Origin of the sequence: Vreelandella arctica (assembly GCF_037070215.1) — a bacterium.
Taxonomy (GTDB): Bacteria; Pseudomonadota; Gammaproteobacteria; order Pseudomonadales; family Halomonadaceae; genus Vreelandella; species Vreelandella arctica.
Genome location: NZ_JBANSN010000015.1, coordinates 1 through 57,671, shown reverse-complemented (window position 1 = coordinate 57,671; position 57,671 = coordinate 1). Strand labels below are relative to the sequence as shown.

General features: G+C 55.4%; 44 protein-coding genes (1 of these 44 running past the window's edge). 30 read left to right on the top strand and 14 right to left on the bottom strand.

Annotation, left to right across the window (positions count from 1 at the left end; all coding sequences use genetic code 11):
- The 4 genes in view from dgcA to etfB are tightly spaced (at most 20 nt apart) and all read left to right on the top strand, a layout consistent with a single transcriptional unit that may run on beyond the window.
- Positions 1 to 1,339: the 3' portion of a dimethylglycine demethylation protein DgcA gene (gene dgcA / locus V8L70_RS14270; protein WP_336269829.1), read on the top strand. 746 nt of this gene lie to the left of the window's left edge; only the last 1,339 of its 2,085 coding nucleotides appear in the window; its start codon lies off the left edge, out of view; the stop codon is at positions 1,337 to 1,339.
- 20 nt (positions 1,340 to 1,359) lie between these two features.
- Positions 1,360 to 3,378, top strand: coding sequence for a (Fe-S)-binding protein (locus V8L70_RS14265; RefSeq protein ID WP_336269828.1), 2,019 nt, complete (start codon positions 1,360 to 1,362; stop codon positions 3,376 to 3,378).
- The gene (etfA, locus tag V8L70_RS14260) at positions 3,375 to 4,679 is read left to right on the top strand and encodes an electron transfer flavoprotein subunit alpha (RefSeq protein ID WP_336269827.1); all 1,305 of its coding nucleotides are present in this window, start codon (positions 3,375 to 3,377) and stop codon (positions 4,677 to 4,679) included. The genes V8L70_RS14265 and etfA overlap by 4 nt, the downstream gene beginning before the upstream one ends.
- Complete coding sequence (gene etfB, locus V8L70_RS14255; protein WP_336269825.1) at positions 4,669 to 5,517, top strand: electron transfer flavoprotein subunit beta; 849 nt, start codon at positions 4,669 to 4,671, stop codon at positions 5,515 to 5,517. Before etfA ends, etfB begins: the two co-directional genes overlap by 11 nt.
- Positions 5,518 to 5,863: 346 nt before the next feature.
- On the opposite strand, the gene V8L70_RS14250 is transcribed toward etfB, so the two are convergent.
- The 4 genes from V8L70_RS14250 to V8L70_RS14235 form a co-directional block, all read right to left on the bottom strand.
- Positions 5,864 to 7,246 (bottom strand): trimethylamine monooxygenase, encoded by a 1,383-nt coding sequence (locus V8L70_RS14250; protein WP_336269824.1) that lies wholly within the window; start codon positions 7,244 to 7,246, stop codon positions 5,864 to 5,866.
- Between the two features lie 141 nt (positions 7,247 to 7,387).
- On the bottom strand, positions 7,388 to 8,191 hold the full coding sequence (locus V8L70_RS14245; protein ID WP_336269822.1) for a PAS domain-containing protein: 804 nt from the start codon (positions 8,189 to 8,191) through the stop codon (positions 7,388 to 7,390).
- The gene (locus tag V8L70_RS14240; RefSeq protein ID WP_336269820.1) at positions 8,185 to 8,868 is read right to left on the bottom strand and encodes a response regulator; all 684 of its coding nucleotides are present in this window, start codon (positions 8,866 to 8,868) and stop codon (positions 8,185 to 8,187) included. Before V8L70_RS14240 ends, V8L70_RS14245 begins: the two co-directional genes overlap by 7 nt.
- 1 nt (position 8,869) lies before the next feature.
- Positions 8,870 to 10,039 (bottom strand): sensor histidine kinase, encoded by a 1,170-nt coding sequence (locus V8L70_RS14235; protein ID WP_336269818.1) that lies wholly within the window; start codon positions 10,037 to 10,039, stop codon positions 8,870 to 8,872.
- A gap of 331 nt (positions 10,040 to 10,370) precedes the next feature.
- On the opposite strand from V8L70_RS14235, the gene V8L70_RS14230 reads away from it, so the two are divergent.
- The 3 genes from V8L70_RS14230 to V8L70_RS14220 all read left to right on the top strand — a co-directional run bounded on the left by V8L70_RS14230 (position 10,371) and on the right by V8L70_RS14220 (position 14,584).
- Positions 10,371 to 12,686, top strand: a complete 2,316-nt coding sequence (locus V8L70_RS14230; protein WP_336269817.1) for a DUF1989 domain-containing protein — start codon at positions 10,371 to 10,373, stop codon at positions 12,684 to 12,686.
- Between the two features lie 285 nt (positions 12,687 to 12,971).
- Positions 12,972 to 14,324 (top strand): ammonium transporter, encoded by a 1,353-nt coding sequence (locus tag V8L70_RS14225; RefSeq protein ID WP_336269816.1) that lies wholly within the window; start codon positions 12,972 to 12,974, stop codon positions 14,322 to 14,324.
- A 44-nt stretch (positions 14,325 to 14,368) separates the two neighbouring features.
- A complete protein-coding gene (locus V8L70_RS14220; protein WP_336269814.1) occupies positions 14,369 to 14,584 on the top strand; it encodes a hypothetical protein in 216 nt (71 codons plus the stop codon).
- Between the two features lie 82 nt (positions 14,585 to 14,666).
- Here V8L70_RS14220 and V8L70_RS14215 read toward each other — a convergent pair whose 3' ends face one another.
- Entirely contained in the window at positions 14,667 to 15,284 is a 618-nt protein-coding gene (locus V8L70_RS14215) for a helix-turn-helix domain-containing protein (protein WP_336269812.1), read from the bottom strand.
- A 539-nt stretch (positions 15,285 to 15,823) separates the two neighbouring features.
- Between V8L70_RS14215 and V8L70_RS14210 the strand changes: the two genes are divergently transcribed.
- The 3 genes from V8L70_RS14210 (at position 15,824) to V8L70_RS14200 (ending at position 19,887) form a co-directional block, all read left to right on the top strand.
- Positions 15,824 to 16,765 (top strand): ABC transporter substrate-binding protein, encoded by a 942-nt coding sequence (locus V8L70_RS14210; protein WP_336269811.1) that lies wholly within the window; start codon positions 15,824 to 15,826, stop codon positions 16,763 to 16,765.
- 72 nt (positions 16,766 to 16,837) lie between these two features.
- Entirely contained in the window at positions 16,838 to 17,929 is a 1,092-nt protein-coding gene (locus tag V8L70_RS14205; protein WP_336269810.1) for a quaternary amine ABC transporter ATP-binding protein, read from the top strand.
- Complete coding sequence (locus V8L70_RS14200; RefSeq protein ID WP_336269808.1) at positions 17,926 to 19,887, top strand: ABC transporter permease; 1,962 nt, start codon at positions 17,926 to 17,928, stop codon at positions 19,885 to 19,887. The genes V8L70_RS14205 and V8L70_RS14200 overlap by 4 nt, the downstream gene beginning before the upstream one ends.
- Positions 19,888 to 19,977: 90 nt before the next feature.
- Here the strand turns inward: V8L70_RS14200 and V8L70_RS14195 are convergent, their stop codons facing one another.
- The 8 genes from V8L70_RS14195 to V8L70_RS14160 form a co-directional block, all read right to left on the bottom strand.
- Positions 19,978 to 20,769 carry an IclR family transcriptional regulator gene (locus V8L70_RS14195; RefSeq protein WP_336269807.1) on the bottom strand — a complete coding sequence of 264 codons (792 nt, stop codon included), beginning with the start codon at positions 20,767 to 20,769 and terminating at the stop codon, positions 19,978 to 19,980.
- Positions 20,770 to 20,853: 84 nt separating this feature from the next.
- A complete protein-coding gene (locus tag V8L70_RS14190; RefSeq protein ID WP_336269806.1) occupies positions 20,854 to 21,582 on the bottom strand; it encodes a hypothetical protein in 729 nt (242 codons plus the stop codon).
- Positions 21,583 to 21,585: 3 nt separating this feature from the next.
- Positions 21,586 to 24,534, bottom strand: coding sequence for a 2Fe-2S iron-sulfur cluster-binding protein (locus tag V8L70_RS14185; protein ID WP_336269804.1), 2,949 nt, complete (start codon positions 24,532 to 24,534; stop codon positions 21,586 to 21,588).
- Positions 24,531 to 24,827 (bottom strand): sarcosine oxidase subunit delta, encoded by a 297-nt coding sequence (locus tag V8L70_RS14180; RefSeq protein ID WP_336269802.1) that lies wholly within the window; start codon positions 24,825 to 24,827, stop codon positions 24,531 to 24,533. Before V8L70_RS14180 ends, V8L70_RS14185 begins: the two co-directional genes overlap by 4 nt.
- A gap of 16 nt (positions 24,828 to 24,843) precedes the next feature.
- A complete protein-coding gene (locus V8L70_RS14175; protein ID WP_336269801.1) occupies positions 24,844 to 26,085 on the bottom strand; it encodes an FAD-dependent oxidoreductase in 1,242 nt (413 codons plus the stop codon).
- Between the two features lie 22 nt (positions 26,086 to 26,107).
- The gene (gene folD, locus V8L70_RS14170) at positions 26,108 to 27,022 is read right to left on the bottom strand and encodes a bifunctional methylenetetrahydrofolate dehydrogenase/methenyltetrahydrofolate cyclohydrolase FolD (protein ID WP_336269800.1); all 915 of its coding nucleotides are present in this window, start codon (positions 27,020 to 27,022) and stop codon (positions 26,108 to 26,110) included.
- Entirely contained in the window at positions 27,019 to 27,885 is an 867-nt protein-coding gene (purU, locus tag V8L70_RS14165) for a formyltetrahydrofolate deformylase (protein ID WP_336269799.1), read from the bottom strand. The genes folD and purU (V8L70_RS14165) overlap by 4 nt, the downstream gene beginning before the upstream one ends.
- Positions 27,886 to 28,032: 147 nt before the next feature.
- Complete coding sequence (locus V8L70_RS14160; RefSeq protein WP_336269798.1) at positions 28,033 to 29,166, bottom strand: aminomethyl transferase family protein; 1,134 nt, start codon at positions 29,164 to 29,166, stop codon at positions 28,033 to 28,035.
- A gap of 516 nt (positions 29,167 to 29,682) precedes the next feature.
- Between V8L70_RS14160 and glnT the strand changes: the two genes are divergently transcribed.
- The 12 genes from glnT (at position 29,683) to fdhF (ending at position 45,240) form a co-directional block, all read left to right on the top strand.
- A complete protein-coding gene (gene glnT, locus V8L70_RS14155; protein WP_336269796.1) occupies positions 29,683 to 31,017 on the top strand; it encodes a type III glutamate--ammonia ligase in 1,335 nt (444 codons plus the stop codon).
- Positions 31,018 to 31,104: 87 nt separating this feature from the next.
- Entirely contained in the window at positions 31,105 to 32,022 is a 918-nt protein-coding gene (locus tag V8L70_RS14150) for a class II glutamine amidotransferase (RefSeq protein ID WP_336269795.1), read from the top strand.
- Positions 32,023 to 32,025: 3 nt separating this feature from the next.
- Positions 32,026 to 32,709 (top strand): GltB/FmdC/FwdC-like GXGXG domain-containing protein, encoded by a 684-nt coding sequence (locus V8L70_RS14145; protein WP_336269793.1) that lies wholly within the window; start codon positions 32,026 to 32,028, stop codon positions 32,707 to 32,709.
- A 13-nt stretch (positions 32,710 to 32,722) separates the two neighbouring features.
- Positions 32,723 to 34,048: an FMN-binding glutamate synthase family protein gene (locus tag V8L70_RS14140; RefSeq protein ID WP_336269791.1), complete on the top strand. Its 1,326-nt coding sequence runs from the start codon at positions 32,723 to 32,725 to the stop codon at positions 34,046 to 34,048.
- 440 nt (positions 34,049 to 34,488) lie between these two features.
- A complete protein-coding gene (locus V8L70_RS14135; RefSeq protein WP_431313223.1) occupies positions 34,489 to 35,103 on the top strand; it encodes a dimethylamine monooxygenase subunit DmmA family protein in 615 nt (204 codons plus the stop codon).
- Positions 35,103 to 36,041 carry a PDR/VanB family oxidoreductase gene (locus tag V8L70_RS14130; protein ID WP_336269789.1) on the top strand — a complete coding sequence of 313 codons (939 nt, stop codon included), beginning with the start codon at positions 35,103 to 35,105 and terminating at the stop codon, positions 36,039 to 36,041. Before V8L70_RS14135 ends, V8L70_RS14130 begins: the two co-directional genes overlap by 1 nt.
- Before the next feature lie 17 nt (positions 36,042 to 36,058).
- The gene (locus V8L70_RS14125) at positions 36,059 to 37,090 is read left to right on the top strand and encodes a heme-dependent oxidative N-demethylase family protein (RefSeq protein ID WP_336269788.1); all 1,032 of its coding nucleotides are present in this window, start codon (positions 36,059 to 36,061) and stop codon (positions 37,088 to 37,090) included.
- A 23-nt stretch (positions 37,091 to 37,113) separates the two neighbouring features.
- The gene (locus tag V8L70_RS14120; protein WP_336269787.1) at positions 37,114 to 38,445 is read left to right on the top strand and encodes an ammonium transporter; all 1,332 of its coding nucleotides are present in this window, start codon (positions 37,114 to 37,116) and stop codon (positions 38,443 to 38,445) included.
- A gap of 85 nt (positions 38,446 to 38,530) precedes the next feature.
- The gene (locus V8L70_RS14115; protein ID WP_336269786.1) at positions 38,531 to 38,869 is read left to right on the top strand and encodes a P-II family nitrogen regulator; all 339 of its coding nucleotides are present in this window, start codon (positions 38,531 to 38,533) and stop codon (positions 38,867 to 38,869) included.
- A 409-nt stretch (positions 38,870 to 39,278) separates the two neighbouring features.
- A complete protein-coding gene (gene fdhA, locus V8L70_RS14110; RefSeq protein ID WP_035560536.1) occupies positions 39,279 to 40,469 on the top strand; it encodes a formaldehyde dehydrogenase, glutathione-independent in 1,191 nt (396 codons plus the stop codon).
- 179 nt (positions 40,470 to 40,648) lie between these two features.
- A complete protein-coding gene (locus V8L70_RS14105) occupies positions 40,649 to 42,367 on the top strand; it encodes an NADH-ubiquinone oxidoreductase-F iron-sulfur binding region domain-containing protein (protein ID WP_336269785.1) in 1,719 nt (572 codons plus the stop codon).
- A gap of 17 nt (positions 42,368 to 42,384) precedes the next feature.
- The gene (gene fdhF, locus V8L70_RS14100) at positions 42,385 to 45,240 is read left to right on the top strand and encodes a formate dehydrogenase subunit alpha (RefSeq protein ID WP_431313225.1); all 2,856 of its coding nucleotides are present in this window, start codon (positions 42,385 to 42,387) and stop codon (positions 45,238 to 45,240) included.
- 64 nt (positions 45,241 to 45,304) lie between these two features.
- Here fdhF and V8L70_RS14095 read toward each other — a convergent pair whose 3' ends face one another.
- Positions 45,305 to 46,591 carry an aromatic ring-hydroxylating oxygenase subunit alpha gene (locus V8L70_RS14095; RefSeq protein ID WP_101145560.1) on the bottom strand — a complete coding sequence of 429 codons (1,287 nt, stop codon included), beginning with the start codon at positions 46,589 to 46,591 and terminating at the stop codon, positions 45,305 to 45,307.
- Positions 46,592 to 46,954: 363 nt separating this feature from the next.
- Here V8L70_RS14095 and V8L70_RS14090 point away from each other — a divergent pair, with 363 nt between their 5' ends.
- The 8 genes from V8L70_RS14090 to V8L70_RS14055 all read left to right on the top strand — a co-directional run bounded on the left by V8L70_RS14090 (position 46,955) and on the right by V8L70_RS14055 (position 57,516).
- A complete protein-coding gene (locus V8L70_RS14090) occupies positions 46,955 to 48,061 on the top strand; it encodes an FAD-binding oxidoreductase (protein ID WP_027958316.1) in 1,107 nt (368 codons plus the stop codon).
- A gap of 282 nt (positions 48,062 to 48,343) precedes the next feature.
- On the top strand, positions 48,344 to 49,657 hold the full coding sequence (glyA, locus tag V8L70_RS14085) for a serine hydroxymethyltransferase (protein WP_336269782.1): 1,314 nt from the start codon (positions 48,344 to 48,346) through the stop codon (positions 49,655 to 49,657).
- Between the two features lie 47 nt (positions 49,658 to 49,704).
- Positions 49,705 to 50,955: a sarcosine oxidase subunit beta family protein gene (locus V8L70_RS14080; RefSeq protein ID WP_190374422.1), complete on the top strand. Its 1,251-nt coding sequence runs from the start codon at positions 49,705 to 49,707 to the stop codon at positions 50,953 to 50,955.
- 24 nt (positions 50,956 to 50,979) lie between these two features.
- Positions 50,980 to 51,321, top strand: a complete 342-nt coding sequence (locus V8L70_RS14075; RefSeq protein ID WP_022521483.1) for a sarcosine oxidase subunit delta — start codon at positions 50,980 to 50,982, stop codon at positions 51,319 to 51,321.
- Positions 51,318 to 54,368 carry a sarcosine oxidase subunit alpha family protein gene (locus tag V8L70_RS14070; RefSeq protein ID WP_336269776.1) on the top strand — a complete coding sequence of 1,017 codons (3,051 nt, stop codon included), beginning with the start codon at positions 51,318 to 51,320 and terminating at the stop codon, positions 54,366 to 54,368. The genes V8L70_RS14075 and V8L70_RS14070 overlap by 4 nt, the downstream gene beginning before the upstream one ends.
- Positions 54,361 to 54,996, top strand: coding sequence for a sarcosine oxidase subunit gamma (locus V8L70_RS14065; protein ID WP_101145555.1), 636 nt, complete (start codon positions 54,361 to 54,363; stop codon positions 54,994 to 54,996). Before V8L70_RS14070 ends, V8L70_RS14065 begins: the two co-directional genes overlap by 8 nt.
- 75 nt (positions 54,997 to 55,071) lie before the next feature.
- Complete coding sequence (gene purU, locus V8L70_RS14060; protein WP_101145554.1) at positions 55,072 to 55,938, top strand: formyltetrahydrofolate deformylase; 867 nt, start codon at positions 55,072 to 55,074, stop codon at positions 55,936 to 55,938.
- Between the two features lie 373 nt (positions 55,939 to 56,311).
- A protein-coding gene (locus V8L70_RS14055) for an IS3 family transposase (protein WP_336269771.1) occupies positions 56,312 to 57,516 on the top strand; the annotation gives its coding sequence in 2 pieces (ribosomal slippage) (positions 56,312 to 56,579 and positions 56,579 to 57,516; 1,206 coding nt in all).
- Positions 57,517 to 57,671: the final 155 nt, after the last annotated feature.

Genomic DNA, 57,671 nt, shown 5'->3' with positions numbered 1-57,671 from the left:
CGGCATGGTGGATTTCTTCGGCGTCATCGGCTCTGGCTGCGACACTCACAACACCCTCGCCAACGTTATCCCCAATATGTCCTACCCGCCGGAGCCTTTCCTACACCTGGCGGCGGGGATCAAGGAAGTGGTGAACGTCCCGGTGATCCACGCCCAGAACATTAAAGACCCCAATCAGGCCCAGCGTATCCTCAAAGGGGGCTACGTAGACCTGGTGGGCATGACCCGGGCACATATTGCCGACCCTCACCTGATCGCCAAGATCAAGATGGGCCAGATCGATCAGATCAAGCAGTGCGTGGGCGCTAACTACTGCATCGACCGCCAGTACCAGGGCCTTGATGTGCTGTGTATCCAAAACGCCGCCACGTCCCGGGAGTACATGGGTCTGCCCCACATCATTGAGAAAACCGAGGGCGCCAAGCGCAAAATCGTCGTGGTGGGCGGTGGCCCCGGCGGCATGGAGGCGGCGCGCGTCGCAGCTGAACGCGGTCACGATGTCACTCTGTTTGAGGCCGCTGACGCCTTGGGCGGGCAGATCACGATTGCCGCCCAGGCACCTCAGCGTGACCAGATCGCCGGTATCACTCGCTGGTTCCAGCTGGAGCTGGCGCGTCTTAAAGTCGACCTGCGACTGGGCACCCGCGCCGATGAGGCGACGCTGCTCGACCTGCGTCCGGATATCGTCGTGCTAGCCACCGGCGGCCAGCCCTTCCTTAGCCAGCACCCAGAGTGGGGCTATTCGGAGAATGCCGAAGAGAGCTTGGTAGTCAGCACTTGGGATATTCTCTCAGGCAAAGTGGCGCCAGGTAAAAACGTGCTGATTTATGACGCCATCTGTGAGTTCTCCGGCGTCTCTGCAGCAGATTTTCTCGCCGACAAAGGCGCCAAGGTGGAAATCGTCACCGACGATATCAAACCCGGTGCGGCGGTGGGTGGCACCACCTTCCCCACCTATTACCGCAGCCTCTACGAGAAAGAGGTGATCATGACCTCCGATCTGATGCTGCATAAGGTTTACCGCGAGGGCGACGGCTTGGTGGCGGTGCTTGAAAATGAGTACACCGGTGCACTGGAAGAGCGTGTGGTCGATCAGGTGGTCGTTGAGAACGGCGTGCGCCCCGATGAGGCGCTCTACTACGCCCTCAAAGAGCAGTCCCGCAACAAAGGGCAGGTGGATCTGGAAGCGCTTTACGCTATTCAGCCGCAACCCTGCCTGGTTGATGAGAGCGGCGAAGAGGGGGAGGGCTTCCTGCTGTTCCGCCTGGGCGACTGCACGGCACCGCGTAACACCCATGCGGCCATCTACGACGCCCTGCGAATCTGCAAAGACTTTTGACGGCTAAGGAGGGAGGCACCATGCTCGAAACGCTCTTGCCGATATTAATCTTCACCGCCATGGCCCTGGCGGCGATCGGCGCCGTGCGCCGTATCCGCCTGTGGCGTCAGGGTCGCCCCTCGCCGGTCAATCTTTTCAAGGGGCTGGCGGCTCTGCCGCGCCGTTACCTGGTGGATCTTCACCATGTGATAGGGCGTGACAAAATGATCTCCAACACCCACGTGGCTACCGCCGGTGGCTTCGTAGCTGCCGCCGTGCTGATGATTCTGGTACACGGCCTGGGTATCGCCAACCCATTGCTAGGCGGATTGCTGCTACTGGCCAGCGCTTCGATGTTCGTCGGTAGCCTGTTTGTCGCTCGCCGACGCATTAACCCACCAAAGCGGCTCTCCAAGGGGCCCTGGATGCGCCTGCCCAAGAGTTTGATGGCGTTTTCGATAGGCGTCTTCCTGATCACGCTGCCCACAGTAGGTTTGCTGCCCGAAGGTTTACTTGAAGGTGGCGGTAGTTGGTTGCTGGCGCTGGTATTAGCGGGCGTCGTGGCCTGGGGGCTGGGTGAAATGTTTTTCGGCATGACTTGGGGCGGCCCCATGAAGCATGCCTTCGCCGGCGCCCTGCATCTGGCCTTCCACCGACGCGCCGAGCGCTTCTCCACGAAAAAAGGGGGCGTCGGCCGCTCAACAGGTCTCAAGGCGTTAAACCTGGAGGATGAAGCGGCGCCTCTGGGCGTGGAAAAGCCCGCCGACTTTACCTGGAACCAACTGCTGGGCTTCGATGCCTGCGTACAGTGCGGCCGCTGCGAGGCAGTGTGCCCGGCATTTGCCGCCGGTCAGCCGCTCAACCCCAAGAAGCTGATTCAGGACATGGTGGTGGGCATGGCCGGGGGCAGTGATGCCGCCTATGCTGGCTCCCCGCACCCTTCACAAGGGCTTGGGGGCAAGCCGGTAGGTGAACACGCAGGCTCTCCCCATGGCCCCATCGTGGCGCTGAAAGGGAGGGCACTGGTCGACGCCGATACCCTATGGTCGTGTACGACTTGTCGCGCTTGCGTGGAAGAGTGCCCGATGATGATCGAGCACGTGGATGCGATTGTCGATATGCGCCGCCACCTGACGCTTGAGCGCGGTAAAACGCCCAATAAAGGCGCCGAGGTGCTCGACAATTTGATCGCTACTGACAACCCCGGCGGTTTCGATCCTGGATCGCGGCTCAACTGGGCGGCGGATCTTAACCTGCCGCTCATGGCCGATCTCAAACAGGTCGACGTGCTGCTATGGCTGGGTGATGGCGCCTTTGATATGCGCAACCAGCGAACCCTGCGCGCCCTGGTCAAAGTGTTGCGCGCCGCCGAGGTAGATTTCGCGGTGTTGGGTACTGAGGAACGCGATAGCGGCGACGTGGCCCGGCGACTGGGCGATGAGGCGACGTTTCAATCCCTGGCGAAGCGCAATATTGCCACTCTGGCTCAGTATCGCTTCTTGCAGATTGTTACCTGCGATCCCCACAGCTTTCATGTGCTGGGCAATGAGTATGGAGAGCTAGGCGGGCATTACGAGGTACGTCACCATAGTACCTTTATCGCCGAACTGTTTGATGCTGGTCGGTTGACCTTTGCCCCTTGGAAAGGCGGCAGCGTCACCTATCACGACCCGTGTTACCTGGGGCGCTATAACGGTGAATACGAAGCACCACGCAACGTGCTTAAGGCGCTGGGCATCGAGGTCAAGGAGATGGAACGCTCCGGCTTCCGCTCGCGCTGCTGCGGGGGCGGGGGCGGGGCACCGATTACCGATATTCCCGGTGAACGGCGGATTCCCGATATGCGCATGAACGACGTCAAGGAGAGCGGCGCCGAGCTGGTGGCGGTGGGCTGCCCGCAGTGTACTGCCATGCTGGAAGGCGTGGTGGATGCCAGCGCCGAAGTGCGTGATATCGCCGAGCTGGTGGCCAATGCCCTGGTAGAGCGTCCCGCGGGTGATGCGTCTGATGGGCCCCGCCGGCCTGCTGCATCGACGACGGCTGAAGAGGTGATCGTATGAGTGAGATTATTCGCCGCGACCCACGTCGTGAGTGGATCGCCCGAAACCGTCTGCACCCCGACAACGCCGCGGTGCTGGCCGCCTTGGGTGTAAACAGGGGCGGCGGAGCGGTCAGCGAATGGATGGGCCCCAACGGCGTGGTGCGCAAGGATCCTCGTGCCATCGGTTTTATCGGTCCCAATGGCGTCAAACGGATTGATCGTAGTGGCCTCCAGCAAGGGGGGCAGGCCACCGCGACCACCACGGCGGCCCGCGATAGCCGCCGCACGGTGACCATTGATCAGCCCGCCTTCCTGGTGGCCGTGGTGCCCGACCTGACCGGTGGGCGCCTCTCTAGTCATGACAAGGATCTGCTGGGCCTGGCCCGGCGTGTGGCGGATGCCGATGCCGACCAGCCCGGCGCCGTGGTGGCGATTCTGTTTGGTGAGCATAAGGGCGAGGGGGACGGCGAGCTTAAGGAGCAGGCGCTGGGGGACGCCGGGATTGATCGCGTCGTGCATCTTAATGATGAGTTTTACGCGGGGTTTGCGCCTGAAGCGCGTCTGGCGGCTTTAAGCGCCGTTGAACGGGAGATGATGCCGCGCTTCTGGCTGTTGCCGGACTCCCCCCTGGGCGGAGCCGATCTGGGGCGGCGGCTTGCTTTACGCCTGGGTGAACGCGCTGCCACGGGGGTGTGGCAGGTGGAGGCAGATAATGAGGCCTCTTTGGGTTGGCGCTGCACGGCCCGTGGCGCCGCCGGAAGCCTGGATATCCAGCGCCCTCTGCCGCGGGTTGCCCTGGCGCTAGCCGAGTGCGCCGAACCGGTGGATGAGACGCGGCATGCGGCCGAGCGATTGACCCTGGCAGCGTCAATCCCCACCACCTTGTCGTGCATTGAAGACCTGGGGCAGGTGGCGGTGGATCCCGCCGGGGTGGCGCTGGCCGAGGCTGAGTTCATCCTCTCCGGCGGCAACGGCGTCAAGCAGTGGGATGCCTTCCATCATGCCGCGAAAGTCCTCGGCGCGACCGAAGGGGCCTCGCGTGTCGCGGTGGACGACGGCTTTATGGCTCGCGATCGTCAGGTGGGCGCGACCGGCACCTGGGTAACCGCCCGAGTCTATATGGCGGTGGGTATTTCAGGCGCTATCCAGCACCTTCAAGGCATTCAGCGTTGCGACAAGGTGGTGGCGATCAATCTCGATCCGGGGTGTGACATCATCAAGCGCGCTGATCTGGCGGTGATTGGCGACAGCACGCAAATTCTGGCCGCGTTAGTGGCCATGGTGGAACAGCAGCGGGGAGGGCAGCGCGATGCAGCCTGATCTACAGCAACAGCAACAAAAAAAGCAACAGGGAATTGACGTGGCGGTGCTGGTCTCCATCGGTCGTCACCCTACCACTGGTCGCGCCAGGCGCGCCGAACAGGATGCCCGAGGCCTGGAGCTTGCGCTGGCCATGGAGACCGAGCTGCCGGGCACCCGGATCAGCGTGCTGCATGCGGGTGCCCAGGACGATAGCAGCGAAGCAGCTCTGCGCGGCTACTTAGGTATGGCCACAGGCGTCGGCATGGGGCTTGAAACCATGACGCTGCTCGAGCAGCCCGAGGGCAGTGACGCCATTCCTGCTCTGGCGGCATACCTGGCCGCAACCTCTCCTCAGCTAGTGATCACCGGCGCCCGTGCAGAGCGCGGTGAAGGCTCTGGGCTTTTGCCCTATGCGTTGGCAGAACATCTCGGCTGGCCATTGGTTAATAGTTTGGCGTCGGTAGAAAAAGTGGAAAATGGCGTGGTAACGATGCTCCAGGCGTTGCCACGGGGGCAGCGTCGACGTCTCAAAGTGCGCCTGCCCGCTATCATCAGCGTGGATGAAGCGGGGCCAGCGGCGCGTCAAAGTGCCTTCGGCCCGGCTCGCCGAGCCACTTTTACGATCACGTCCACTAGCCCTGAAGCCGACAGCGAGTTGGCTCAGTGGCACCTGGCCCCCGCACGTAAACGGCCTAAGCGTCTAAAAATCGTCAAAGCCGCGTCGGCCAGGGATCGCTTCAAGGCGGCGGCCTCCAAGTCTGAGGGCAAGGGCGGGCAAGTGCTCACCGATGTGAGCCCCGAGCAGGGCGCCGAGGCGATCTACAAGCTGCTCAAGGAAGAGGATGTGCTGCGCTGACAACCACCATAGGATCAATCGCTGGATAGCGGCGCAGCAGGGTCAGGTGGCCGCCGATAGCTGCCGCGGACGCCAAGGCATGCGCCAGCATCCCCAGTGTCGGCGCAGGCACTGATCGACAATGACTTTCAGGACATCACGTGGCGGGAAGATACCAACAAGCCGTTGTGCTCCCAATTTGCCGCTGTCTGGTTGTGTGTGGCGCGAGGCCAGCAGAAGCGCTGACCGGATTGGCCGCAGAAACTGAGCGCAACACTTCATAACTCTCCCGTCCATGAAATTATTGCTTGCATGAGTGGGATAGTTATGCAATGGGTTTTAAGTAAAGCTTTCAGTCTCGGTGACATCAAGCTCCAAGTACATCAGCCCGGTTAGTTTTGGAAATGTCATGCTCCGCAAGATAGGCTTCCTGAGAGTCATCCATGGCATACAACCAGGGGGTGTGATGTGTGGGTGCCATGGTGCCTGTCATCAACGAACGGTAGGAGTGGTCGCGGAAGGCCATGATGTCTTCGTGCTTGTGATGCTCCCATTCCAGAAACGTCTGGTTGACGCCGTCAATATCGAAACTGGGGTAGTCGGTATTGTCGATGAGTGCCTTAACGTAATCGCCCTGGAAAACAATCATGTCTTCATCGCTTTCGAGGGTTTCTTCTCGTGCTCGCCAAGTGGCACTGTCGTCGCGCATTTCATCCTGACTCGGTAGGGGTATACGTCCCAAAATAACATCACGAACGAACCAAGCTTGGGCATCAAACATATTGAATGTGTAGAACTGATCCTGCATGCCCAGGTAGAAAAGCTTGGGATTGTGCTCCCAAACGACGCCTTTATAAAGATTCAGTGGCCACAGACGGTTGTTAGTCTTCAGGCGTAGTGGTTCGGCAAGGAAGGGGAAGTGGTGGAGGTAGCCGGTACACAGGATAATGGCGTCAATGCGCTTTGATGTGCCATCCGCAAAATAGGCGATATCGCGATCTACGCGCTGCAGCTGCTGCTTCTCTTGCCAGTTATCGGGCCAGTTGAAGCCCATTGGCCGAGTTCGATAGCTGTTTGTGATGCTCCGCGCGCCGTACTTGTAGCACTGAGAGCCAATATCTTCCGCAGAATAGCTACTACCGACCAACAGAACCTCCTTGTCTTTGAATTCCAGCGCGTCACGAAAGTCGTGAGCATGCAGGATGCGTCCGCTAAAATGCTCAAAGCCTTCAAATTCGGGCACGTTGGGAGTAGAGAAATGCCCAGAGGCGACGATGACATGGTCAAATTGCTCGTTGCTGACGGTGTCCGTGGTGTGGTCATGGGCGATGACCGTAAAGGTCTCGCGGGCTTCGTCGTAGCTGATTTGACGTACTGGGCAATTGAAGCGGATGAATTTGCGTACGCCCGCTTTCTCAACGCGGCCTTTGATGTAATCCCAGAGCACTGCGCGTGGCGGATAAGAGGCAATCGGACGACCAAAATGCTCTTCAAAGGAGTAATCAGCGAATTCCAGACACTCTTTGGGCCCGTTCGACCACAGATAGCGGTACATGCTGCCGTGAACCGGTTCACCGTTTTCGTCGAGCCCGGTACGCCACGTATAGTTCCACAGCCCCCCCCAGTCGCCTTGCTTTTCGAAGCAGACCAGCTCTGGGATCTCACTTCCTTTATCATATGCCGACTGAAAGGCTCGAAGCTGTGCCAGGCCGCTTGGGCCGGCACCGATGATCGCGATACGCTTTTTCATAGCTAGTTTCCTGTACGGATCCTAAATGAAGAGAAGTAGGAGTAATAGGCGCGAGAAAAGCTTCACTCACGCACTACCAACCTAGAGGATTGATACAGGCAAAAAAATTACTCTGAAAGGGTAGGCCAAAAGGGTTAGGCATTAACACGCAGGGCCGCTGATATCGGCCTCAAAGGCGATAATGACCCCTTCGACGCCGAGAACGGCAGCGTTTTGCGAGTATACGCCATGGCCTTTTTCGCTAATGCGACGCAGCCGCCCATCGGCGCATTGAATACGGTAAGCCAGTTCGAAGCTGCGATGCTCGCGCAGGGCATCTTGAACTTGTTCCCAAACTTGGTCGGCGTCCTGGGCGTAGATCATCTCTCCATAGCTGATCAGGGAATGGTTGAGTAGCGCCTCCGCGGGGTAGCCGGTCAATGCGTGACAGCCGTCACTGACGTACTCCATTGTCCAGTGGCGATTGTTGCGCGCTCGGTAAATCATCACGGGTAGGCCATTGACCAGTTGCGACAGGCTGCGATGGTTGGCCGAGTGAATCTGGTCACGCTGAACCTGTGGGGTGATATCGCAAAGGGAGAGACTAACAGGCCAGACCGAGCCAAGCTCCAGTGACTGGGCGCGTAGTTCACACCAGCGTAGTCCATGATCGGCCCCCATCACTCTCAGCCATAACGGTGCTGGTCTTTCCTGGCGATTAACCTGGCGGCATAATTGTTGCCAGACGGCTCGGTCGGCGGGGTGAACATAATCGAGCAGGTGCGCCAGATTTGCCCCGTCGTTATCGCCGATCAGATGCTTCCAGCTGCGGTTAGCGTAAATAATTTCGCTGCTTTCATCTACCACCATTACAGCTTCGTTCAGGCTATCCAGCAGGCGGCGGTAGGGCGGTGTGGTCGCTCGGCGTTTCGACCTGAGACCAAGCGGCATCAGCAAACTCAACATGTCGAATCCTGGTTGGATAGCGGGTGAGCATGTACCCAGGCGGCCAGTTCCAGGCGTGAGCGCACGTTGAGTTTGCGCAGTAGGTTTTTGACATAAACTTTGACGGTACTATCGCTGATGCCCAGTTCACGTGCGATGAGCTTATTGCTAAGTCCTCTGGCGATACACACGAGGGTATGGCGTTCACGTTCGGTCAGCTTTTCCACCCAAGTGGCGGGGATTGAAGTCGTTTCACCGTGACGTTCTTCTTGGTCTGCACGCAGCCGGTGGGCTAGCATCATAACGACTTCGTCATTTAGCGCGATCTTGCCGGTTAGCAGCGCATCCAGACGCTCAAGGATGATGTCTGGATCGGTATCCTTGAGCAGGTAGCCGTCGGCGCCAAGCTGGATGGCTTTCAGTAGATCATTGCTGTCGTTGGAAGCGGTCAGCATGACCACCCAGATATCTTCATGCTCGACCTTAATGCGTTCCAGTAGCGCTAGACCATCGGTGCCCGGCATCTGTAAATCGAGCAGCAACAGTTCGGGATTCAGGTGCTCAAGGTGCAGCAGTAACTCCTCGCCGCTGCCGAATTCATCCAGCACTTCAAATCGTTGGCTTTCGTTGAGCAATTCCGCTACACCGCGCCGAAACAAAGGATGGTCGTCAACCAGAACAACACGCGTAGGATTCATCTCATCTCTCTATTTTTACGCTATCTGTGGTAAGGCCAGCGAGGGTCAATTCAACACGCGTGCCACCGCTAGCGAGCGGCCCCACTTTCAGGTGCGCGTCGATTCTTAATGCACGCTCGCGCATGATATCCAACCCGAAACTGGCCTTGCTGTCATTTCCCTGAACGATGCCCGAGCCATTGTCATCGACACGCACCAGTAAGCCGCCTGGGTGCCTGGGCAAGAGCTGGATACGTACGTGGGTGGCGTGGGCGTGGCGCACGCTGTTGCTTAGGGCTTCACGCACGATCAGCAGCACTTGAATAGCGACCCGCTTGGATAAATGCCCAGGCTGAGCCCGGTTGTCTAACTCAAACACTAGGCCTGATCGCTGTTCGAACTCCTTCACGCTGCGCATGAGCTCAAGGTTCAGCGAACTATCTTCCAGGGTAACGCGGGCACTGCTAATCAACTCGCGGGTTTGCCGGTAGGCGCGCTGCGTTTGCAAGTGAATGTCAGTTGCTAGCGCCTTTAGCTCAGGCATTGGTTGACGACAGGCCTTTTCCAGACGCGAGGTGCGCAACCTGAGAAACCCCAGCTCCTGAGCAATGGTGTCATGTAGCTCCGCGGCGTATTCGCGACGCTCTTTCTCTATAGCTGCTTCGCGTTGCCGTTGGTGCGCCAGACAAATCCGCAACCCGTCCGACAGCGCTCTCCGCAGTGGCTCGATAGTCTGGGCCAAAGGCTCGTGCCCCCACCGGCCAGGTAGTAATAACCAGGCTGCGGAGTTTTCCCCCTGGGGTAGCAACCGCCTTGCATACATAGGCTGGGGCCAGGAGGGAAGTTGCAGCCATTGTTCCGTCTCGACGTACTCGGCAGACAATAGATAGTCCACCGCTGAGGCCTGCTCCTGGTCGAGGGTAACACCGGGGGGCATTATTAAGGTCAGTTGCGCCGGGGATACGCTTAAGGCAAGAGATAAGCCTACTTCGCTGGCAGCAGAATATCCCGGCGTAAGGTGGCCCTGCACCCAACCCAGAACCGCCGATAAATCGTCTGGAACATGCTCGCAGGCGGCGATGCGTAAGGTTAGCCCGTGGAGGATCTGGCTGCTCAAAAGCGGCTCAGGCGACGACGCCTTTTCAGGTTGGGCAACCCAACGTTCAATCCAACCACTAAGGCTGATGGCCATCCGCTGCCTCCCATCATCGATGTCCGCGCCTGATGCGCGTTAGACCTGCTCCTGATAGAAGCAGTTTTCATGCCATTAGAGAATAGCTACTCCTTCGTGATTACCCCTCATGGCCGATTGTGCGGCTCCCTACTGCGAGTAAAGTAATTTTATCCAAAAGAAATTTATCGTCACATGATGGCCGTCAGAGGTAGCCATGCACCATATAAGGAGTGAATGGTTACCACGACGCACCATAATGAGGAATGAGGTCGAGCATTAATGAGGCCGGCGTTGGATGAAAGATAAAACAGTGCCGGGCACATCGACACGTACAGCATGAGGTAATCCCATGGAGAGTCGGTACACTCCTACAGAGCAGGCGCTAACATCGCCTTGTCGGCGCTATCGTATCGCTGGCCAGCATGCCCTGCGCCTACAGCTATTACCGGGTGAATGCCTGAGCGTAACGACGCCAGACGGTGAGCAAGGCTGCGATGTATTGGCCCTTGATCAGTACAACCAAGCCGTGACCGCGACGCTGGGTATTGAGATGCAACCGTCGGCAGCGCTGACGCTCAGCCAGCTTGAGCAAAGCAATCGTGCCGCCGAGTGTTTGAGCACTCAATTCGATCGTTGGCAGATTGACACCGATTTGTTGGATCAGGGGGGGCATGTGCCGGGCCAGTGGCTGCCTTTGGAACTGAGTCGGCCAACGGGGAGCGCGCCGCTGACGCTTGTGCTGATAGCGCCCGGCAAGGATATGGCGGTATCCGAGCAGTCGCCAGCGACCGAGCTGAACGTGACCCACTGGCACCTACCCGACCACCCGCTAGAACTGCCTGAACCGCTGGCCGAGCCTATTAACGAGATTCATATACCCCACAGCAGCGCGCGCCCTTACCAAGTTAAGGCGGGCGAGTGGATTCAGATTATCGACGTGGCCGGCAAGCAGAGTTCTGATTTTATCGCCTTCGATAAAGCCGCCCTGGATCAGGGGGAGGAGCTGACGTTGGATGCGGCGGCTACGCGCACACTAGCCGCTAGCGCGATGCCACAGCCCGGTCTGTTTTCACGTTTCGCCGATCAGCGTCTCCAGCCAATGCTGGAGGTCGTACAGGATACGGTCGGACGTCACGACAGTTTTATGCTGGCCTGTACACCCAAATTCTACGAAGACAGCGGCTATTTCGGCCACATCAGTTGTACCGAGAATTTCAACCGCGAACTAGCGGCTTATAAGGTTGCGCCGAGGGCGGGTTGGCCGGCCATTAATTTTTTCTTCAATACCCAGGTCGAGCCCTGCGGCACCCTGACGGCAGATGAACCCTGGTCGCGTCCTGGCGACTATGTGCTGTTGCGCGCCCAACGTGACCTGGTCTGCGCCTCATCCGCTTGCCCGGACGACATTGACCCAGCCAACGGATGGACGCCCACCGACATACATGTGCGCATCTACGCAGCCGAGCATGAATTCCCCCGCGCTATTGCTAATCGGACCACTCCAGAGGAATTGCCACGCATGACACTGCAAACCGCCTTTCATCGCCGAACATCGGCCCTGACCAAGCGTTTCGTTGAGTATCGCGGCTATTGGTTACCCAGAGAGTTTGAAGGTTGGGGGCGTCGTGCCGAATACCTGGCTTGCCGCGAGCGGGTCGCGGTCATGGATTTAACGCCGCTGCGTAAGTTTGAAGTCGTGGGGCCGGATGCTGAACGCCTGTTACAGTACGCTCTGACCCGCAACGTGCGACGTCTGTCGGTGGGTGAAATCGCGTACTCAGCCGCTTGCCATGAAACCGGCGGTATGCTCGACGATGGCACGCTATTTCGGATGGGCGAGCAAGCCTTTCGGTGGATATGCGGGGATGCTTACAGCGGTATCTGGTTACGCGAGTTGGCGACCCGCCAGGGGTACAAGGTGAGCGTTCGGGAATCCACCCAGCAACTGCATAATCTTGCCATCCAGGGGCCGCACAGCCGTGAGTTACTTAGCCAGCTGGTGTGGAACGCCGAGACTCAACCCTGCGTGGCACAGCTTGGTTGGTTCCACTTTATGATCGGCCGATTGGGTGGCGCGGAGGGCGTACCGCTCATGGTATCCAGAACCGGCTACACCGGAGAACTGGGTTTTGAAGTCTGGTGCCATCCCGACCATGGCGAACGCCTTTGGGATGCAGTCTGGGAGGCTGGGCTACCCTATGGGCTGGCGCCTCTTGGCCTGGATGCACTCGATATGTTGCGTATCGAAGCGGGGCTGGTCTTCGCCGAGCATGAATTCTGCCCGGAAACCAACCCTTTCGAGGCCGGGATCGGTTTCACAGTACCCATGAAAACCAAAGAAGAGGATTTTGTCGGCCGTGACGCCATGGCGCGGCAGGCGCCCGAAAGTCGTCACAAGTTGATGGGGCTGGTCATCGATAGCACCGAGCTGGTAAGTCATGGCGATCAAGTCTTTCAGGGACGCTTCCCGGTCGGCGTGGTGACCAGTGCGACGCAGTCGCCACTGCTAAAACAATCGATTGCGCTTTGCCGTCTGGCGCCCGATTTTGCCACGCCCGGCACCCTGCTGGAAGTGGGCCGCCTTGATGGTCAGCAGAAACGTTTCTCCGCCGAAGTCGTTACCTTGCCGTTCTATGACAAGGAGCGTACCCGCGTACGCAGTTGAGCGCTATTGAAGTGCATTGATTGCGTATAACGCATCAATACTATGCCGAGGAATAATGAGAAGTGCCGATGTGTTTTTATATTTAAAAAGAGCATTTTAAAGCATGGTATTTATTTTTAATAAAACATCATATTAAAGAGTAACTTTTGTGCTCTTTCCAAGATGTAATTCTTTGGCATAAATATTGCTTTTATTTTAATGAAAGTATCTTTCCCAGCAAAAATTATCTGGTTAATAGAAGGCCAGGCCACTTTCATGGCCATACTTCATTAAGAGGGGAACAACATGACGACTGATGAGCTACAAAGCATCTTCGAGATGCATCAGGCAATGAACATAGAAGTGTTTTACTGGTGGTGTATCGCCATCATGTTCATGATTCACGCAGGCTTTTTAGCCTACGAAATAGGTGCTTCACGTACCAAGAATGCGCTGGCATCGGGAATGAAAAACATCCTAACGCTGGCCTCGGTTATCCCCGCTTTCTATTTCGTCGGCTGGTGGGTCTACAACGCTTTTCCTAATGGTCTGATCCCCATTGAGGCGTCAGCCGCGCTGCCCTGGAGTGCAAGTATGCGTCCCGATGTCAACGACATGGGCACAGGCATCTTCTTTGCAGCTTTCGCACTTTTTGGCGCCACCACTGGCTCGATTCTTTCCGGGGCGGTTATTGAGCGCATCCGTCTGAGTGCTTTTCTTATCTTGGCAGTGATCCTGGGGGCAGGTGTGTGGATACTCGCTGGCGCTTGGGGGTGGCATCCGAACGGCTGGCTGTTGACCAAATTCGGTTACCACGATGTGGGCGCTGCGGGCGTGGTGCATGCGGTAGCGGGCTTCTTCGCCCTCGGTGTGGTGATGAATCTGGGCGCTAGAATTGGCAAGTATAAGAACGGCAAGCCCCAGGCGATTCCACCGCACAACATGCCTATGTCGCTGCTCGGCCTAATGATGATCATCGTCGGCTTCTTTGGCTTTCTCGGCGGCTGTATCATCTTCAACACTGGCGACATAGGCTGGACAACTATTTACGGTAACCAGACTAACCTCTCTGCTTTTGCTTTTAACACCGTCATGGGCTTCGCTGGTGGTGTAATCGGTGCTTATCTGGTGTCTCGCGACCCCTTCTGGACCATGTCTGGGGGGCTGGGCGGTATTATCACGGTTGCTGCCGGTTTGGATCTTTACAACCCCGGCCTGGCTTTCGTTCTGGCAGCCAGTGGCGGCGCCTTGATGGCTAAAGTAGGCAACTTTCTTGAACAGCGTGGCCTGGACGATTCTGTTGGCGCGTTCGCGGTTCATGGCTTTTGCGGTTTCTACGGCGTGGTGCTCGTCGGTATTTTCGCAGCAGGATTCGCGAATGTAGATGGAATACCGGATGTTTCCTTCACTGGCCAGTTGATGGGTGCCATTGTCATGGCCTTGACCGGTTTTATTCCTGGCTGGGGCATTTCTTATGCGTTGAAAAAGTTCAACATCCTGCGTGTGCCACCACATGCTGAAGCGCTTGGCCTGGATTTGGTGGAAATATCCGCTAGACCCTATCCTGAAAGTGAACCCGTCAACAGCAATTCGCCCTTGGGTACTCGTTCAGGGTTTAGCACGACTGCCCCTATGGCGAAAAGACCCGATATCAGTTGATACCGCTAACGCTAAATGCAAGACAGCGTTATTGCGCCAATAAAATGATCAACGCCGAAACGCCAAAGCGTTCAGGAGAGAAAACAATGGAAACCAATGTCGATGTGCCAAGCGCAGTCAACTACCTGCTATTTTTCAGCCACCCAGTCGCCATCGCTGTTAGCCTGGTAATCGGAGTGGGGCTTTGTATTTTATTAACTGTGAGCATTATAAAACACGAAAATGCAGCGTTTGAAAAGCACGAGTCCACGCAGGAATAATTAGAACCATAAAAACCGGTGCAAAATGCACCGGTTTTTATGTCCCAAGAGTCACAACGAGTACCGATAGTTTAAGTAATGATTACCCTTGATCTTCATGGCCGTAATGAATAATCGAGAGCAGTTTGATGGGAACCTCTAACAGCTGTTCCGGGCCATGCGGCACGGCGGCATCGAAAGCCAGGCTATCGCCCTGGTTCATTTCGTAAAAACTTTTGCCATGGCGATAAATGAGCTTCCCTTCGAGCAAATAGATGAACTCGTGTCCTGCGTGACAAAAGTTGGGGAAGACCTCGCTAGCATCGTCCATTGTAATCAGAAAAGGCTCGTAGCGCTTATTGGGGCCCTGGCGGTAACTGAGAAGCTGATAAGTGTGACCGACTTCGGTACCCGTACGCACTACTTCCATACCCTCGCCGGCTTTTACGTGCTGTGCGCCGCGTCCTCCGATATCGAAATCGCTAAACAACTTGGATATCGGCAGGTCGATGGCGTTGCAGAGTCGGCTTAGTGTTTCCAGGCTGGTCGAGACCTGTGCATTTTCGACCTTGCTGATCATGCCTTGGCTGAGATCCGCTATGCGTGCGACATCTGATATTTTGTAGCCCTGTGAAATCCTCTTATTTTTCAATGCCCTGGCGATATGCTGTTCCAGGCTGAGACGGGTGTTCTGTTTGTCAGTGGTTATCTTTTCGTTCATAGCATGGTGGCTCAAGTTCCGGCAGGCTAGGCGCCAATTTTTATCTGGAAATAACACAATACTGGTATGAAACCATAAGCGGCTAAGCAAAGCATAGCCGTTTTGTGGTTGGCCGCTTACGTGCGAGGTTTGATCATGATGCTTAGCCTAGCAATTAGCATGAGTACATTACCGCCTCGCACTGCCTGGTGAGTGTCTAGTCATTATTTGAAGTAAAGTAAGAGAGAAGTCGAAAGTAATTTTTAAATACAAACTCTATTATTTACTGAGGGGGGTAGGCATTGTTATGCATGACCTATTTTAGTTAATAGACAACCCAGGATGCACTAAAAAGGTAAAAGTAGAAATAATGATAAATTGGTAAAGTTATGAAAACTATTTTATTTATTAATCTGGCACGTTAAATGCTTAAAATTTTTTTGTGAATACTGGATTTTAACCTATAAATAAAATCAATCATTCACATGTGAAATAGGCTGAAGATTCTTAAAACCAATATCAAGCCAATGAAAATCATCTAACTAAATGAAAGGGATAACATGAATAAAGTTAACCATTATCTTGTCAGCGTATCCATTGCTACACTTTCAGTTTCGGCCTTCGCAGTCGAAAGCAGCGACCCAATCATCATCCCCACCCATAACTGGTCTAGCCAAATCGTGATGAGCCATATCGTCGGCGGCATTTACGAAAATATGGGTTATACGGTTGATTACGTCTCTACAGATAGCCAAGCAGTGTATGAGGCCATTCGTCTCGGCGATGCAACCCTTGAGGTGGAAGTTTGGGAGGGTGCATTTGGTGTTGCATTCGAAGAGGCCAAATCCAAAGGCGGTATTGTTGATGCAGGGGATCATTCCGCCGTTACACGCGAAGATTGGTGGTATCCAGCTTATGTTGAAGACATCTGTCCAGGCCTGCCGGACTGGGAGGCACTGAATGCCTGTGCAGAAGAATTCTCTGTGCCGGAAACCGCGCCCAAAGGCCGCTTTCTTGGGGGGCCAGTGGACTGGCTTAAACATGACGCCGAAAGGATTGATGCATTAGAAATGGATTTCGTCGTCATTAATGCGGGGTCTGCCGCTGCGCTCTGGGCCGAGTTGTCTGCCGCTGAGAAGCGTGGTCAGCCGGTAGTGCTGTTCAATTGGACGCCAAATTTTATTGAGGCGCTCTATCCTGGTAGCTTCGTAGAATTCCCGGAGTATTTTGAGGGCTGTAAAGAGGATGCCTCGCTCGGGCTGAACCCCCTCAAGAGCTATGACTGTGGCAATCCGGCTGATGGTTACCTCAAAAAAGCCGCTTGGGATGGTATGGCTGATAAATGGCCTAAAGCCTATGCAACGTTAACCAACATCGAATTCAGCAATATGCAAATAGCTGAGATGGCCAAGATGGTTGACATTGATGGTCTGGAGCCAGAAGAGGCTGCGGAGGCTTGGCTTGAGGATAACGAATCAGTATGGAAGGCGTGGCTTGAGTGATCTTAGTGGCGGCTCTCTCTTGTTTATATATCGAAGCGAGGGGGCAAATTTTAGGTCTGTTAGGAGCAACTCATGAATATACTTGACGCTAAGATCACACAAAGTTCGGAGAAGTTTAACGAACAGTTTCACGAACTAAGTAATCACAAGGAACCTGTCATTACTTGTCGTAAAGTATGGAAAATTTATGGTCCCGATCCAGCTGGCATTCTTCATCAACATAATGGTCAACCTTCGGCCGAAGTGCTAAAGGAAAGTGGTCATATTGCCGCTGTCCGTGACGTTACGCTCGACATCAACAGAGGTGAGATTTTAGCAGTAATGGGACTTTCTGGTTCGGGTAAGTCCACATTTGTTCGTTGCCTGTCACGCCTTGTCGAGCAAACAGCCGGCAGTGTTCAAGTCGAAGGGCAAGAGCTGCTTGGTCTCAATGAAAGAAGCCTGATTCGGCTGCGACGTGAAAAAATGGGAATGGTGTTCCAGAATTTTGCTCTGCTACCGCACCGCACGGTACTTCAAAATGTAATGTTCCCGCTAGAAATGCGTGGTACGCCGCAAAATGATCGGCGTCAAAGGGCTCTTGACGTTATTGATTTGGTTGGGCTTAGCGGACGGGAGGATCATTTCCCGCATGAGCTTTCCGGGGGGCAACAACAGCGCGTGGGAATCGCCCGCAGCCTTGCTATCGAACCAGACATCTGGTTTTTGGATGAGCCTTTCTCGGCTCTCGACCCACTGATAAGGCGTGAGATGCAAGACGAACTTCTTCGTCTACAAGAGATGTTAAGCAAAACGATAGTCTTCATTACACATGATTTTGATGAGGCACTGCGCTTATCGGATCGTATTGCAATTATGTATGAGGGGGCTATCGAACAAGTAGATACGCCCGACAGGATCGTATTAAGTCCCGCGACCGGATACGTTGAGCGTTTTACACGAACGATCGCGAAATCACGCGTCATACGTGCTCGAACCCTAATCGAACCTGGAACAGCTGGAGAAGGTGAGCCAGTTTGCGGAGAGGCAACAATTGCGTCACTCGGCCGACGACTTTGGGAGTCTCCCGCTGCACGAGTTCCTGTTGCTGACATCAATGGTCAAATCATTGGGGCGATGAACCGTGGCCGTGCGTTAGAGTTACTCTTTACGGAGGAAGTATGACTATTGCCAACACGTCCCCTATCCCTCCAGTGCAAGTAGGGCAAACGAAAGCAGGGCTGGTATTCTTTGGATTAGCTTTCCTTATAGTAATTGCTTCGCCGCAGTTACCCACTAGCCTGTTGCTACCTCCCGATGGAATGGTTTTGCCAATGGCAGATTGGATCAATGCCGCCTTCGTTTTCACACAAGAGGATCTTGGTCTGACAGTGATTACCCGTGCCTTCGCCAGCTTTGTGGCTTGGTTGCTAGATATTTTCGGCAACCTACTTGCTGGTGGGCGTGGTGGCTTGGGTGTGCCGGCGTTGCCTTGGACAGTATTGATGATCACTGGGTTTACACTGGGTTATGGGTTGCGTGACTGGAAACTGGGCGCACTTGCAGGAGGAACTTGCGTCTGGTTAGCAGTGTTCGGCCAGTGGAAGTGGGCAATGGAGACGCTTAGCCTCATTTTCGTCGCAGCGCCTCTATCTGTATCCTTGGGATTCCTTCTAGGCTGGGCGGCTTGGCGGTACATATGGTTTGAGAAGATATTGCAGCCAATAATTAACGTAGCGCAGTCCTTGCCACATTTCGCTTATCTAATCCCGGTGGTAGTCTTCTTCGGTGTCGGAGACCATGCGGGAGCCATTGCAACGATAATTTTCGCCACGCCGCCAATGATTCGCATGACGCTTTTAGGTCTGCGCCGCGTACCTTCAGAAATTATCGAGTCTGGTCATATGAGTGGCGCAACCCGGTGGCAAGTGATGCGTTATGTACGCGTGCCTACGGCACGCGTTGAGATACTGGTTGGAGTCAATCAAGTAATAATGTTGTGCTTCGCCATGGTAGTGATTGCTAGCTTTATCGGTGCGCCAGGGCTCGGCTACAAACTGCTTCAATACCTGCAAGGTCTCAAAATTGGACAGGCGATAGAGTTAGGTATCTCGGTCGTGTTAATCGCGGTGACGCTTGACCGCCTTACCCGCGCTTGGGCCGAAAAGCAGCCAGTACATTATCCAGTTAATACACCGTGGTGGAAACGCAGACAACTGTTACTCATTTGGGCCGGGTTGGTCATTGTCGCTTTGTCGGCAGCGCAGCTACATGGCTGGTTGTATGAAATTCCACGCAGACAAGCACTATCGACTGCTTTTATCTGGGAGCCGATTGTCGACTGGTTTACCATCGAGGCGTATCCGGTTACGTATGCGATCCGCGGTTGGCTGCTGCTCAATGTATTAATCCCCATGCGTGATTTCTACCTCTCCGCGCCATGGTCTGCCGTGTTGCTGTTGCTGATGGGTATAGGTTGGCGCGTAGGCGGCTGGCGCTCAGCTTTAGTCTGCTCAGGTTTTGTCGGTTTTATTGCGCTATCGGGTTGGTGGGAGCGGGCAATGATCACCGCCTACATGGTCACTTTCGCAGTAGGGGTCGCTATCGCTATCAGTTTACCTCTAGGTATCTGGGCCGCGGGCAAGCCAACGCGGGCAAAAAGAGTACTGCTCGTCTGTGACACGTGCCAGACTTTCCCCAGCTTTATCTATCTGATACCGGTAATCATGCTGTTTGGTGTTACCGATGTGTCAGCCATTGGTGCGGTCATTATCTACGCCGCGATTCCCATGTTGCGCTATACGATTGAGGGTTTAATCAGCGTACCCCAGCAATTGCATGAGGCAGTTGATATGGCAGGTGCCACGCGTTGGCAGCGCTTGTGGTCTATGGAGCTACCTATGGCTCTGCCGCACTTGTTGATCGGATTGAATCAGACCGTAATGTTTTCATTATTTATGGTGATTATCGCAGCCTTTATTGGTACTCAAGACTTGGGGCAGGAAATGATGCGCGCACTTTCTTCCAATAACGTTGGTAAAGGCTTGGTGCTGGGGCTTTGTGTCGCGTCTATGGGGTTAATGGTGGATCACCTCATTATGACTTGGTCGACTGAACGTAAGCGGATCTTGGGTGTGAGCTAACATAAGTGTCAGAAAGTTGGCGACCGTCTGGTTGTCCAGAAAGACGCCGGAAGCCCTTGTCATCTTGAAGCTGGATCGCATGTTAAGAGATTAGTTTTTAGCGCGCTTGCCTGTATTGCCCAGCTCGAAAGAGATTCGCTGCGCAGTGGCCAGTAATTGCTCCTTGATGTCGCTAATATGAGCGTCGCTGTTCATAAGCGCGTCGGGGCCGGAGACATTGATAGCCGCGACAGTGCGCCCTTGATAGTCCTTAAGGCCGGCGGCGATGGCGGTTGCATAGTCGGAGCGGTGTATTGCCCAGCCGGTGTCGCGATCATTGGCGATCGTCTGTTTCAGTTCGGGGAGCGTTCGGGGGGCCGGTTTGGGATAGCCGTCCAGGCGCACGTGCTGATAGAGGGCGTCGAGTTCAGGCTCGTCAAGATCCGTCAGCAGGATTCGTCCCATTGCGCAACTGTGGCAGGCAATGCGCGTGCCCACGGGGACATTGACGGATAGCCGCTGTGAGGCAAAGGAGCGGTAGATATAGACGGCTTCTTGGCCTTCGCGCACGCTGAGATGGCAAGACATCGACACCCGATTGCGCAGTGCATTCAGGTGTGGCATGACGATATCGACGATATCCCGGCTAGCCAGATAGCTAAAACCGTGGGAAATGACCTGTGGACCTAGTTGATAGGTATTTTTGGCTACTTTATCCAAGTAGTTCATGTCGGTCAGGGTTGTCACGATGCGGTAAATGGAGGACGTTGTGACCTCCAGCGCATCGGCGAAATCCTGGGTGGTGAGTATGCGGTGCTGACTGTCGAAGAGTTCGAGGATTTTAAGGCCCCGATAAAGTGCGGGAACCGTATAGTCGATTTCTTTGCTGGAATGTGTCGCCATAACCGTAATAAGGCCCCTGCCTATATGGATTGTTATTTGAATGGCTTGGTCGCGTTATATCGCCACCAAACCGTTTAGCATGCATTATGTTTGGCGATAGTGACGCAACGCCGTGATATTGAGCTCTTTTCCCCTGAATTCATGCATGGCATCAACAAGCATAGGCCAGAAATAACATGCCGAGGCGCTATCCACCAAGAGATAGTAGCAGGCACGGTCAGCGTGACTGGCATTGATGATAATGGCATTTGCCCGCGCGACAGAGGTTTGCGCTACCTGGCCCGGGGCAAACGCTTTAGCGGACAGATCGACGCCACACAGCTTGGCCATCACATCGCTGACACGATCGCCGGTCAAGGCCAGCCAGGCATGTGTGTCCTGGCGGGGGAGAAGGTAAACACCGCCACAAGAACCCTCGCTTTTGGCTTGCCACGCAAGTTCATCGCGACAGATTCGCTCGCCGTCATCAGCGAAACTACCCAGCAACAGGTATTCGCTGGCGGATAGTCTCGCCACCCAGCTGCCATTCTCCTGGCGAAGCGCCTGATTAGGGGCAGCGGGAAGCTGGTAGTGGTCATCGCTGAGAATGGCTGCCGCTTGCTTGCCGCGTAACCCAACCCGTGCAAGCGCGGACAGATCTGATAGCCCGCAGTTGACTAATTGCACCGGCGTAACGTCATCGGTTTCATTGTGCCCGCTATTAATCGCATAGCCGTTCAGGTGCTGCCACCCAGTCGAGTCAGGTTGGGTGGCGTGATGAAGGTGGTAAAGCGGCGTACGCTTGGCAGTGAAGGTGGCTTCTAGAGTCGCCATGGTTTACATCTCCTGTCGACTGTTTTTGGCATCATAGAAAGGCAGTTTGACGACCTCTGCGTTAATCTCATCTCCACCTTCGACGCGGATGGTGATGTGGCTGCCAGGGGGGGCCTTATCAGCGCCAGCGTAGGCCAAGCCAATAATTGCATCCAGCGTGGGTGAGTATTCGCAGGAAGTCACGTTGCCGGTGATATCGCCGCCATCTAATACAAGGTGGCCTTCCAATGGCTTGGCTGATGTTGCTGGCAATCGGAAGCCGACCAGACGGCGCTTGGCGGGCTGCGCATCGAGAATATCCACGGCACGGCGGCCAACAAAGAAGGGCTTGTTACGGTTCACTGCCCAGCTCATGTTGATTTCTGCAGGGTGGCTCATGCCGTCGGTATCCTGGCCAATGATGACATGGCCTTTTTCAAGCCGTAGCAGCCGCTGTGCTTCAACGCCAAAGGGGCGGATGCCAAATTCTTCGCCCGCTTTCATCAACAGATCCCACAGGTATTCGCCGTAGCGTGACGGCACATGAAGCTCATAGCCCAGCTCGCCGACAAAGCCCACACGTAGCAGGCGCGCAGGCGCTTCACCGGCGTAACCTTCACGCAACTCCAGGTAAGGGAAGGCGTCAGGGGAAAGATCCACCCCGGTGCAGACTTTTTCCAGCACCTTGCGGGATAACGGCCCGGCGACATTCATCGCCGCGTAGGCCGAGGTGACATTGGCGACATCCACATCCAGGCGCCACTGGGCATTCCACTGCAGCATGCTCTGATACACGCGCGCCAAGCCGCTGGTGGTGGCGGTGACGTAAAAGTGATTCTCGCCAAGGCGGCAGGAAACGCCGTCATCGACCACGACGCCCTGCTCATTGGCCATGGCGGCGTAACGGGTGCGTCCCACCGGCTGCTTGAGAAAGCCGAAGGTATAGATACGGTTGACGAACTCCGCGGCGTCCGGCCCGCGTACCTCGATACCGCCCAGGGTGGAAACATCGATCAGGCCAACCTTTTCCCTGACATGGAGCGCCTCTTCCTGCATGCAGCGGTCACGATCCAGGCGGCCATTCGTTGCCGAGGGGTAAAAGGCCGGTCGTTGCCAATCGCCTGCGGGCATCATCTTGGCGCCGAGTTGCAGGTGGCGCTGGTGCAGCGGGGTGACTCTGAAGGGGTCAAAACTGCGCCCGGCCAGGTGGGAAAGGGTTTCAGCGGTGAACGGTGGGCGCGCGGTGGTAACCCCGGTTTCGCTGACGGTGCGCCCCGTGGCATCGGCCACTAGGCGAGCGGTGGGCAGCGCCGAATGGCGACCTTGCGAAGGGCCCATACCGACGGTCGAGAAGCGCTTGACTAGCTGTACGTCTCGATAGCCATGGCGCGTGGCGTTGATGATGTCGCGAATTTGCAGATCTTCATCAAAATCGACGAATTCCTTGCCCTTGGGGTGGGCAAAGATGGGCCAGGGGAAGTTGACCTGCTTCGTCGCTCCCTCGATAGGTGTGGCGTCGGGGGCCGACAGGCCGAGACTGCGAAGTGCCTGGGTAGCCGCGATGACGCCGTCTTGCAGTACCTGGTCAAGATCGTGCAAGCCGTTGACCGAGCCCGCCACGTACAGGTGCTTGGGCAGGTTTGAGAGGGAAAACTCGGCTATATCATCGTCATAGGTCAGCTTGCCACCCGCCTGACACAACAGCTGATACATGGGCATATAGCCCGCGGTCATGCACACCAGGTCGCAATCCAGCGTTAGGCTGTCGTCACCGACTTCTCCCCGGCGGGTAATGCGTCGCAGGTCAACACCGGTCACGTGATGCAGGGTTTTGTCATGCAGTGCCTCGAACACGGTGTGCTCAACATGCAGTGGAATGCCATGCTGATTGATCGCTTGGGTAAGGCGGGTGTCGACCGGCCCTGCGCGCATATCCACCAACGCGGCGACCTCAATGCCTTGTTCGTGCAAATCGAGGGCTGCCAGGTAGCCGTCGTCATTACCCGTGAACACAACCGCCCGTTTACCCGGGCGCACCGCGTAATGACGAATCAGACGCTGGGCGGCGCTGGCCAGCATGATACCGGGCAAATCGTTGTTGCGAAAAATCGCCGGTTGATCAAACGCGCCAGCGGCAACGATGCACTCCTGAGCGCGAACCTTGTACATCCGCGTGCCCTGGATCACGGGCAGAAAGTTGTCGGTAAACCAGCCATTGCAGGTGGCTTTACACAGCACATGAATGTTGGCATGCGCTTCAACCACTGGGATCAGCGCTTCGCGCACTTGATCGGCACGCACGCCTGCATCATCGAAGCGGGCGTAGGTTAGCGCGCCACCCAACTGGGTTTGCTGTTCAACCAGCAGCACCTTTGCGCCCCCTTCAGCGGCGGTCAAGGCCGCCTTTAGACCCGCCGGCCCACTGCCAACCACCACCACATCGGCAAACAGGTAGGCCTTGTCGTGATAGCCACCGGTGGCACTAAGGTCGTATCTGCCCAGCCCGGCCTTCTTGCGAATCAGCGACTCCCAGAATTTCCAGGCACCTTTGGGCTTATAGAAGGAGCGGTAATAGAAGCCCACTGGCATGAACTTGGAGAACTTGCCAAGCTTCATGTCGCTGTCGTGATCCAGGCTGCCGCTGTAGTTCTGGCCGGTGACGGCCAGGCCTTGGCTAAGCGGGTGTGTATCCGCCAGCACATTGGGCTCGTCGGGTAGCTGAACCAGTGTATTGGCGTCCTGGCCTGCCATGGTCAGCGGGCCACGGGGCCGGTGATACTTGAAGGAGCGCGAGAGCAGGTGGCGGCCGTTGGCGATCAGCGCGCTGGCCAGCGTGTCACCTTCCACTCCATGGTAATTCGTGCCTTCGAACTGAAAGGTGATCGGCTGCTGGCGATTGATGAGACTGCCCATCGGGGCCGGGAGGCGTGTTGGCATGGTCTGGATGTCGTCAGGTGAGAAATGGCGGTTCATGAGCGTTTCTCCTCGACGGCAAACTCGATGCGCTCCTGGAAAATTTCCTGGGGATCAAAGGTGCGCAGAATGTCATCGCTGACGGTGTGCCGCTCGGCAAGAAACCAGTAGCTGGAGGCAACATGCATCCACCATTCGGTGATAACGCCCGCGGTGTTGTCGCTGTAAAAAACGTAGTCTGCCCACTCGCGGTCGCTACAGGTGGTGGGGTTCGGCATGGTTTTTAGCTCCCCGCCATGGATGAATTCGCTGATGTTGCGTGGCCCGTTGAGCGGGCAATTCATGATTTTCATTGCGTTTGCCCTCTCGTTAGTGGCTGGCCGCCGTGGCGCCCATTTCATTGACTTGCTGGAAGTTAGCAAAGCGCTCCAGGCGGAACGGTTGAATCAGCTCGGGCACTTTGCCGCCGCTGGCGACCATTTCCGCCATGGTCTTGCCGCAGATGGGCGTCGCCTTGAAGCCCCAGGTGCCCCAGCCGGCGTCCAGGTAATAGTTTTCGATCGGACTCTCGCCCATGATCGGGCTGTAGTCGGGGGTCATGTCGGTAACCCCGCCCCACTGGCGCATTAGCTTGGCCTTGGCCAGAAACGGGAACATCTCGATGCCGCTGGCAATCAGGCTTTCCTTCATTTCCAGCGTGGAGCGCGTGTTGTAGAGGGGGTAGGGGTCTGACCCACCGCCGAAGACCACTTCGCCGCGGCTGGTCTGCTGAACGTAGCAGTGCAGGGCGGAAGAGCTGACCAGCGGGTCCAGAAAAGGCTTTACGGGTTGGGTGACCATCGCCTGCAGGGGATAGCTGATGATGGGTAGCCGGAAACCGGCTTGCTTGGCCAGCACGGAGCTATGGCCAGCAACAGCCTGAACGGCGCAGCCGCACTGAATGGTGCCGCGGTTGGTCTCGACGGCGGTGATACGCCCGCCTTCGATGACCAGGTTACGGACTTCCGTCAGTTGATGAATTTCAACGCCGCGCTTGGCCGCTTCCTTGGCATAGCCCCAGGCCACGGCGTCGTGGCGAGCCGTGGCACCGTCGCGGTGCCAAAGTCCCGCGAGCACGGGCAGGTGGCCAGGGTCGAGGTTCAGCGAGGGCACCAGCTCACGAATCTGCTGGCGGTCAATCATGTCGGTACGCCCACCGAAATGCTTGTTGACCTCGGCCCGCTGGCGGAACGAGCGCACCGTGGCGTCGGTGTGGGCTAGCGTCAGCTGGCCGCGCTCCGAGTACATGACGTTGAAATCGAATTCGTTGGATAGATTCTGGAAAAGTTTGACCGACTCGCTGTAAAACTTGACCCCTTCTGAGGTCAGGTAATTGGAGCGGATCACGGCGGTGTTACGCGCCGTGTTGCCACCGCCAAGATAGGCTTTCTCAAGCACGGCAACGTTGGTGATGTTGTGATACTTGGCCAGGTAATAAGCGATGGCCAGACCGTGACCACCGCCACCGATGATCACCACATCGTAGCTGGGCTTGAGTTCCTTGGGGGGCGGCAAGTCCACATTGACGGGATAGTCTGAGGACAGACCATATTTAAGCAGTCCAAAAGGCACGGTGATGTCCTCCTATGGGGTATCAGTTAACTACCGGCTGGGCGACTTTATGTTGCTGAAGGCGGGTCGCAGCCACGGTGTTTTGCATTAGATAGGCAATCGTCATAGGGCCGACACCGCCGGGAACTGGCGTAATCGCTTTTGCTACCTGGCTGGCGCTAGCGAAGTCGACGTCGCCGACGAGACGTGTCTTACGCTCGCCATCAACCTCCTGCTCAACGCGGTTGATACCCACATCAATCACCACCGCTCCGGGCTTGAGCCAACTGGCGTCGATCATGTTCGGTCGGCCCACCGCAGCGACGACAATATCTGCTTGGCGTGCGATGGCGTCAGCATTGATGCTACGCGAGTGGAGCAGCGTCACCGAGCAATGGGCGTGCAACAGCAGTGAAGCCATGGGCTTGCCGACAATATTGGAGCGGCCCACGACCACGGCATGCTTGCCGGTTAAGTCGCCACAGGTTTCCTGCAGCAGTCGCAGGCAGCCGCTGGGGGTGCAGGGCGTCAGCACATCGCGGCCCTGCACCAGGCCGCCGACGTTGGCGTGATGGAAACCGTCGACATCTTTTAGTGGGTCGATGGCCTGAATAATGGCCTCTTCGTCGATCGTCGTCGGTAGTGGTAGCTGCACCAGAATGCCGTTGATCTCGGGATCCTTGTTAAGCTTGTCGATCAATGTGAGCAGTTCGGTCTGGCTTAAGGTAGTGTCGAAGCGGTGCTCGAATGAGCGAATGCCCACCGCTTGTGCCTTGCGCATCTTGTTTCTGACGTACACCTGGCTAGCGGGGTCTTCGCCAATGAGAACCACGGCTAAGCCAGGGGTAGTGCCTTCAGCAATCAGTTGCTTAACGCTGACGGCGACCTCGGCCAGAACTTGTTCGGCACAGGCCTTGCCGTCAATAAGGGCCGCAGTGGATTGGGTCGTTGTGTTCATTGGAAAATCACCGTCTTGTTCTGGTCGAGGAAGACGCGGTGCTCAAGGTGGTACTTAACCGCACGGGAAAGGGCGATGGTTTCGGTGTTGCGGCCAACCGCGACCAGATCCTCGGGCCGGTAGGTGTGATCGACCCGCTGAACCTCCTGATCAATGATGGGCCCTTCATCGAGATCGGGGGTGACGTAGTGGGCAGTGGCGCCGATTAGCTTTACGCCTCGCTCGTGGGCCTGATGATACGGCTTGGCACCCTTGAAGCCTGGCAGAAAAGAGTGGTGAATATTGATCGCGCGCCCGGCTAGTTTGTGGCATAAATCATCCGACAGAATCTGCATATAACGTGCTAGCACGACCAGTTCAGTTTGGGTCTCTTCGACAATGTCCATAATGGCCGCTTCCTGCTGGGCCTTGGTCTCCTTAGTGACGGGCAGATAGACAAAGCGGATCCCCTCGCGCTCGGCCATTGGTCGAAGATCCAAGTGATTGGAGACGATGGCGGTAATATCCATGTCCAGCTCACCCTTGCCGTGGCGGTACATCAAATCGCTTAGGCAATGATCAAATTTACTCACCATCAACAAGACTCGCATGGGTTGCGATGTACTGTGGATCTGCCAGTTCATGTCGAAGGTTTGCGCAATACCGACAAAGTCATTGTGCAGCGTAGCGATATTTGGCTTTACGCCTTTATTGAACCGAAACTTTGCACGCAGGAATAAACGCCCCAATTCTTCATCATCGTATTGGGCAAGTTCGCTGATATAACAGTTGTTTTCGCTAAGAAACGATGTCACAGCAGAGATGATGCCGGAGGTGGCCGGGCAAGAGACACGGATAATATAACTACCTTCTTGATCTTTCATTTTTATTCCTATATAAAATAATTTATTTATATATGGCTTGAAACGCCTTATTTGATCTCAAAAAAACCGAAATTAATGCTTATTTCATATAATAGCTTTATATTTCGGTTTCAGTGAGTGTGCGCCCATGGGCGTTGATTGCCATGTTCAGTCTTTGGCAATACGCTTGCGTTTTTCGGGATCGTCGAAAGGTAAACTGTGGCTGTTAGCCTTCGCTTGTAAGCTGCCGCGTACCTCTAATGGCGTGCCATGTTCTGCAAAGGGCACGTCAAGGCGCGCTAGCGCCATGGAACGCCCGCTAAGCCGGGAATACATGCCTTCGGTGACGATGCCCACCTGTTTATCACCCGCCCAAATGGTGTCACCGGCCTGAGCCGCTTGCGCAGAATTAATCAGCACACCAAAGATTTTGAAACGCTCCTTGCCCGCTAGCCTGAAGTGCTCGCCTGCGCCGCGAAATTGGGTCTTTTCCTTGGACACCGTGAAGTCCAAGCCCAATTCCCATAGGGTGTCGCCAGCAGGTTGGTCGGGAAAGGGGTATGTCTCGGAGTTATCGACAGGATAAAACAGTAGATTGCTTTCCACTCGCAGCCAGTCGAGGGTTTCGAAACCACAAGGCACTATGCCCATGGAAGCCCCCTGATCGAGTATTGCGTCCCAGACAGCGGGCGCGTCCTTAGCCTTGCAGAAAATTTCATAGCCGCGTTCGCCGGTATAGCCGGTTCGTGAAATCATCACGTCAAAGCCGAATAGGCGAGTCTGCAGGTGGTGGAAATAGCGCAGTTCGCGGATACCGTCTACATGCTTTTCGAGAAAGTCGACGGCCAATGGCCCTTGTAGTGACAGGTCATGAATATCATCGTCAAAGATCAGACTGACGTGCCGGCCCAGTGCTCCCTGGGTGAGCATTTCGTGGCCCAGCCCAGTACCGTGAACCACTAGGTAAGAATTCGGGGCTAAACAGTAAACAATACAGTCGTCAACGAACTTGCCCGCGTCGTTGAGCATGGTGGCATAGACGGACTTGCCGGGATAAAGCTTGGATATATCCCGCGTGGTGGCATGGTCTAAAAGCACCTTGGCATGGGGGCCAACGCAATGAATTTTTTTGAGCCCGGACACATCCATTAGTCCAGCTTTGGTGCGAATAGCTTCGTGATGGTCTGCGGTATCCAACCCGGCGTAGCGAAACGCAGTGCCCATGCCGTTCCAGTCTTCCAGCGTCGCGCCGAGGGCATGGTGTCGCTCGGTGAGCGCTGAAGTGCGCCATAACATCGTCATATCGGTACTCCTTACAAGGTCAAGTCATTAAGGGCTGTTTTTCCCAGCAAGCGGTAGTGCTAATGCAGAAAGCAATAATGCCCACCTTGCTTTCTTTTAGGGAAATATTAATTCCTTTCAGTTAAGCAAGATGCTTGCCATAACACGATGCCACGACATATAGGTGGATCAGCTATTTTTTTTCATATAAAAAACAAATGCTTAAATTTTGAATTTTTTAACCAATAAACAGCCGATATGACGTTAATAATTTCATATGCGATTAAATTGTTTCTATTGGTGCGCTTTTAGGGCAGTTTGCACCGTTGGGGAGCAGAAGGACATGTGGAATCAGACAGACAGAGGCACGTAAAGCGCTTGACGATAACCGCCAGATAAATATTTATATTCCTATAAACAATAGCTTAGTCGTTTTTAAGCCGCTTTTTTAACAGCGGTGAAAAGATATTGGCATATTAAGTGCTTTTCTTTTTGAGAAATATAGTTTCTTGAAAGGAATAATTGCGAGGGTAAAATATGTCTCCTGAAGCTGCTGTTGAATTCATCAAGGACAATAATGTCCGCTATCTACTGGCACAGTTCGTTGATATACATGGCGCTGCCAAGACCAAATCGGTGCCAGCTAACTGCTTGATGGATGTTGTCGAGAAGGGGGCGGGATTTGCTGGTTTCGCGGTCTCCGGCCTAGGTATGGAACCACACGGCCCCGATTTTATGGCACGTGGCGATCTGGCTTCTCTGTCACTGGTGCCTTGGCAGCCGCACTACGCGCGCATGGCCTGCTGTGGCTACGTCAACGATGAGCCGCATTCCCTCGACAGCCGGGTTGTGCTGCTGCGTCAGTTACAGCGTTTAAGTGATAAAGGCTGGACGCTGAATACCGGTTTGGAGCCGGAGTTTTCACTGTTCAAGCGGGGGCCCGCTGGCGAACTGTTGCCAGTGGATGTGAGCGATACCCTGGCCAAGCCGTGTTACGACTATAAAGGTCTGTCGCGCTCACGAGAGTTTCTTGAACGCCTAGTAGAAGCACTTCAGTCGGTGGATTTCGATGTTTACCAAATCGACCATGAAGACGCCAATGGCCAATTCGAGATCAACTACACCTTTAGTGATGCGCTGACCTCCGCTGACCGTTTCACCTTTGTGCGTATGGCCGCCGGTGAGATTGCCAATGAGCTGGGAATGGTGTGCTCTTTTATGCCCAAGCCCCGTGCTGATCGGCCAGGTAACGGTATGCATTTCCATCTCTCGATTGCAGATCAAGACGGCAATAATGTCTTTGGTGATGATAGCGACCCGCAGAATCTTGGCCTTTCCTCTACGGCTTATCACTTTCTTGGTGGCCTTCTGCACCATGCACCAGCGTTGTGCGCCTTTGCAGCACCCACCGTTAACTCTTATAAGCGTCTGGTCGCTGGTGGCTCCAACAGCGGTGCGACCTGGGCGCCTGTTTTCATTACCTATGGTGATAACAATCGCTCGGCGATGGTGCGTGTTCCCTATGGTCGGCTGGAGTTTCGGCTACCTGATGCTGGCTGTAATCCTTACTTGGTTCATGCCGCTCTGATTGCTGCCGGCCTGGATGGGATTGACCGTAAACTGGATCCCGGCAAGGCACAAAATATCAACTTATATGAACTGACACCCGACCAGTGCCGCGAACAAAACATCGGTATGTTACCCCAGTCACTCACTGAGGCGATTGACGCCTTGGAAGCAGACGCCGTGCTGCGCGAAGGGCTTGGGGAAGAAATTACCGATGAATTCATCAAAGTTAAGCGTGAAGAGTGGGCTGATTACAGCCGTCAGGTCAGCGATTGGGAAATTCAGCGCTACGCAGAATTCTTTTAATTCTCTATGTTGTTGTATGCACTGATGCACAGGGCTGATTTATACGTACTGATGAAAAGGCACTGATGCATAAGGCGAGGTAATACTATGTGTGGAATAGTCGGGCTTTATTTGAAAAAACCCGCGTTAGAGAGTCGGCTGGGGGAGTTGTTCGAGCCGATGCTCATCGCCATGACGGATCGTGGGCCGGACAGTGCAGGTTTCGCTGTGTATGGTGATGAATATGACGCTGGAGTGAAACTGACGCTGCAAAGCGACGATGCTCACTATGATTGGCAAACACTTGCCGATAAATTGAATGACGCCTTTGGCAGCCTGGACAGCTGGTTTCAGAACGCCAACGTGGCAGTGCTTAAACTAGCCAGCGAAGAGAATAAAGTACTGAGCTGGCTGGCTGAAAATTCGCCGGATGTCAGGGTGATGAGCGCCGGGCAAAGTATCGAGATTTTAAAGGGGGTAGGGCTTCCTACCGAGGTGGCTGAGCGTTACAAGCTAAAAAATATGCGGGGCAGCCATGCGATTGGCCACACGCGTATGGCCACTGAAAGCGCTGTCACGCTGCAAGGCAGCCACCCTTTCTCGACTGGGATGGATCTGTGTCTGGTGCATAACGGTTCGCTTTCCAACCACAATCGTCTGCGCGACAAGCTCAAACGCCAGGGTATTAGCTTTCAGACTGACAACGACTCCGAAGTGGCGGCTGGCTACCTCACATGGCGGATGGCCAAGGGGGAATCCCTGAATCAAGCCCTCAAAAGCGCCCTTAAAGATTTGGATGGCTTCTTTACCTTCACCATTGGCACGCGCGATGGATTTGCCGTTGTACGCGACCCTATCGCCTGCAAACCTGCCGTGATCGCGGAAACCGATGACTACGTGGCGATGGCCTCCGAATATCGCGCTTTGGCTGGTTTGCCAGGAATCAAGGAAGCCAAGGTGTGGGAGCCAGAGCCAGCGAAAGTTTATGTATGGGAACGTGACGGTGCAAAGGTGGAGGCCGCCTAGATAATGAAAACTTACGATCTTTCCAATAACAGCCTGCGTGAACTCAACCAAGCGCTGCATGATTCGGCGTTATTGGCCAGCGAGCCAGAGTGGCGGGTTACCAACCCGAACGGGGCGCATAATATTGCCTGTGGATTGAATGACGATGTTAGCGTCGATATTGACGGACACGCTGGCTATTACTGCGCGGGAATGAACCAGAAGGCCAGTATCACCGTGCATGGCAACGTTGGCGTCGGCGTTGCCGAAAATATGATGTCCGGCCTGGTGCATGTTAAAGGCGATGCCTCCCAATCTGCCGGCGCCACAGCGCAAGGCGGTTTGCTGATTGTGGAGGGTAATGCGTCGGCGCGCTGCGGTATCTCCATGAAGGGTGTCGATATAGTGGTTAAGGGTAATATCGGGCCAATGAGCGCCTTTATGGGGCAATCTGGGTGTCTTGTAGTGTGCGGCGATGCTGGTGAAGCCCTCGGCGACTCGCTTTATGAAGCGCATATCTATGTTAGAGGTGAGGTTACTTCTTTGGGCGCCGATTGCGTCGAAAAAGAGATGCGTCAGGAGCACTTAGACGAATTAAGCGACCTGCTTAAGCGCGCCGATATTGACACTGCCCCATCCGCCTTTAAGCGCTACGGGTCTGCACGCCAATTATATAACTTCAAAGTCGATAACGCCTCGGCCTATTAATCAGGAGCCTGACATGACAGATAAACCTACTAATCCGGCGCTGAGAGAGTCCGCTACTTTTGGTCGAGACGTGATCGCCGAAATCCAGCGCGCCGCCGAGACCGGTATTTATGACATTCGCGGCTGGGGGGCTAAGCGCAAGGTGCCGCATTTTGACGACCTGCTGTTTCTCGGAGCCAGCATGTCGCGCTACCCGCTTGAAGGCTATCGTGAGAAGTGCGGAACCGATGTCACCCTGGGGACTCGCTATGCTAAAAAGCCCATCGTCATCGATACCCCGGTCACCATTGCCGGTATGAGCTTCGGCGCCTTATCGGCACAGGCGAAAGAAGCCCTGGGGCGCGGCGCATCAGAAGTAGGTACCTCAACGACCACTGGCGATGGCGGTATGACCGCAGAAGAGCGCGGCCAGTCATCAAAGTTGGTCTACCAGTACCTGCCTTCTCGTTATGGCATGAATCCCGATGATCTGCGTAAAGCCGATGCGATTGAAGTGGTGCTGGGGCAGGGCGCCAAGCCTGGTGGTGGCGGTATGCTGCTGGGACAGAAAATCTCAGATCGCGTAGCACAGATGCGCAACCTGCCCATGGGGATCGACCAGCGTAGCGCTTGCCGTCATCCCGATTGGACGGGGCCGGACGATCTCGCGATCAAGATTGCGGAGCTACGGGAGATCACCGATTGGCAGGTGCCTATCTATATTAAAGTGGGCGCCACACGTACCTATTATGATGTCAAGCTCGCCGTTAAAGCGGGTGCCGACGTGGTGGTACTCGACGGCATGCAGGGGGGGACGGCCGCCACCCAGGATGTCTTTATCGAACACGTGGGCATCCCCATCATGGCCGCAATTCCTCAAGCCGCTCAAGCGCTGCAGGAAATGGGCGTGCATCGCGACGTTCAACTTATCGTCTCCGGAGGCATCCGCAATGGCGCTGATGTTGCCAAAGCCATTGCGCTGGGTGCCGATGCTGTGGCAATCGGTACCGCGGCGTTGATCGCCCTGGGCGATAACCACCCACGTTTCGAAGCAGAATACCAAAAGCTGGGTTCAGCGGCTGGCTATTACGATGATTTCCAGGAAGGCAAATGCCCGGCGGGTATTTCCACCCAGGATCCCGAACTAAGTAAGCGTCTTGACCCTGTGGCTGCTGGTAAGCGACTAGCCAACTATTTACGGGTAATAACGCTAGAGGCGCAGACACTAGCAAGAGCCTGCGGAAAATCCCATCTACATAACTTAGAGCCGGAAGATTTGGTTGCCTTGAATATCGAGGCGGCGGCAATGGCCAGAGTGCCGTTGGCAGGCACCAATTGGGTGCCTGGGCAGCAGTTTTAGGCTGTATATATTGGTTACAACTTTTCAAGACCTCCACCATGACACCATAACGGTGGGGGTTTCTGGGGCTTAATTAAAAACAGTTCGATGAGCGGGCAAGGCGTTTGCATCATGGTGCCCAGATCAAAGTTTTATGTTCCCTTCTTTTATTTGTATATAAATAAAAAGGTTTATAATTTAAAAAGCTATTTTAATTTTATTTAGTGGTGCACTAAAAAGCTTCTTACTCCCATTAAGCTGCACTTTGAAAGTGCCCTTATAATTTAATTTAAAAGCTAAATCATTTGAAATAATTAAAAATTTTATTATTGGCATGAAAGATGCAGTTTATAGTAAATAAGATTTAGCCTTAGAGCCATGTCGATAATAAATCAATATTATTAGTGAATTGATGATTTCATATTTAAAATAATTTGTGTCCATATAAGAGGATAGATGAAATGCAACATAACGTTTTTCCTGCTGATAACACGATAAAAAGCAGACCAGTATATGTGGCACCAGAATACCCGGCAACGGCGAATCGCTACATATGTCTGGCAGAACCTAGTGCCGTGGGCCTAATCATGGCGCATTTGGCGCCGGTCAATAAGCACCTCATCCCCGTTCACTTGATTGTTTGCACCGACAGCACAAGCGCTGACCAGGACGCGATAACGCCTGAGCAGGATGATGTGCTGTCGTACCAACGCTGTGGTCGAGATGACTTGCCAGCTATGCTGGCGGCTCAGTTGAATGAATTGACCTTGGGGTGTCACGTCATTGCGGCTGGCAGCGAAGCGTTTCTGTGGGATGTGCATACCTTGGCAATGGCGCAAGGATTGCTGGAAGCAGAAATAACGCTGCTGCCTTCAGAGGACAAATACCGCCGCGTCTTTTGTGCGCATTGCCGTTTCTTAAACGAACCCGTCAGTGTTTCGCCTACGCAGTGCCAGGGGTGCGGGCTCACGCTGGAAGTGCGCGATCATTTCTCGCGTCGTCTGGGCGCCTATATGGGAGTGTGTATCGATGCCGAGGTGCCTGGCGAGGTTCCCAGCGAGGAGGTGTTGGACTAATGAATGACTTGATTCCGGTTCGTGTCGTTGAGGTGGAGGAGGTCAGCGCCATCATCAAGCAGTTTGCTTTCGTTAGTGATGAGCAGCCACTACCGTCATTCTCCGCAGGCAGCCACGTAGTTGTACATATGGAAGGTGAACAAAAGCGGTTCCGCAACGCCTATTCCTTGATCAGTAACCCGGCTGAAAGTGAGCAATATCGGATCGCCGTGCGATGGCAGGAGTGTTCCCGTGGGGGCTCTGAGTTTATGCACAGCAAGGTTCGCGAAGGTGATCGGTTGTTCATTTCGCCACCCGCCAATATGTTTCTGCCTAATTGGCAGGCACGGCATAACGTATTGATTGCAGGCGGGATTGGCATAACGCCGTTTCTATCTTATGCGTACGAATTTGAGCAACGTCAAATGTCCTTTGAGGTGCATTACGTTTATCAAAACGCCGATACGGGCGCTTATCGTGGGGCATTGACGGAGCGTCTTGGCGACAAGCTTCACTGTTATTCAGGCTCTCGTCCTGATTTGTATTGCCTGCTCAAACGGCAGCCACTGGGCACCCATGTTTATGTTTGTGGCCCCGGATCAATGATTCAGGCCGTGAAAGAGACAGCGGATGCCCTGGGTTGGTCGCCTCAACGGGTTCATTTTGAAGCCTTCGCTGCGCCACAACCGGGCAAACCTTTTGTGGCCAGGTTGTCGCGTTCAGGTCAAGAAATCGCTGTGGATGAAGATACTCCACTGCTTGACGCCTTGGAAATGCAGGGGCTGGAAATTCCCAACTCGTGCCGAGGCGGTGTGTGCGGGCAATGCAAAACTGCGGTTCTGGAGGGCGACATTGAGCATCGGGATGCGTTTCTCGATGATCAGGAAAAAGCCAGCCAACGCTGCATCATGCCTTGTGTCTCGCGTTCTGCGAGTGACTATCTGGTGCTGGATTTATAAATCAAGGGGGAAACGCTATGCAACTTGCACCGCGAGATACACAAACCTTTCGAGGCCAATTTACCTACCGCAATAGTCCGGAGGCCATCCGTCGCTTTCCCTTTCCGTTTCCGGAAGACGACTATATGTACTCGGTTAATACCGAGCCGCATACGCTACCCGGACCTAAGGGCTCCGTTTATGAATATATGCTCGATATCGATGAACATTATCTCTCCGAAACGGCGGAGAGAGCGATGGTTCTGGAAGAGGATCCTGACCGTTGCCTGGCAATGCCGCATATGGATCAGGCCTGCTGGGATCTACTCGAATTCGTCATGACCCACTACGCCAAGGACTATCCAGCGCACTTTACCTTCACTCGACAGGGCGATCAATGCGAGTGGGTGAATCGCCCTCTGGATATTTACCAGACCTTCGTGATGGGTGACGCAACCACCTTGCCCATGCCGCCCATGGAGTTTATCGGACGGCAGATGCAGGGTGATTTTGCGCTTTTGGATCAGCGCGACGCGGATCTGTTCATGGACGCGGGTGTGATTACGTCACCGGCAGACTGGTCGCTGGCTTTCGATGCCGGGATGAGCTTCAAACAGTGGCATGGCCCCGTGCCACTGGCTCATGAAATGGGCATTTTCGACCGCGTACTCAAGTACCTATGCGCTATCCAGGTAGGTAAACCCATACGACGTTTGAACTGGACGATGACCATCCATCCGCGTATGGACAGTTCGCCGGAAACCTACCATCGCTGGGGGGCGGATCGTAATTCCATTACCGCTGACAATGTGGGCAAAGACGTATTTCTGCGCGTCGAATTACAAACGCTTGTCCGTATGCCCAGAAGCCATGCGCTGTTTTTTGGCATTCGGACGTATCTAATCAGCATGGATGACCTGAAGACGAACCAGGCCTGGGCCCAGCGATTGCATCGTGTGTTGGCAAACTTGCCAGAGCAACTAGTTGATTACAAAGGAATGACACGCTATCGCGACACTGTTGTGGATTGGTTAAGCGAATACGACCGTGAACTACAATCGAAAACTTAAAACGGCTATTTAGGAGGAAAAATATGAATGAGATAACGATAGAACTTAGTTACGCTCTCGACACTTTCTATTTTCTGGTTTGTACCGTCTTTGTGATGTTCATGGGTTGTGGATTTGCCATGTTGGAGTCGGGTCTGGTCAGGTCGAAAAATACCGTCGAAATACTGACCAAAAATGCGATGCTGTATTCCGTTGCTTGTCTTGTTTATCTGGTGATTGGTTATAACGTCATGTACCCAGCTAACCCTATTAGTAGTGTCATTCCTGGGTTGGAGTTTATGTTGGGCAGTGATAATAATTTGACTGATATTTCTGCTGGTGATGGTGCTCCTTATTACTCTTCCATGGCCGACTTTATTTTTCAGGCGGTATTTGCAGCAGCGACTATGTCAATTGTTTCCGGTGCTATTGCCGAGCGTATGAAACTATGGCCGTTCTTGGTGTTTGCCGTGTTCATGGTGGGCGTAATTTACCCCGTTAATGGGTTCTGGAAATGGGGAGGAGGTTTTCTTGATGAAATGGGCTTCCAGGATTTTGCCGGTTCCGTTGTTGTTCACATGGCAGGGGGGGCCGCGGCGCTTGCAGCGGTATTGCTGGTCGGTCCACGTAAAGGCCGGTTTGGGCCGCATGGTGAGGTCAGGGCTATTCCGGGGGCCAATCTACCCATTGCCATGCTCGGCATGTTTATTCTCTGGATGGGCTGGTTCGGGTTCAACGGTGGGTCAATGTTGAAAATTGCCAGTCTGGACGATGCGAATGCTGTGTCACGTATTTTTGTGAACACCAACACTGCAGCAGCGTCGGGCATGGTGGCGGCAGCTCTGCTTTACCGGATTATGTTCGGCAAGACGGATATGACGATGGTAATGAATGGTGCCTTGGCAGGTCTGGTTGCCATTACGGCTGAACCGCTTCTACCTAGTGCGGGTATGGCGATGTTGATTGGCGCTGTCGGAGGAATCGTCGTTGTATTTTCAGTACTAGGGCTTGACCGTCTCAGGATTGATGATCCTGTCGGAGCTATCTCAGTGCACGGCAGCGCAGGTATTTGGGGAATTATGGCCGTTGTGTTGACTAACCCTGCCGCGACGTTAGGAACACAACTATTGGGTACAGTGATTGTTTTCGCTTGGATGTTTGGTGCAAGCCTCATTGTGTTGTTCGCCATCCGTGTTGTGATGGGGTTGCGTGTCAGTGAACAAGATGAATTCGAAGGTATGGATGCCCATGAATGTGGAATGCATGCCTATCCAGAATTTGTTTCGATTAACACGCAGGAACACGACGCCAATAGAAAGCAGTTCGGAGTGGATTCAGGCAACATAATGTTTAATAAAACACCAAATGCAAGTTGAGTAACAAGCAATAGCCAAAGACAATTCCAATAAATTTGACTTGGCTATATACCATAAAATTTTTCTTTAATTTAAAGGTGATACCATGCACATGATCGTAGCTATTATACAACCCTACAAGCTTGACGATGTTAGAGAAGCGCTTTCTGAAGTAGGTGTTCAAGGATTGACAGTAACGGAGGTTAAAGGATTCGGAAGACAGAAAGGTCATACTGAGCTTTACAGAGGAGCTGAGTATAAGGTGGATTTTACAAATAAAATAAAAGTAGAAGTTGGTGTTAATGATGAGCATTTGTACGAGGCAATTGAAACTATTACAAATGCATCTCGTTCTGGCAGTATTGGCGATGGAAAAATCTTTGTACACTCTCTTTCTAAAGTAATACGCATACGGAGTGGTGAAGAAAATAATGATGCGTTATAGATTTTTAGAAAGTGTGCCACTAAGGTTAAAGGAATAGCCAGGGTAAAAAAGCTCTTTCGCGAGAGCGAAGGCTCTGCAAGTGCGCGCAGCATCGCAAAGATGGCGACAAGGCAGGATGTGCCGTTAAGTATCCGGGTGACAAAACCGGGTTGTCGTTGTTGTTCATCAGGATTCCTTAGTGGCCCTCGTTAAGCGTCGACTATGTGTCGGCATCGCCGACGCGATGAATTGTTGGGCCTGTCTCGGGGCGGCGGTGTCGTGAAAGCGACCTTCATCTATTCATTCTGGCGGGGATGTCTCGAATAGATATGTGAGTGCCTTTTTGGGGTAAGTCCTAAGACGCGGAGGGGCTAGGGTGGAAAAGCGCCATCAACCATGACAAACACAACAATAATCACAGGAGCCAGCCATGAATGCAGCCAACCGCGGAGTGATCTACAAGGGGCCGGGTGAAGTCGCCGTTGAGTCCATCGCTTATCCTGAGCTCGCTCTAGGCAATCGCAAATGCGAGCACGGCGTGATTCTCAAGGTCGTGACCACCAACATTTGTGGCAGCGACCAGCACATGGTGCGTGGCCGCACCACTGCGCCGTCGGGTTTGGTACTCGGCCACGAGATTACCGGCATGGTTGTCGAGTGCGGCCGCGACGTTGAGTACCTCTGTCCGGGCGATCTAGTCTCGGTGCCGTTCAATATTGCCTGTGGCCGTTGCCGCAACTGCAAGGAAGGCCGCACCGGTATCTGCCTCAACGTCAATCCCGCCCGCCCTGGCGCCGCCTACGGCTACGTGGATATGGGCGGCTGGGTCGGCGGCCAGACCGAATACGTGATGGTTCCTTACGCCGACTTTAACCTGCTGAAATTCCCGGATGCCGATCAGGCCATGGAGAAGATCAAGGATCTGACTTTGCTCTCCGATATCTTTCCCACCGGCTTCCACGGCTGCGTGACCGCCGGTGTGGGGCCTGGTAGCACCGTCTATATTGCCGGTGCTGGGCCCGTCGGGCTGGCGGCAGCAGTTTCCGCTCAGCTGTTGGGTGCGGCCTGCGTGATCGTCGGCGATATGATCGAAGAGCGACTGGCTCAGGCGCGCAGCTTTGGTTGTGAGACTATCGATTTGACCCAGGACGGTGACATGGCGGATAAGATCGAGGTGATTCTCGGCGAACGTGAGGTTGATGCCTTTGTCGACTGCGTCGGCTTCGAAGCCCATGCCTGTGGCTGTAACCACGGTAAAGAAGCGCCCGCCACTGTGCTCAATTCTGCGATGACGCTGACCCGTGCGGGTGGCCAGATCGGCATCCCGGGCCTCTACGTGACCGAAGACCCTGGCGCGGCTGACGACGCCGCCAAACAGGGCGCCCTGAGCATGCGCTTTGGTCTCGGCTGGGCCAAGTCCCATAGCTTTCACACCGGCCAGTGCCCGGTGATGAAGTACCATCGACCGCTGATGCAGGCGATCCTGTTTGGTAAGGTTAATATTGCTGATGCGGTGAATGTCCAGATGATCACCCTGGACCAGGCGCCCCAAGGCTATGCTGACTTCGATGGCGGTGCTGCCAAGAAATTTGTCATTGACCCCCATGGCAGTGTGGCTTAATAACTTATTTAATAAGAACTGGGTAATAAGTACTGGGCTTAAGCACTGAGCAACAAGGCCTGAGTAACAAGCCCTGCCCCCTGCCTGAGGGCAGGATAGTGCGACCCTAGACGGCGCCCCGCGGGGTGCCGTCTTCGTTCATTCGGCATAAAGCCGATCAAGATAATAATGGGTATTCAATGACCGTCCAGACCGTGACCCCCAAGCGCCGCTTCCGCGGTAAGCCCCGTGGCCGTGAACTTGATCCCCGTCTTCTTGAGGGGTTACGTGAGCTGCTGGGCGACGAACGCCAGGACGCCACGCTGCGCCGCCGCGACCTACTGATTGAACACCTGCATGTCATTCAGGACGCACGGGGCCATCTGCTGCTGGCGGAACTGCGTGCCCTGGCGGCTTATATGAACCTGCCCATGGCAGCGATCTACGAGACCGCCACTTTCTATGCGCACTTCGACGTCATCCACGACGACCAGCTGCCGCCGCCCGCGGTGACCATCCGCGTTTGTGACTCCTTGACCTGCCAACTAGCCGGTGCCGAGGCGCTTAAGGCACAGCTGGACGCGAACGTGGATATCGAACAAGTGCGGGTGCTGCGGGCGCCCTGCATGGGGCGTTGCGACACAGCACCGGTGGCCGAGGTGGGGCATCATCATGTGCTGTTCGCCACCCAGGAACGCATCGCCTCAGTGATCCAGACGGCGCACTTTCACCCCGACCCCATCGACTGGCAGCGACTTGACGACTATCGCCGCGAGGGCGGATTGGCCTTGCTCCAAGCCTGCCAAAATGGCGACGTCACAGTAGAAGCGCTGATGGAAGTGATGCAGCAGGCTAATCTGCGCGGCCTGGGCGGTGCGGGTTTTCCTACCTTCAAGAAGTGGTCTTTCGTGCGCCAGGAGGCGGGCCCCCGTTACTGCGCCATCAACGCCGACGAGGGCGAGCCTGGTACCTTTAAGGATCGCTATTACCTCGAGCGCTCGCCGCACCAGTTTCTTGAGGGGGCCTTGGTCAGTGCCTGGGCGATAGACGCCGAGGCGCTGTATATCTATCTGCGTGATGAGTACCCGGCCTTACATGGCGTAGTGCGCGAGGCGATTGGCGAACTGGAGGCCGCTGGTCTGGTGGCGCCGGGTTATATCGTGCTGCGCCGTGGTGCGGGGGCTTATATCTGCGGCGAAGAGTCGGCGATGATCGAGTCCCTGGAAGGCAAACCGGGCAAGCCCCGCCATCGTCCTCCGTTTGTGGCCCAGAAGGGGCTCTTTGACCGTCCAACGCTGGTCAATAACGTCGAGACCGTTTACTGGATTCCCATGATTTGGCAGCGCGGTGCGGAGGCTTTTTCTAGCCAGGGACGTAACGGCCGCGTGGGTCTGCGTAGCTTCTCGGTGTCGGGCCGGGTCAAACAGCCCGGTGTTTATTTGGCGCCTGCGGGCATCACCCTCAACGAACTGATTGACGAGTATGGCGGTGGCATGGCCGATGGTCACCGCTTGGCAGCCTACCTGCCCGGCGGCGCCTCGGGCGGTATTCTGCCCGCAGCCAAGGCCGATATCCCCCTCGACTTCGATACGCTTCAGGCGCATGGCAGTTTTATCGGTTCGGCCGCGGTGATCGTGCTTTCTGATCAGGACGATCTGCGCGGGGTCGCGACCAATCTGCTGGCCTTCTTTGCCGATGAATCCTGTGGCCAGTGCACCCCCTGCCGGGTGGGCACGGAAAAAATGCTCACGCTGCTTGAGCGCAACGAATGGGATGCCGAGCTGATGACGCAGCTCTCCCAGGTGATGATTGATGCTTCCATCTGTGGGCTGGGCCAGGCGGCCCCCAACCCGGTGCTAGGGCTGCTCAAGGATTTTCGCGGCGAACTTGCCGCCCAGAACGTCATCGTCAAGGGGTAGGGGAGATGAACATGAGCATGAGCGAACAGGCCCTAGGCACCAGCTTCACGCTGACGCTGGACGGCGTTGAAGTCAGCGCCCACCCCGGTGAAAGTCTCTGGCAGGTGGCCAAGCGCGCCGGCGAGACCATTCCTCACCTGTGTTTCAAGGACACCAGCGGCTATCGCGCCGACGGCAACTGCCGCGCCTGCATGGTGGAAATCGAGGGCGAGCGCACCCTGGCTGCCAGCTGTCTGCGCGAAGCAGCCCCCGGCATGGTGGTTAATAGTGCAAGCTCCGAACGCGCTCACACGGCCCGTAAGATGGTCATGGAGATGCTGCTGGTCGACCAACCCGAGCGGGAGGATAGCCCCGACCGTGCCAGCCATTTCTGGGCCATGGCCGACCAACTGGCTATTGATGCCACGTCGGTGCGCCGCAAGCTACCCCGGCGCGACGAGCGCGAAACACCCACCGTGCACCATGTGGCTTCCCGGGCGGATAGCCAGGCGCAAGACAGCAGCCACTCCGCCATGCGCGTCAATCTTGACGCCTGCATCGAGTGCAACCTGTGTGTGCGCGCCTGCCGCGAAGTGCAGGTCAACGATGTTATCGGCTTGGCCCATCGCGGGGCGGCGTCCAAGATCGTGTTTGATTTCGACGACCCCATGGGGGATAGCACCTGCGTGGCCTGTGGTGAGTGCGTTCAGGCTTGCCCCACCGGTGCTCTAATGCCCGCTACCCTGGTGGATGAGGCCGGGCGCGGCGATTCTGCCGTGGCCGACCGCCAGGTCGACTCGGTATGCCCCTACTGCGGAGTGGGCTGCCAGCTCACCTACCATATCAAGGACGACGAAATCCTTTATGTGGAAGGCCGCGACGGCCCCTCCAACCAGAACCGGCTGTGTGTCAAGGGTCGCTTTGGCTATGACTATCCGCGCCATCCCTCCCGACTGACCACCCCGCTGATTCGTCGTGAGGGCGTTGCCAAGGGGATCGACCCGGACTTCGACCCCGCCAAGCCCCTGACCCATTTCCGAGAAGCGAGCTGGGAGGAAGCCCTGGAGATTGCCGCCAGTGGGCTTGTAAACCTTAAAGCGGCCCATGGCCCTAATGCCCTGGCCGGGTTCGGGAGCGCCAAGTGCTCCAATGAAGAAGCCTGGCTATTCCAGAAGCTGGTGCGTACCGGCTTTGGCTCCAACCATGTGGATCACTGTACTCGCTTATGCCACGCAAGCTCGGTGGCGGCGCTGATGGAGTGCATTGGCTCAGGCTCGGTGACCGCTTCCTTTATGCAAGCCAGCCAAGCCGATGTAGTGATTCTTACCGGGTGCAACCCGGCAGTGAACCATCCGGTAGCGGCCACCTTCTTCAAGCAGGCCGCCAAACGCGGTACCAAGATCGTGATTATCGACCCCCGTGGACAAGCGCTGGATGCCTATGCCCACCTGAGCGTGCGCTTTTCACCAGGCGCTGATGTGGCCCTATTTAATGCCATTCTCAATGTGATCATCACTGAAGAACTTTATGACACGGCCTATATCGCCGAGCATACCGAGGGCTTCGAGGCCTTGAAAATGCACACGGTGGACATGACCCCCGAAGCGATGAGCGGCCTGTGCGGTGTCGAGCCCGACACCATCCGCGAGGTGGCAAGGCTCTATGCAACCGCCGAGCGGGCAATGATTTTTTGGGGCATGGGCATTTCTCAGCACACCCACGGCACAGATAACGCTCGCTGCCTGATTTCGCTGGCGTTGGCCTGCGGTCAGACTGGACGACCTGGCACCGGCCTGCATCCTTTGCGGGGGCAAAACAATGTTCAGGGGGCATCAGATGCCGGGCTGATTCCCATGGTGATGCCGGACTACCAGCCGGTCAGCGATGCCCAGGTACGCGCGGCGTTTGAAGAGCTGTGGAATACCAAGCTGGATCCCACGCCCGGCCTCACCGTGGTGGAAATCATGGATGCCATTACCGCAGGCACTATTCGTGGCATGTACATCCAAGGCGAAAACCCGGCCATGTCTGACCCGGATCTCGCCCATGCGCGGGCCGCCCTGGCCAAGCTGGAGCATCTGGTGGTACAGGATCTGTTTGTCACCGAGACCGCCCAGTTCGCCGATGTCATCCTGCCTGCCTCCGCCTGGCCGGAGAAGGATGGGTCGGTTACCAATACGAATCGTCAGGTACAGCTGGGGCGTGCGGCGGTGCCGCTCCCCGGCCAGGCCAAGCCGGACTGGTGGATCATTCAGGAAATCGCCAAACGCTTCGGCCTGGGTTGGAACTACCAGCATCCGCGGGACGTCTTCGCCGAGATGAAGCAAGGCATGGCCTCTCTCGACCATATTTCCTGGGAGCGTTTGGAGCGCGAGCAGTCGGTGACCTACCCCTGCCCAGCGGAAGACGCACCGGGGCATGATGTGGTCTTCAGCGACGCTTTCCCCACCGCCAGCGGCCGGGCGAAATTCGCGCCCACGCGCCCGCTGCCCCCGGATGAGCCGGTCGACAACGACTACCCAACGGTACTGACCACTGGGCGCCAGCTGGAGCACTGGCATACCGGCTCCATGACCCGGCGTGCCAAAGTGCTCGACGACCTGGAGCCGGAAGCCGTGGCGAGCTTAGCACCTGCTGAGTTTATCCGGCTGGGGATGGCGCCGGGCGATGAGCTGACCATCGCCACTCGACGAGGCTCCATTACCCTCAAGGCGAGAACGGATCCCGGGATGCCCGAGGGTATGGTCTTCGTGCCTTTCTGTTACGGGGAAGCAGCGGCGAATCTCTTGACCAACCCGGCGCTGGACCCGTTCGGCAAGATACCGGAGTTCAAGTATGCCGCTTGCCGGTTGAGCCGCAGCTCTACCCATCTAGAGGCGTCGTTAACTGTCTAAAGCACTTGACCACTACAGCCTGGCCCGCATTAGCGGGTCAGGTTTTTTGATAATTCTGAAAACCTCAGCCCTGAGCTAAATGCAGCGTCGGCGCATCGTGTTCTAAATTCTCAAGCATACGAGCAGCGTACCAGTCGATAAAGTCGATAACACCGAACTCGTAGGTCTCGGAATATGGGCCGGGTTGGTAAGCCTTGGAGTTAATGCCACGCTGGTTCTCCTCGGCGAGTTGGCGGTCCTGGTCGTTGGTCGCATCCCACACGCGGCGCAACTTTTCGGGGTCGTAGTCAACGCCTTCCACGGCGTCCTTGTGAACCAGCCACTTGGTGGTCACCACGGTTTGCTGCGGGCCAAGCGGTAGCACGCGAAAGACCACCGCGTGATCGCCCATGAAATGGTTCCATGAGTTGGGCAGGTGCAGAATGCGCAGGGAGCCCATGTCAGGGTTTGATAAGCGGCCCATCAGCTTCTGACAGCCCGGTTTGCCGTCCATCGTCATCGACACAATGCCATCCAGCAGCGGCGTGCGGGTCAAGCGGTTGCGCCTGCCAAGCCGCGTCAACTGGTGGGGAACCTGCTCCCGATCCCAGTCGGCCTGTTTGCGGGCCACCAACGCTTTGTAGGCGGGCGATGCGCGCGGGTCGTCGGTGTCATCAAACTCCTGCAGCGAGTTCAGCAACTCGGGGTGAGCGCCGTTGCAGTGATAACACTCGCGGTTGTTTTCAATCACCAGCTTCCAGTTGGCTTGCTCGACGATACTGGACTCGACGGCAACCTTGACGTTGTCCATTTGGTACGGCTCAAGGTAATGCTCAAGCGTTTGCAGAAAATCATCAATCGCAGGCGGTTCATCGCTCAGGTTGATAAAGATGAAGCCTCCGGCTGTATGCACGTTGACCGGTTTGAGGCCAAATTGATCGAGATTGAAGTTAGTGCCCATATCGCTACCGGCAAACAACAAGCGGCCATCAAGTTCATAGGTCCACTGGTGATACGGACAGACGAGCTTTGCAACTTTACCCTTATCCTTTACACAAAGGCGCGAACCGCGGTGGCGGCAAACATTGTGAAACGCATGAATAGCGCCTTCACTGCCGCGCACGATGACGATGGGATTATTGCCAATATCCAATGTCATGAAATTACCCTTGGTAGGGATCTCGCATGTCATGCCGGCAAACAGCCACTCCTTTTCGAAGACCTCTTGCACATCAAGAGCGAACAGGCGGGCATCGTTGTAAAACGGCTGTGGAAGCGAAAAGGTACGTCCTCTTTCTTGCAGCATCTGAACCGTTGAGTCACGAGCTGTAGTGAGTGGATCATCCATCCGATTAGAAACATTTTTTTCCATTACCAGTATCCTCGTAAACCTCCGCTCCCCCCTCAAGGGCTGCGAATCGGCCGATAGTCAAGATTGCGTATCTTGTTGTTCTGTTGCGTAACCTGGCGTTTGATTCAAATGTGGCCTGACGTCAGGCTCCGATTGTGTTGCAGGCGCTGGCCTGCCAATTGTCTGCCCGCGACATTAGATGGCGTAGTGGCGACGAAAAAAGAGGTTTCTAAACGATAAAGAGTGGCACGAGGTAAGTGCGAGTCGCTGTCAGGTAAGTCGGTCGGCAGGCGCGTCCCCAAAATGCAGCTCAAAGGTGCTGACCGTATCGCAAATACGGTTCGGCGATGCATGGTGATGAAGGCTGGTCAGGCAGAGGCGACAATGACAACTAATTTTTTCAATCCGGTCACGACCCAAACCTGGACCAACGGCCGCCACCAGGTGCGTTGCGTCAAGGTGATTCAAGAAACCCAGGATGTGCGCACGTTCTGCTTCATGGCCGAGCAGCCCGTGCTGTTCTTCTTCAAGCCCGGTCAGTTCGTGACGCTGGAGCTGGAGATTGATAATCAGCCGATCATGCGCTCCTATACCATTTCCAGCTCTCCCTCCATCCCTTACAGCTTTTCAATCACCGTTAAACAAGTGCCAGGGGGCAAGGTATCCAACTGGCTGCATGCGAACCTAAAAGTGGGCGACGAGCTGGTCGTGCATGGCCCGGTAGGCAACTTCAATTCCATTGATTTTCCTGCCGAAAAAGTGTTGTTTCTCTCTGGCGGGGTGGGCATTACCCCATTGATGTCCATGACGCGCTGGCTGTTTGATACCAACGCCGCTGTTGACGTTGAATTTATACACAGCGCCCGTGCCCCTCGCGATGTGATTTATCATCGTGAACTGGTGCATATGTTTTCGCGTATTCCCGAGTTCAAGCTGCATATTATTTGCGAGAACAAAGAGGATATCGGCGAGGCCTGGGCCGGCTACCGTGGCTACCTTACCCAGCCGCTGTTCGAACTCATTGTGCCGGACTTTATGGAGCGGGAGATATTCTGCTGCGGCCCGACCCCTTACATGAACGCCATCAAAAATATTCTTCGTGCCAACAACTTCAACATGGATCACTACCATGAGGAGTCGTTTGGCGCTACGCCGGTTGAGGTACGTGAAGATGTCCTTGAGCTGGCCGAACAGGCAGAGGTCGATGCCGAAAATGTCGACACCAGCGACTTGTTTAGTATCGAGTTTGCCTCTTCAGGGAAAAGTGTGCGTATTCAGCCGGGGGAGACGGTTCATGCGGCGGCAGCCAAGCTGGGTCTGCATATCCCCAAAGCTTGTGGCATGGGGATTTGCGGTACTTGCCGAGTGGAGCTCAAGTCGGGAGAAGTGGAAATGGAGCATAACGGCGGCATTACCGATGAGGATGTCGAAGAAGGCTATATCCTGTCGTGCTGCAGTCGGCCGAAGGGGGATTTAATCGTCGATTTTTAGCCCCGGCAAGCACCTTGCTGCCTAGTTTTAAGCGCCCTAAACGGTTACTTCCCGTCTAGGGCGCTTTGCTTTTTGGGCGGCGTCAGCCGTGTTATTGGCTAAATCTTGCCGATGTCGCAAATACATCGCGTGGTGACGTCGGCAAGCATCTTGGGCCCGGACTCCAACGATAGTATCGCGGTAAGAACGCGTTGATAGGGACTTTGGTTAGCGGCCGGGGTTTATCAGCATTAAAGAGTATATCCAGCACTTAATAAAAAAGTGACTAATGAGGAGGCGGTAATGCTTCAGAATAATTTTTCCCCCAATGCACGTTTGGCCAGTTACGACACGTTGCTTGCTGAAGCAATTGCTGAAGAAACGGTTCGCCAAGAAGCGCATATTGAATTAATCGCCTCCGAAAATTATACCAGCAAACTTGTCATGGAAGCGCAAGGTACACAGCTGACCAACAAGTATGCAGAAGGCTATCCAGGTCGCCGCTACTACGGTGGCTGTGAGTTCGTTGACAAGGTTGAAGCCTTGGCAATTGAGCGGGCTTGCCACCTTTTTAGTGCCAATTATGCCAATGTGCAGCCGCACTCCGGCGCCCAGGCCAATGCCGCTGTGTTCATGGCACTGGTATCGCCGGGCGATACGGTATTGGGTATGAGTCTGGCCCACGGCGGCCACTTAACCCATGGTGCTGCACCCAACTTTTCGGGTAAGCATTACAACGCCGTGCAGTATGGCCTCAAGCCGGAAACCGGCGAGATCGATTACGAAGAAGTCGAGCGCTTAGCTCGCGAGCACCAGCCGAAGATGATCATCGCGGGTTTCTCCGCTTACTCTCGCGTGGTGGATTGGCGCCGTTTTCGCGCCATCGCCGATGAGGTAGGCGCCTGGTTGATGGTCGATATGGCCCACGTCGCTGGCTTAGTGGCCGCTGGCCTCTATCCAAGCCCGCTTCCCTTCGCTCATGTGGTCACCACCACCACCCATAAAACGCTGCGTGGCCCACGCGGTGGCTTGATTCTCTCCGCCCATGGCGACGAGGCTCTGTACAAGAAGCTCAATGGGGCGGTATTTCCGGGCCAGCAGGGCGGCCCGCTGATGCATGTTATTGCCGCTAAGGCGGTGGCGTTTAAGGAAGCCATGAACCAGGAGTTTGTGCGCTACCAGCAGCAGGTGATCGATAACGCTCAGGCCATGGCCAAGGTGTTTATGGAGCGTGGCTACGACGTGGTGTCCGGCGGCACCGACGACCACCTCTTTTTGGTTTCGCTTATCCGCCAGGGCATTACCGGTAAAGATGCGGATGCAGCCCTTGGCCGCGCGCATATCACCGTTAATAAGAATACGGTGCCTAATGATCCCCAAAGCCCCTTCGTGACTTCCGGCCTGCGTATCGGCACCCCTGCGGTCACCACGCGCGGCTTCGATGCTGAGGAGTGTAGCGAACTAGCGGACTGGATTTGCGACATCCTGGACGAGCTGGCTGCAGGCAAAGACACGGCTTCCATTGAAGCCGAGGTGCAAGCCAAAGTGACCGACGTGTGTGCCCAGCATCCTGTCTACGCTGAGTCCGCCGCTGAAGCCGTCGAATCCATTGCTTGAATCGGCTTGCCGGCAGGGCCCGGCGCGGCTGAACTGAGGAGACCACTATGCAACGCTATTCCGGCTTCGGCCTGGTCAAGCACGCGCTGAGCCACCACGAGAACTGGGAGCGCCAGTGGCGCAACCCCACACCCAAGAAGCAGTACGATGTAATCATCGTCGGTGGTGGCGGTCACGGCTTGGCCACGGCCTACTATTTGGCGAAAGAGTTCGGCGTCAAGAACGTGGCGGTGATTGAGAAAGGCTGGCTGGGCGGTGGTAATACCGCCCGTAATACCACCATTGTGCGTTCCAACTACTTATGGGACGAATCCGCTGCGCTTTACGAACACGCCATGAAACTGTGGGAAGGGCTTTCCCAAGACCTTAACTACAACGTCATGTTCTCCCAGCGGGGGGTGCTCAACCTGGGGCATACCCTGCAGGACATGCGCGATATCCAGCGTCGGGTGAATGCCAATCGGCTGAATGGCATTGACGGTGAAGTTTTAGACGCCAAAGGAGTGCAGGAGCTAGTGCCGATTATGGACTGCTCCAAAAGCGCGCGTTACCCGGTAATGGGTGCCTCCTGGCAGCCGCGCGCGGGGGTGGCTCGCCACGATGCCGTGGCCTGGGGCTATGCTCGCGGTGCCGATGCCCACGGCGTGGATATTCTCCAGCAGACCGAAGTCACCGGCTTCAAAATTCGTGATGGCCAGATCTACGGTGTACACACCAACCGTGGCGATATTGAAGCCAAAACCGTCGGTTGTGTGACTGCCGGTAACTCCTCCGTGCTGGCCAAAATGGGCGGCTTTAACTTGCCGTTGGAGTCCCATCCGCTGCAAGCCTTAGTCTCTGAGCCGATCAAACCTATTCTCGATACGGTGGTGATGTCGAACCAGGTGCATGGCTACATCAGCCAGTCCGACAAGGGCGACCTGGTGATTGGCGCAGGCATCGACGGTTATAACGGCTATGGTCAACGCGGCAGTTATCCCACCGTGGAGCACACGCTCCAGGCGATCGTTGAAATGTTCCCGATCTTCTCTCGGGTACGCATGAACCGTCAGTGGGGCGGTATCGTCGATACTTGCCCGGATGCCTGTCCGATTATCTCTAAAACGCCGGTGAAGGGTCTGTACTTCAACTGCGGCTGGGGTACCGGCGGCTTCAAAGCCACACCAGGGTCGGGGCATGTATTCGCTGCCAGCCTGGCCAAGGGGGAAATGCACCCCATCGCCGAGCCGTTCTCCATGTTCCGCTTCCATAGCGGTGCGCTGATCGACGAACACGGCGCTGCCGGCGTGGCCCACTAGGGTTCATACGAGAGGAGTATTCGCATGTTCTATATCTACTGCCCCTACTGCGGCGAACACCGTGAGGAAGAGGAATTCCACCCCAAGGGCCAGGCGCATATCGAGCGCCCCAAGGAGCCCGAGGCGTGTAGTGACGAAGAGTGGGGGGATTACCTGTTCTTCCGTGACAACCCTCGTGGCGTTCACCATGAAATGTGGGTGCATGCGGTGGGTTGCCGCAAGTTTTTCAACGTGACGCGTCACACCGTGAGCTACGAGATTCTCGAGACTTACAAAATGGGCGAGCAGCCGTCGATTACTGCCGACAGCCAAAGCCAGGCTCGCGAGGGCGCTGCGGTAAGCCAACAAGAAGGAGTGCGGGCATGAGCCAGTCCAAGCAACAAGTGTACCGCCTTAACGCGGGCGGCCGTATCGATCGCTCCCGCACGTTGAGCTTTACCTTTAACGGCCAGCGTTACCAAGGGCACCCCGGGGATACCCTGGCTTCGGCGCTGCTAGCTAACGGTGTGGATATCGTTAACCGCAGCTTCAAATACTCGCGGCCCCGCGGCATTGTCGCTGCGGGCGCCGAGGAGCCCAATGCCATCGTGCAGCTAGGCAGCAGTGAAGCGGCCCAGGTGCCCAATGTACGCGCCACCCAGCAGGCGCTATATGAAGGCTTGGCCGCCTGTAGCACCAACGGCTGGCCGAACGTGCAGCGCGACCTAATGGGCTTGGTTGGCAAGCTGTGCGGGCAATTTATGCCACCGGGGTTCTATTACAAGACCTTTATGGCCCCAGCGTCGATGTGGCTGACCTACGAGAAGTACATTCGTAAAGCCGCTGGTTTAGGGCGCAGCCCCATGGAAGCCGATCCTGACAGCTATGATCACTTCAATCAGCACTGCGATGTGCTGGTCGTCGGCGCAGGTGCGGCGGGTCTGGCGGCGGGTCTGGCGGCGGCGCGCAGCGGTGCTCGGGTCATCGTTGCCGATGAGCAAGAAGAGATGGGCGGCTCGCTGTTGGATAGCCGCGAAACCCTGGATGGTAAGCCAGCGGATCAGTGGGTTGCTCAAGTGCTTGAAGAATTGTCCGGATGTGCGAACGTCACGCTGCTGCCGCGCACTACGGTCAACGGTTATCACGATCACAATTTTGTGACTTTGCATGAGCGGCGTACCGAGCACCTTGGCGAAACGGCCCCTGTCATCAATGGTTACCGTCAAGTGCGTGCCCGCCTACACCGGGTGCGCGCTGGTCAGGTGATTTTAGCTACGGGCGCTCATGAGCGGCCGCTGGTTTATGCGGGTAACGACGTGCCGGGCAATCTGTTGGCTGGCGCTGTGTCGACCTATATACGCCGCTACGGTGTGGCGCCGGGCCGCAAGCTGGTACTCTCCACCAGCAACGACTACGGCTACCGCGCTGCCCTGGACTGGAAAGAGGCTGGCTGTGAGGTCGTCGCTATCGTGGACGCCCGCGAGGCGCCGGTGGGCGATTGGGTCGATACCGCTCGCGCCCAGGGCATCAAGATTATTACGGGCAGCGCCGTTATCGAGGCGAAGGGCAGCAATAGGGTTACTGCAGCGCGGGTCGCCAAGATTGATATTGACGCTTTCAAAGTGACCGGCCCGGTTCAGGAGTTGGCCTGCGACACCATCGCCAGCTCCGGCGGCTACAGCCCGGTGATTCACTTGGCATCCCACACTGGCGCGCGGCCTACCTGGCGCGACGATATTCTCGGCTTCGTGCCGGGGCTGGTGAAGGGCGTTCAGGCGTGTGGCGGTGCCAACGGCTGCTATGCGCTGGGAGACGTGCTGGCGGAAGGTGTCGAGGCGGGCATCAAGGCAGCGGCCGCCATGGGCCATGCCGTTCAGACGGTCACTCTGCCGAGCGCTGAACGTCTGCAGCAAGGGCCTGCGGTGGCGCTCTTCCAGGTGCCTCACGAGAAGCCCACGCTGCGCGGCCCCAAGCAGTTCGTCGACCTACAGAACGACGTCACCGCGGCGGGCATCGAGCTGGCGACCCGGGAGGGCTTCGAGTCCATCGAGCACATCAAGCGCTATACCGCGATGGGCTTCGGTACGGATCAGGGCAAGCTGGGCAACATCAACGGCATGGCGATTGCCGCCCGTTGCTTGAATCGCTCCATTCCCGAGGTGGGCACCACGGTGTTCCGTCCCAACTATACCCCGGTGACCTTCGGCGCCATCGTCGGTCGCCACTGCCGTGATTTGTTCGATCCCGAACGCTACACCGCGCTTCACCAGTGGCACGTGGAGCGTGGCGCCGAGTTCGAGGACGTCGGCCAGTGGAAGCGCCCCTGGTACTACCCACAGAAGGTGAATGGCAAGACTGAGACGATGCACGAGGCAGTGGCTCGTGAGTGTCTGGCCGTGCGCGAGAAGGTCGGTATCCTCGATGCCTCGACGCTTGGCAAGATCGATATTCAAGGGCCAGATGCGCGTGAGTTCCTGGCGCGGATTTACACCAACAAGTGGGAGAAGCTGGCAGTCGGCAAGTGCCGCTACGGCCTGATGTGCAAAGACGATGGCATGGTCACCGATGACGGCGTGACCAGCTGTCTGGCTGAAAATCACTTTTTGATGACCACCACCACCGGTGGCGCGGCGGCCATCCTCGAGTGGCTGGAGTTGTGGCATCAGACCGAATGGCCGGAACTGGATGTCTACTTCTCTTCAGTGACTGACCACTGGGCCACCATGACGATCACCGGCCCGGAAGCGCGCAAGCTGCTCGCTGAGATCAGTGATCTCGATCTTGACCGCGATAGCTTTAAGTTTATGGATTGGCGATCCGGGAAAGTGGCGGGGGTGCCTGCACGGGTCTTTCGCATCTCCTTTACCGGCGAGCTGACCTTCGAGATCAACGTTCAGGCAAACTACGCCATGCATGTGTGGCAGACCCTGTTCAAGCATGGCGAGAAGTACGGCTTGACGCCCTATGGCACCGAAACCATGCACGTTCTGCGCGCTGAAAAGGGCTTCATCATCGTGGGTCAGGAAACCGACGGCTCCGTGACGCCGGAAGACCTGGGCATGCAGTGGTGCGTAGGCTACGACAAGCCCTACTCATGGATTGGCAAGCGGGCCCTGACGCGCAGTGACACCAAACGCGAAAACCGCAAGCAGTTGGTGGGGCTCCGGCCCAAGGATCCGAAGGTGATCCTCGAAGAGGGCGCTCAGATCGTGCTTGATCCCAAGCATGCGATTCCTATGCCGATGGTGGGGCATGTTACCTCCAGCTACTACAGCCCGATTCTGGATTCAGGGTTTGCGCTAGCGGTGGTTAAGGGTGGCCATCAGAAGTTGGGTGAAACGGTTTACCTGCCCATGGCGGATGGGCAAACCCATGAGGCTGAAATCGTCAGCACCATTTTCTACGACCCCAAGGGAGAGCGCCAGCATGTCTAACGCGGCCACTTTCGACACCCGTACTGATACCGCTATCCCGGTAGAATCCCCGTTAGCCTATAGCTATCGTCGCAGCGGTGCGCCCCAGGCCGGCGGCCCAAGCCGGCTTCAGCTACGCGAGCGGGCAATGCTTGGGCATTTGATCCTACGGGGTGGTGCCATCGTGCTCGACGAGGCGGTGCGCGACGTGCTGGGAATCAGCTTGCCTGGGCAACCCCAGACGTTGGTACAAGATGCCAGCGGTGAACGTTCTATCCAGTGGCTCTCCCCGGACGAGTGGCTGGTCATCGTGCCAGGTGGCGAAGAGTTTCCACTGGAGACCAAGCTGCGCGAGCAATTGGGCAGTGCCCACTTCGCGATTAGCGACGTCAGCGGCGGCCAGACGCTATTAGAGCTTTCCGGCGAAGCAGCCCGAGAGCTATTGATGAAAACGGTGATCTACGATGTTCACCCCAGCAATTTCCCGGTGGGGAAAGGTGTCACTACCGTCTTCGCTAAGGCGACCACTATTCTTCGTCGTCCCAGTGACGAGCGTTGGGAGTTAGTGGTGCGGCGCAGCTTTGCCGACTACTGCTACCGCTGGTTGCTGGATGCCGGGGCAGAATTCGGCATTAACGTACAACAATAAGCGGGCAGGCCGGAGCGCTGTTCCGGCCGCTATGATCTTCCGCAACGGTCTGCCGCTAACTGAGAAGCATGCACTATGAGCCGAATGAGCGATACCTGGATACTTGCCGCCCAATGCCCTAGTCGCTTGGGAACGGTGGACGTCGTCACCCGCTTTCTAAAAGAGCAGCAGTGCTATATCACTGAACTCAACTCTTTCGATGATCGGCTCGGCGGGCGCTTTTTCATTCGCGCCGAGTTTCGCCCAGAGCAAGATGAGTTTCATGAAGAGCGCTTTCACACCGATTTTTCAGCGCGGGCAAGCGAATTCGATATGCAGTTCGAATTGACGGCCCCTGGCAAACGCACCGGCACTGTGATTATGGTCTCCAAGGCCGATCACTGCTTGAATGATCTGCTCTACCGTTATCGGACAGGGCAGCTTCCTCTGGATATCAAAGCGGTGATTTCCAATCATCCTGATCTGGAGCCATTGGCAGCATGGCACGATTTGCCCTACCACTACCTGCCGATCAGCCCCGAGACGAAATTGCAGCAGGAATCGCGAGTACGCGACATCATTGCGGAAACCGATGCGGAACTGGTAGTGCTGGCAAGATACATGCAGGTGCTTTCGCCCTCCATGTGTGAACTGTTAGCAGGGCGGGCGATTAATATTCATCACTCTTTGCTACCTGGTTTTAAAGGCGCTAAGCCTTATCACCAAGCGTATGAGAAAGGGGTTAAGCTGGTCGGCGCAACGGCGCATTATATTAATAATGACCTTGATGAAGGGCCGATTATTGCCCAAGGTGTCGAGCCTGTGGATCACACCCATTATCCTGAGGATCTGGTTGCCAAGGGGCGTGATATCGAGTGCTTAACGTTGGCCAGGGCGATTAGCTATCACTTAGAACGCCGTGTGTTTTTCTATTCAGGGCGCACGGTGGTTTTTGGTAATTAATGCTTTTCATAATACGTATTTAATTAACGCTGATGTTTAAAGTGCGTTTTTATAATGGGGTTGCTATCGCTAGGAACAGGCTTATTTTAGCGTGCTAAGAAACCCTTTATTTGACGTGCTTAATAGTCCGTTTGTTTTAATAGCGCTGTTTTTTTAACAGTGCTGTTTGATAAGTATAAAAACTATCAAGAAAGATGATGAAAAGTATTTATCGCCACATTAATGATTCTGTAAATCTCAGGCGTCGCCTGATTTCTCCTATTTAAATCTCAAAAGGTGAGCCAATGCCTATCAGTGTCTTTGTAGTGGCATAGTGAATTTGGCCACCTAATTAGAGGTGCTAATATGCACCAAGACATCACTAGGTGGCAGCATGGCAACAAGACCAAAACGTAACTTTAGCCCTGAATTCCGGCTCGAAGCAGCACAGCTAGTCGTTGATCAAAACTATACAGTTAGAGAAGCGGCTGAAGCCATGAATGTGGGGTATTCGAGCATGGATAAATGGGTTCGTCAGTTACGCCAAGAGCGTGATGGCCAAAGCCCTAAAGCTACGCCCATGACACCCGATCAGCTCAGGATTCGCGAGCTTGAAAAGCGCATCCGTGACATTGAGATGGAAAAAGGCATCTTAAAAAAGGCTACCGCTCTCTTGATGTCGGACTCCCTGAACACTTCTCGCTAATCGAGAAACTCAAGACGAGCTACCCGGTAAAAAAACTGTGTGACGTGTTTGGCGTGCATCGCAGCAGCTTTAAATACTGGAGACAACGTTCAAAAAGACCTGTGTGTGCCACGAAAGCCAAGGAAATAGCCAAGGTCAGAGAACTATTTCGCGAGAGTGAAGGCTCTGCAGGTGCGCGCAGCATTGCAGAGATGGCGACAAGGCAGAATATTCCGTTAAGCCGCTATCGCGCTGGCCGCCTAATGGAAAAGCTTGGTTTAGTTAGCTGCCAAGTTCCTGGGCACACCTACAAGAAAACAGGTGATGAGCATGTTGAGATACCGAACCACTTAGAGCGACAGTTTAACGTCGAGGCACCCAACCAGGTTTGGTGTGGCGACGTCACGTATATCTGGACTGGCAATCGCTGGGCTTATCTAGCCGTTGTCATGGACTTATTTGCTAGGAAAACGATTGGCTGGTCAATGTCGTTGTCACCCGATAGCGAACTCACCAGCAGTGCATTAAAAATGGCTTATGAGAGTCGTGGGCGGCCAAAAGGGGTTATGTTCCACAGCGATCAGGGCAGTCATTATACGAGCCGCAAGTTCCGTCAGACGCTCTGGAAATGTCAGATAAAACAAAGTCTAAGCCGACGTGGGAACTGCTGGGATAATGCGCCAATGGAGAGGTTCTTCAGGAGCTTAAAAGTTGAATGGGTGCCAACGTACGGCTATCGCTCATTCTTGCAGGGGCAGCATCATATCGTGAACTATTTAATCGGGTATTACAGCCAGCTTAGGCCTCACCAACATAACGGTGGTATGAGTCCAAATCAGGCAGAGGAAAAATACTGGGTTAACTATAAACCCTGGATTCATAGAATAAGCGCAGCACTTTGGACCACAAGGTAGAGGCAGGAGGGCCAGCGCCGGTACCCTCTCTGCCTTACCTACCAAAGTGAAGCAGAGCATGGGATACCGACAACTGACCCAGATCCAACGATACCAAATTTTTGCCTATCTTGAGACCGGCATTAGCCAGCGAAAGATAGCTAAGGCCATTGGTG

Bases quoted from the DNA above. Each gene is read 5' to 3' on its own strand.
- V8L70_RS14220 (WP_336269814.1), top strand. From the start codon at position 14,369: ATGATCAACGCCGAAACGCCAAAGCGTTCAGGAGAGAAAACAATGGAA.
- V8L70_RS14200 (WP_336269808.1), top strand. From the start codon at position 17,926: ATGACTATTGCCAACACGTCCCCTATCCCTCCAGTGCAAGTAGGGCAA.
- folD (WP_336269800.1), bottom strand. From the start codon at position 27,022: ATGAACACAACGACCCAATCCACTGCGGCCCTTATTGACGGCAAGGCC.
- fdhA (WP_035560536.1), top strand. From the start codon at position 39,279: ATGAATGCAGCCAACCGCGGAGTGATCTACAAGGGGCCGGGTGAAGTC.
- etfA (WP_336269827.1), top strand. From the start codon at position 3,375: ATGAGTGAGATTATTCGCCGCGACCCACGTCGTGAGTGGATCGCCCGA.
- V8L70_RS14230 (WP_336269817.1), top strand. From the start codon at position 10,371: ATGGAGAGTCGGTACACTCCTACAGAGCAGGCGCTAACATCGCCTTGT.
- V8L70_RS14160 (WP_336269798.1), bottom strand. From the start codon at position 29,166: ATGACGATGTTATGGCGCACTTCAGCGCTCACCGAGCGACACCATGCC.
- V8L70_RS14210 (WP_336269811.1), top strand. From the start codon at position 15,824: ATGAATAAAGTTAACCATTATCTTGTCAGCGTATCCATTGCTACACTT.
- V8L70_RS14265 (WP_336269828.1), top strand. From the start codon at position 1,360: ATGCTCGAAACGCTCTTGCCGATATTAATCTTCACCGCCATGGCCCTG.
- V8L70_RS14080 (WP_190374422.1), top strand. From the start codon at position 49,705: ATGCAACGCTATTCCGGCTTCGGCCTGGTCAAGCACGCGCTGAGCCAC.
- V8L70_RS14190 (WP_336269806.1), bottom strand. From the start codon at position 21,582: ATGGCGACTCTAGAAGCCACCTTCACTGCCAAGCGTACGCCGCTTTAC.
- V8L70_RS14115 (WP_336269786.1), top strand. From the start codon at position 38,531: ATGCACATGATCGTAGCTATTATACAACCCTACAAGCTTGACGATGTT.
- V8L70_RS14240 (WP_336269820.1), bottom strand. From the start codon at position 8,868: ATGAATCCTACGCGTGTTGTTCTGGTTGACGACCATCCTTTGTTTCGG.
- V8L70_RS14185 (WP_336269804.1), bottom strand. From the start codon at position 24,534: ATGAACCGCCATTTCTCACCTGACGACATCCAGACCATGCCAACACGC.
- V8L70_RS14195 (WP_336269807.1), bottom strand. From the start codon at position 20,769: ATGGCGACACATTCCAGCAAAGAAATCGACTATACGGTTCCCGCACTT.
- V8L70_RS14105 (WP_336269785.1), top strand. From the start codon at position 40,649: ATGACCGTCCAGACCGTGACCCCCAAGCGCCGCTTCCGCGGTAAGCCC.
- V8L70_RS14095 (WP_101145560.1), bottom strand. From the start codon at position 46,591: ATGGAAAAAAATGTTTCTAATCGGATGGATGATCCACTCACTACAGCT.
- V8L70_RS14250 (WP_336269824.1), bottom strand. From the start codon at position 7,246: ATGAAAAAGCGTATCGCGATCATCGGTGCCGGCCCAAGCGGCCTGGCA.
- V8L70_RS14140 (WP_336269791.1), top strand. From the start codon at position 32,723: ATGACAGATAAACCTACTAATCCGGCGCTGAGAGAGTCCGCTACTTTT.
- V8L70_RS14235 (WP_336269818.1), bottom strand. From the start codon at position 10,039: ATGGCCATCAGCCTTAGTGGTTGGATTGAACGTTGGGTTGCCCAACCT.
- V8L70_RS14135 (WP_431313223.1), top strand. From the start codon at position 34,489: ATGCAACATAACGTTTTTCCTGCTGATAACACGATAAAAAGCAGACCA.
- V8L70_RS14070 (WP_336269776.1), top strand. From the start codon at position 51,318: ATGAGCCAGTCCAAGCAACAAGTGTACCGCCTTAACGCGGGCGGCCGT.
- etfB (WP_336269825.1), top strand. From the start codon at position 4,669: ATGCAGCCTGATCTACAGCAACAGCAACAAAAAAAGCAACAGGGAATT.
- V8L70_RS14215 (WP_336269812.1), bottom strand. From the start codon at position 15,284: ATGAACGAAAAGATAACCACTGACAAACAGAACACCCGTCTCAGCCTG.
- V8L70_RS14120 (WP_336269787.1), top strand. From the start codon at position 37,114: ATGAATGAGATAACGATAGAACTTAGTTACGCTCTCGACACTTTCTAT.
- V8L70_RS14205 (WP_336269810.1), top strand. From the start codon at position 16,838: ATGAATATACTTGACGCTAAGATCACACAAAGTTCGGAGAAGTTTAAC.
- fdhF (WP_431313225.1), top strand. From the start codon at position 42,385: ATGAGCGAACAGGCCCTAGGCACCAGCTTCACGCTGACGCTGGACGGC.
- glnT (WP_336269796.1), top strand. From the start codon at position 29,683: ATGTCTCCTGAAGCTGCTGTTGAATTCATCAAGGACAATAATGTCCGC.
- V8L70_RS14150 (WP_336269795.1), top strand. From the start codon at position 31,105: ATGTGTGGAATAGTCGGGCTTTATTTGAAAAAACCCGCGTTAGAGAGT.
- V8L70_RS14145 (WP_336269793.1), top strand. From the start codon at position 32,026: ATGAAAACTTACGATCTTTCCAATAACAGCCTGCGTGAACTCAACCAA.
- V8L70_RS14130 (WP_336269789.1), top strand. From the start codon at position 35,103: ATGAATGACTTGATTCCGGTTCGTGTCGTTGAGGTGGAGGAGGTCAGC.
- V8L70_RS14075 (WP_022521483.1), top strand. From the start codon at position 50,980: ATGTTCTATATCTACTGCCCCTACTGCGGCGAACACCGTGAGGAAGAG.
- V8L70_RS14180 (WP_336269802.1), bottom strand. From the start codon at position 24,827: ATGAAAATCATGAATTGCCCGCTCAACGGGCCACGCAACATCAGCGAA.
- V8L70_RS14090 (WP_027958316.1), top strand. From the start codon at position 46,955: ATGACAACTAATTTTTTCAATCCGGTCACGACCCAAACCTGGACCAAC.
- V8L70_RS14225 (WP_336269816.1), top strand. From the start codon at position 12,972: ATGACGACTGATGAGCTACAAAGCATCTTCGAGATGCATCAGGCAATG.
- V8L70_RS14245 (WP_336269822.1), bottom strand. From the start codon at position 8,191: ATGTTGAGTTTGCTGATGCCGCTTGGTCTCAGGTCGAAACGCCGAGCG.
- V8L70_RS14065 (WP_101145555.1), top strand. From the start codon at position 54,361: ATGTCTAACGCGGCCACTTTCGACACCCGTACTGATACCGCTATCCCG.
- purU (WP_101145554.1), top strand. From the start codon at position 55,072: ATGAGCCGAATGAGCGATACCTGGATACTTGCCGCCCAATGCCCTAGT.
- glyA (WP_336269782.1), top strand. From the start codon at position 48,344: ATGCTTCAGAATAATTTTTCCCCCAATGCACGTTTGGCCAGTTACGAC.
- purU (WP_336269799.1), bottom strand. From the start codon at position 27,885: ATGAAAGATCAAGAAGGTAGTTATATTATCCGTGTCTCTTGCCCGGCC.
- V8L70_RS14125 (WP_336269788.1), top strand. From the start codon at position 36,059: ATGCAACTTGCACCGCGAGATACACAAACCTTTCGAGGCCAATTTACC.